The sequence below is a fragment of the Pontibacter brevis genome (assembly GCF_054779655.1).
This window is the reverse complement of sequence record NZ_BAAGXV010000033.1, coordinates 57,083-103,453: the sequence shown is the minus strand read 5'-3', so window position 1 is coordinate 103,453 and position 46,371 is coordinate 57,083. Positions and strand designations below refer to the sequence as shown.

38 protein-coding genes and 1 pseudogene (1 of these 39 running past the window's edge) are annotated in these 46,371 nt (G+C 46.8%); 27 read left to right on the top strand and 12 right to left on the bottom strand.

The window, feature by feature from the left end; translation table 11 throughout:
- Positions 1-281: 281 nt before the first annotated feature.
- The 3 genes from ACYVB1_RS11775 to ACYVB1_RS11765 form a co-directional block, all read right to left on the bottom strand.
- The gene (locus ACYVB1_RS11775; RefSeq protein WP_460923788.1) at positions 282-1,250 is read right to left on the bottom strand and encodes a hypothetical protein; all 969 of its coding nucleotides are present in this window, start codon (positions 1,248-1,250) and stop codon (positions 282-284) included.
- A gap of 172 nt (positions 1,251-1,422) precedes the next feature.
- Positions 1,423-1,851 (bottom strand): Arm DNA-binding domain-containing protein, encoded by a 429-nt coding sequence (locus tag ACYVB1_RS11770; RefSeq protein ID WP_460923787.1) that lies wholly within the window; start codon positions 1,849-1,851, stop codon positions 1,423-1,425.
- Positions 1,852-2,290: 439 nt separating this feature from the next.
- Entirely contained in the window at positions 2,291-2,677 is a 387-nt protein-coding gene (locus ACYVB1_RS11765; protein WP_460923786.1) for a DUF302 domain-containing protein, read from the bottom strand.
- Positions 2,678-2,929: 252 nt separating this feature from the next.
- Between ACYVB1_RS11765 and ACYVB1_RS11760 the strand changes: the two genes are divergently transcribed.
- From ACYVB1_RS11760 to ACYVB1_RS11715, 10 genes are all read left to right on the top strand, one after another.
- Positions 2,930-3,700 (top strand): hypothetical protein, encoded by a 771-nt coding sequence (locus tag ACYVB1_RS11760; protein ID WP_460923785.1) that lies wholly within the window; start codon positions 2,930-2,932, stop codon positions 3,698-3,700.
- A 66-nt stretch (positions 3,701-3,766) separates the two neighbouring features.
- A complete protein-coding gene (locus tag ACYVB1_RS11755; RefSeq protein ID WP_460923784.1) occupies positions 3,767-4,324 on the top strand; it encodes a hypothetical protein in 558 nt (185 codons plus the stop codon).
- A 326-nt stretch (positions 4,325-4,650) separates the two neighbouring features.
- Entirely contained in the window at positions 4,651-5,301 is a 651-nt protein-coding gene (locus tag ACYVB1_RS11750) for a Crp/Fnr family transcriptional regulator (RefSeq protein WP_460923783.1), read from the top strand.
- 237 nt (positions 5,302-5,538) lie between these two features.
- Positions 5,539-6,879 (top strand): MBL fold metallo-hydrolase, encoded by a 1,341-nt coding sequence (locus ACYVB1_RS11745; protein ID WP_460923781.1) that lies wholly within the window; start codon positions 5,539-5,541, stop codon positions 6,877-6,879.
- Between the two features lie 114 nt (positions 6,880-6,993).
- A complete protein-coding gene (locus ACYVB1_RS11740; protein ID WP_460923779.1) occupies positions 6,994-7,599 on the top strand; it encodes a class I SAM-dependent methyltransferase in 606 nt (201 codons plus the stop codon).
- A 248-nt stretch (positions 7,600-7,847) separates the two neighbouring features.
- Entirely contained in the window at positions 7,848-8,423 is a 576-nt protein-coding gene (locus ACYVB1_RS11735) for a YeeE/YedE family protein (protein ID WP_460923778.1), read from the top strand.
- 13 nt (positions 8,424-8,436) lie between these two features.
- Positions 8,437-8,850 (top strand): YeeE/YedE family protein, encoded by a 414-nt coding sequence (locus tag ACYVB1_RS11730; RefSeq protein ID WP_460923776.1) that lies wholly within the window; start codon positions 8,437-8,439, stop codon positions 8,848-8,850.
- Between the two features lie 268 nt (positions 8,851-9,118).
- The gene (locus ACYVB1_RS11725; protein WP_460923775.1) at positions 9,119-9,964 is read left to right on the top strand and encodes a sulfite exporter TauE/SafE family protein; all 846 of its coding nucleotides are present in this window, start codon (positions 9,119-9,121) and stop codon (positions 9,962-9,964) included.
- Between the two features lie 108 nt (positions 9,965-10,072).
- The gene (locus ACYVB1_RS11720; protein WP_460923773.1) at positions 10,073-10,399 is read left to right on the top strand and encodes a rhodanese-like domain-containing protein; all 327 of its coding nucleotides are present in this window, start codon (positions 10,073-10,075) and stop codon (positions 10,397-10,399) included.
- Positions 10,400-10,599: 200 nt separating this feature from the next.
- Positions 10,600-11,847 carry an MFS transporter gene (locus ACYVB1_RS11715; RefSeq protein ID WP_460923771.1) on the top strand — a complete coding sequence of 416 codons (1,248 nt, stop codon included), beginning with the start codon at positions 10,600-10,602 and terminating at the stop codon, positions 11,845-11,847.
- 109 nt (positions 11,848-11,956) lie between these two features.
- On the opposite strand, the gene ACYVB1_RS11710 is transcribed toward ACYVB1_RS11715, so the two are convergent.
- The 4 genes from ACYVB1_RS11710 to ACYVB1_RS11695 form a co-directional block, all read right to left on the bottom strand.
- Positions 11,957-12,877: a DMT family transporter gene (locus ACYVB1_RS11710; RefSeq protein ID WP_460923770.1), complete on the bottom strand. Its 921-nt coding sequence runs from the start codon at positions 12,875-12,877 to the stop codon at positions 11,957-11,959.
- Between the two features lie 788 nt (positions 12,878-13,665).
- Positions 13,666-14,634, bottom strand: a complete 969-nt coding sequence (locus ACYVB1_RS11705) for a DUF6371 domain-containing protein (protein ID WP_460923769.1) — start codon at positions 14,632-14,634, stop codon at positions 13,666-13,668.
- Between the two features lie 93 nt (positions 14,635-14,727).
- Entirely contained in the window at positions 14,728-16,170 is a 1,443-nt protein-coding gene (locus tag ACYVB1_RS11700; protein ID WP_460923767.1) for a DUF3987 domain-containing protein, read from the bottom strand.
- 109 nt (positions 16,171-16,279) lie between these two features.
- Positions 16,280-17,194, bottom strand: a complete 915-nt coding sequence (locus ACYVB1_RS11695; protein WP_460923766.1) for a hypothetical protein — start codon at positions 17,192-17,194, stop codon at positions 16,280-16,282.
- A gap of 163 nt (positions 17,195-17,357) precedes the next feature.
- On the opposite strand from ACYVB1_RS11695, the gene ACYVB1_RS11690 reads away from it, so the two are divergent.
- The 11 genes from ACYVB1_RS11690 (at position 17,358) to ACYVB1_RS11640 (ending at position 30,580) form a co-directional block, all read left to right on the top strand.
- A complete protein-coding gene (locus ACYVB1_RS11690; RefSeq protein ID WP_460923764.1) occupies positions 17,358-18,338 on the top strand; it encodes a MerR family transcriptional regulator in 981 nt (326 codons plus the stop codon).
- 116 nt (positions 18,339-18,454) lie between these two features.
- Complete coding sequence (locus ACYVB1_RS11685; protein WP_460923762.1) at positions 18,455-18,988, top strand: hypothetical protein; 534 nt, start codon at positions 18,455-18,457, stop codon at positions 18,986-18,988.
- On the top strand, positions 18,916-20,691 hold the full coding sequence (locus ACYVB1_RS11680; protein ID WP_460923760.1) for a recombinase family protein: 1,776 nt from the start codon (positions 18,916-18,918) through the stop codon (positions 20,689-20,691). The genes ACYVB1_RS11685 and ACYVB1_RS11680 overlap by 73 nt, the downstream gene beginning before the upstream one ends.
- 155 nt (positions 20,692-20,846) lie before the next feature.
- The gene (locus ACYVB1_RS11675; RefSeq protein ID WP_460923759.1) at positions 20,847-22,133 is read left to right on the top strand and encodes a site-specific integrase; all 1,287 of its coding nucleotides are present in this window, start codon (positions 20,847-20,849) and stop codon (positions 22,131-22,133) included.
- 86 nt (positions 22,134-22,219) lie between these two features.
- Positions 22,220-23,125 (top strand): hypothetical protein, encoded by a 906-nt coding sequence (locus tag ACYVB1_RS11670; protein WP_460923757.1) that lies wholly within the window; start codon positions 22,220-22,222, stop codon positions 23,123-23,125.
- A 103-nt stretch (positions 23,126-23,228) separates the two neighbouring features.
- Positions 23,229-23,579, top strand: a complete 351-nt coding sequence (locus ACYVB1_RS11665) for a helix-turn-helix domain-containing protein (RefSeq protein WP_460923756.1) — start codon at positions 23,229-23,231, stop codon at positions 23,577-23,579.
- Complete coding sequence (locus ACYVB1_RS11660; protein WP_460923755.1) at positions 23,576-23,959, top strand: hypothetical protein; 384 nt, start codon at positions 23,576-23,578, stop codon at positions 23,957-23,959. The genes ACYVB1_RS11665 and ACYVB1_RS11660 overlap by 4 nt, the downstream gene beginning before the upstream one ends.
- 52 nt (positions 23,960-24,011) lie before the next feature.
- Entirely contained in the window at positions 24,012-25,424 is a 1,413-nt protein-coding gene (locus tag ACYVB1_RS11655) for a DNA primase family protein (RefSeq protein ID WP_460923754.1), read from the top strand.
- 194 nt (positions 25,425-25,618) lie between these two features.
- Positions 25,619-26,056, top strand: coding sequence for a hypothetical protein (locus ACYVB1_RS11650; RefSeq protein ID WP_460923752.1), 438 nt, complete (start codon positions 25,619-25,621; stop codon positions 26,054-26,056).
- 512 nt (positions 26,057-26,568) lie between these two features.
- Positions 26,569-29,202: an McrB family protein gene (locus ACYVB1_RS11645; RefSeq protein WP_460923751.1), complete on the top strand. Its 2,634-nt coding sequence runs from the start codon at positions 26,569-26,571 to the stop codon at positions 29,200-29,202.
- Positions 29,195-30,580, top strand: coding sequence for an McrC family protein (locus tag ACYVB1_RS11640; RefSeq protein ID WP_460923750.1), 1,386 nt, complete (start codon positions 29,195-29,197; stop codon positions 30,578-30,580). The genes ACYVB1_RS11645 and ACYVB1_RS11640 overlap by 8 nt, the downstream gene beginning before the upstream one ends.
- 91 nt (positions 30,581-30,671) lie before the next feature.
- Here ACYVB1_RS11640 and ACYVB1_RS11635 read toward each other — a convergent pair whose 3' ends face one another.
- The gene (locus ACYVB1_RS11635) at positions 30,672-31,889 is read right to left on the bottom strand and encodes a ComEC/Rec2 family competence protein (protein ID WP_460923749.1); all 1,218 of its coding nucleotides are present in this window, start codon (positions 31,887-31,889) and stop codon (positions 30,672-30,674) included.
- A 94-nt stretch (positions 31,890-31,983) separates the two neighbouring features.
- Positions 31,984-33,366, bottom strand: a complete 1,383-nt coding sequence (locus ACYVB1_RS11630; protein ID WP_460923748.1) for a phospholipase D-like domain-containing protein — start codon at positions 33,364-33,366, stop codon at positions 31,984-31,986.
- Between the two features lie 205 nt (positions 33,367-33,571).
- Here ACYVB1_RS11630 and ACYVB1_RS11625 point away from each other — a divergent pair, with 205 nt between their 5' ends.
- From ACYVB1_RS11625 to ACYVB1_RS11600, 6 genes and pseudogenes are all read left to right on the top strand, one after another.
- On the top strand, positions 33,572-35,140 hold the full coding sequence (locus ACYVB1_RS11625) for a type I restriction-modification system subunit M (protein WP_460923747.1): 1,569 nt from the start codon (positions 33,572-33,574) through the stop codon (positions 35,138-35,140).
- Position 35,141: 1 nt separating this feature from the next.
- Entirely contained in the window at positions 35,142-36,431 is a 1,290-nt protein-coding gene (locus ACYVB1_RS11620) for a restriction endonuclease subunit S (protein WP_460923746.1), read from the top strand.
- Position 36,432: 1 nt separating this feature from the next.
- Entirely contained in the window at positions 36,433-37,542 is a 1,110-nt protein-coding gene (locus ACYVB1_RS11615) for a type I restriction endonuclease subunit R, EcoR124 family (RefSeq protein ID WP_460923745.1), read from the top strand.
- Complete coding sequence (locus ACYVB1_RS11610) at positions 37,539-40,412, top strand: type I restriction endonuclease subunit R (RefSeq protein WP_460923744.1); 2,874 nt, start codon at positions 37,539-37,541, stop codon at positions 40,410-40,412. Before ACYVB1_RS11615 ends, ACYVB1_RS11610 begins: the two co-directional genes overlap by 4 nt.
- 44 nt (positions 40,413-40,456) lie before the next feature.
- Positions 40,457-42,013 (top strand): LA2681 family HEPN domain-containing protein, encoded by a 1,557-nt coding sequence (locus ACYVB1_RS11605; protein ID WP_460923743.1) that lies wholly within the window; start codon positions 40,457-40,459, stop codon positions 42,011-42,013.
- A 97-nt stretch (positions 42,014-42,110) separates the two neighbouring features.
- Positions 42,111-42,252: pseudogene (locus tag ACYVB1_RS11600) on the top strand (IS256 family transposase); the annotation flags it as partial.
- A gap of 31 nt (positions 42,253-42,283) precedes the next feature.
- Here the strand turns inward: ACYVB1_RS11600 and ACYVB1_RS11595 are convergent.
- The 3 genes in view from ACYVB1_RS11595 to ACYVB1_RS11585 are tightly spaced (at most 54 nt apart) and all read right to left on the bottom strand, a layout consistent with a single transcriptional unit that may run on beyond the window.
- Positions 42,284-43,120, bottom strand: a complete 837-nt coding sequence (locus ACYVB1_RS11595) for an agmatine deiminase family protein (protein WP_460923742.1) — start codon at positions 43,118-43,120, stop codon at positions 42,284-42,286.
- A gap of 54 nt (positions 43,121-43,174) precedes the next feature.
- A complete protein-coding gene (locus ACYVB1_RS11590; RefSeq protein WP_460923741.1) occupies positions 43,175-44,434 on the bottom strand; it encodes an McrC family protein in 1,260 nt (419 codons plus the stop codon).
- Positions 44,424-46,371, bottom strand: partial view of an AAA family ATPase gene (locus tag ACYVB1_RS11585; protein ID WP_460923740.1) — the 3' portion only. It continues 188 nt past the right edge of the window; the window shows 1,948 of its 2,136 coding nt (coding positions 189-2,136); its start codon lies off the right edge, out of view; the stop codon is at positions 44,424-44,426. The genes ACYVB1_RS11590 and ACYVB1_RS11585 overlap by 11 nt, the downstream gene beginning before the upstream one ends.

Genomic DNA, 46,371 nt, shown 5'->3' with positions numbered 1-46,371 from the left:
AAAGGCGATATCTTCTCCCACTGTTCGTCAGTTAACTCGTATCGTCTCATGACTTACTAACAAGCTAACAGGGTCTTTCGTTTGATTCATCAGACACAGCCTAGTTGATTGGCTAAGGGTGTCTTGCCAAACTTGAGTTTGGATCGGTTGGGTTTGGCCGCTATTATTATCTGGTTTGGAAGTGATTCTCCTTATCCATTCGCAGCCACTCAGCATCGCCAGCAAAATTACTGGCAGCAAAATTCTCTTGATCATAGAAGGATATTGCATATAGATGAATTTTAATTACCGAGCATTTTTGCGAAGATGCGACTATCTACCTGCACCCCGACGAAAAAACCTATCCCGACTTCCTGATATAGTTTTTCATCGAGTTCTCCAGTGAATACGGTTTTGCCAAATTCGAACTTATCATAATCTACCCCTCTAATTTTTTGCCTTTCAGCGATGTCTGCACCGAACACGATAGAACCGCCTATCGCAAAATCATATTGAAGACCTAAATAGAGATTTTCAAAATTCTTATCGCTTGAGGCAATTGTGGTGCCCACAACTATGCCAGCTCTATCTCTAAGGCTCTTCCAGCCCGGCATCATTAGACTATTTCTGCCCCACGGATATAGAGTTGCCATAAGTGCTAACGTAGCGTTTCCTTGCGGATTGTCAGCTAGAAGGGTGGATTCACCAGCATCATTATTGAGTGGAATTACCTTTACGTTGGTTGGATTTTTTAATGTAGAAAAAACAAAACCAGTACCAACGCTTGCGTGAATTGTTTTTGAAATCTTTACTGTATGTGTGTCTAATGTAGTAGCAACTCCTCCTGTAACACGCCTTATTGTGAATGTTACCTCATCGGTAAAGGGACCGACGATAGGAAAGTCTTGCCTTTTTATAACAGGTGTTAATGCCGCAACGCCTCCATCTATATACAAAGTTGGCTGATAATCTCCTTCAGCGGCAAAAAAGTAGGGATCTGTATTGTTGCTTGAGTGGAAGAGGTGAACCTGAAACGTATTTTTATCTGTGGCAGTCGTAGGGTAGCCCACCAAAATCAAACTGCCATCTTCAAACATAAAAAGATGGATTATGCCATCTTGTACATATAGGTTTGTTTTTAAATTACGATCTATATTTAGTGTATTGTTAGCATAATCTTTCGCCGCGGTTTCAGCATCTTGCTTAGAGTCTTGGCCATGGGACGCAAAGGATCCCCCTATTAGGCAGAGTAATAATATAAGTCCTTTCATAGGAATGAGTTTATAAAGTTTGAGGATTGGTATAAGTACAAAAAAATATACGTTAAATTAAATCCAAAGATTTTATAATTTCATTAAATGTTCTTAAAATATAAGGTGTTAGGTCAATTCGTGATAAAATTTCCACGAGAAGCCCCCCCGGGTCGTGGGGACCGGGGGCTTCTCAGGGCGGGGCATCAAGTGTATCACTTGGAATTTGCCGTACTACTTCTTCCTTCCCAATGAATTTTGCTTTCACGCTCTCGGCTGTGATATTCTCCCCAGACTCAAGCAGGAGGCGGTGGGCCTCAAAGACCTTCGCCTGTAATGTGTAAAGGTAGGTATTAAAAGAAATAATGGTTTCTTTTGTGCCTGAGACCCTGCCCGAGGAGAAGTTCCACCTGTTTGGCTTGCACTCCCTTCCTGTGGAGATCTCTGCCCGTTTTCCTGCAATGGTGATGCGAGGTAGATAGGCACAGGGCCGGAGGAATATTTCTTTGGCTTTTTGAGGTAGAAGAGGACTCTGATGCGCTTGCTCATGGCTTTGCGGCTTAAAGGTTAGACAAGATAGCCTTGCAGCCGAACTGACACAAGATGTACAGGAGGTGTACATCTTGTGCTTCAGAATGTTATGCGTGATTCGGTGAGTAAATAAAACTGATGAAATGACTCACTGAATCGTTCTCTTTATTTCGGGAGAAGCTAAAAGATTCGAAAAGCCTCTAAAAAGCAAAAGCCTGCAAACAGTAAGTTTGCAGGCTTTTAGCTGAATTCAGTATTTGAATTGTAGACCTTAGTATTGAATTATCGAACCATATCCACAAAGATTTGGAAGCTGTGGATAAGTATCTGCAGATGGGAGAGGGGCAATAAACACCCTCTTCTACAATAGCCTATTTATCAAAAAGGTGTTATGGGGAGCCTTTCCAACCATCTCCTTATAAAGCTTAACCAAGCTATTCTTCAGAGATAGGATAATAAATTAAAAGGAGCGTCGAATCAGTGATTTTGGAGCGAAGGTCTCAATGGGTAACCTACAAACGGTTTTGAGCCTATATGCTTTCAATGACCTTTTCAAGTTTCTGGCTCACTTCTTTGGCTATGGCTTCTAAGTCAGCATTGCCTATGGCTGACATGGATTCCATTGGGTTGATAGCGGTTACCTCCACCTCTCCGTTCTCATGTTCCTGCACCAGCACGTTGCAGGGCAGCATCACGCCGATTTTATCTTCCTGCCCGATTGCCTCATAGGCAAGCTTCGGATTACAGGCACCCAGGATTTTATACTCCCTGAAATCCACATCGAGCTTTTCCTTGAACTTCTCTTTGAGATCAATCTCTGATATCACGCCGAAGCCCTCGTTGCCAAGAGCGGCTCTGGTCTTCTCTAATGCATCCTGGTAACTGTAGTTTACTTTTTTGGTGATGTGGTAGTTCATAGCGAAAATATCAACGGTGTTTCCTTTACTACGAGAAGATGATGCGCGTGTTTACGCACCAGTAAATACATTTATCGGCTGCAGGAACAGCATGGGCCCTTGCTCCTGCAGGGTTATAAAAGCATGCAGCCTGCCAGTGTAACAAAAGTCACTGTATGCGCCGCCTCCATCACCTTCCTTTGCAGATGATACCTGCTCTGGGATGAAAGCATCACAGGCAGGTAGTGCTTTCACTTCATGCCTCATGCCACTATGTACTTAAAACGGCTATTAGCATCTTTATTTATCGCTATAACATGCATCCTCCCACTGGCAGTGCTGGGGCAGGAGCATCTCCGTGCGGGCAGCGCCGACACCTCTGAAGTTAGGAGCATACAGGAGTTTTTTGCAAAGAGCGAGCTGCACGGGCATGTACGTAATTACTTTATGGCCACCTGGAACTACGGGCAACTCTCTGACCACTATGCCAATGCTATCGGCGCAGAGGTAGGCATCCGGACAGCTTCTTTTCATGGGTTTAGCGTGGGCATTTCCGGCATATTCACCTACAACGCCTTTTCCAGCAACCTGAGTGGGAGGGACCCAGTCGCCAATAAGTATCCTGTTACAGAGGTGGAACTGTTTGACGTGGAGGATCCTGGAAACAAAGACAACCTGGACAGGCTGGAATCGGCTTACCTGGAATACAGCTCTAAAAGGTTACGCGCTAAGATAGGCAGGTTCGGCTTTGCTTCCCCGCTTATCAACCCGCAGGACACCCGCATGAAACCCTACACGGCGCAGGGGGCGCAGCTGCAGGTGCCTATTCGGAAACACACGCTTCTGACGTTGGCATGGCTGGATCATTTCTCTCCCAGGAGCGTGGTGGAATGGCAAAAGGCAAGCCACACGATTGGGTTGTACGCTGTAGGAGTGAACGTGGATGGAACACCTTCCCGGTACCGGCACAAAGTGGAAACGAAAGGAGTAGCCATAGCTGGACTTGGGGCAGGTGCACCCGGAAAAGTACAGGGGCAGGCATGAAACTACTGGATTGAGAATGTCTCAAATACCGGCTATGCCAGGTTGTCCGTGCCCGCAGGCGAACACATGGACGTTGGGGTTGAGGCACTGCACCAGTTCCAGGTGGGAAACGGGGGGCACAGCAGCGCAGACACGGCGTACTTCCCTGACCAGCAAGGCTGGCTGGCCGGTGCTACCCTGAACTACAGGAAAAGCAGCTGGCGGCTATCCCTCAATTATCTGCACACGGGCGGCAGCGGACGGTTCACCTTTCCAAGGGAATGGGGGCGGGAGCAGTTCTTCGCCACGCTTCCAAGAGGTCGCCTGGAAGGTACCGGGACAGCTGACTTGCTGGTGCTGAAAGGCAGAAATAACTGGACACCGAGCCTCTTCTCTGAACTCTCCATTGCCAGGGCCTGGTTGCCTGAAATCGGTGACTATGCCCACAACAAGTACGGCAGCGTGTCCTACTGGAGTGCAGTGCTTGACCTGAACTACAGGCCTTCTTACCGTCCGCTGCAGGGCCTCGTGTTTCGGCTATTGTACGTGGCAAAAGTATCACCGGGAGTGGAGGTGCCTGTAAGCAGGATGTTCTACAGCACGAACTACCAACAAGTAAACTTCGTGACGCAGGTTTCCTTTTAAAGCAGCGGGACAGCAGCGTGTTCTTTCTCTGCCTGTGTGACAGAAGTCACAGACAGGTCCCGGTTAAAGCGTAGACTTTGTTGGCTACGCCGGTTCTGGAGTACGGGATAAAAATCAGTCTCTGCCTGCTTTTTACCGTTAAAAGAAAAGAAGTGCCACTTTCTGGGGGTGTTGCAGCGGGCTAACCTGGCACACATGTCCTCATCGGCTGTTTGGAAGGCTGAAAACCTCCAAATCCGTCAGGCTGGTGCTTTTAACAGTGACTTTATTACGGGTTAAGAGAACCTGGAAGTAGTAAACAAAATATCTGACTAAGCTTCATTTATATGCCTATTGAACTTCCACTTATCACAGATCCTGTTTTGCTTGAAGAGATAGAAAAGAACGGCAAAATTCAGGAGTTTGAGCCTGGGCAGGCCATTATTGAGCCGGGGCAGTATGTTAAGATGGTGCCCATCATCCTGGAGGGGTCTGTTAAAGTGATGCGGACCGATGAGGAAGGGCATGAGCTGCTGCTCTACTACATCGGAGGCGGGGACACCTGTGCCGTTTCCCTGACCTGTTGCAGTACGTCAAATCCCAGCGACATCAAGGCAGTGGCGGAGGAAAGAACAAGGGTGTTGGGAGTTCCTGTCCGGAAGCATGAGGAGTGGACGAATGAGTTTCGCCAGTGGAAGGACTTTGTCGCCATGACCTACCAGAAGCGCTTTCAGGAGATGCTGAGGGCCATTGATGACGTGGCCTTCAGGAAAATGGATGAGCGTCTGCTGCGGTACCTGGTGGTTAAGTCAAAGCAGTTGAAGACGCTGGAACTGTCAGTGACACACCAGGAAATCGCCAGTGAGTTGGGCACCTCCCGGGAGGTTATCTCCAGGCTGCTCAAGCAACTGGAGAACCGCAAGCTGGTGGAGCTGGAAAGAAACAAAATCTTTGTGCGCGATGATCTGGAACAATTCCTCGAGAACCTTTCCCGCTAAGTCGGCCTCTGTTTATACTGGACTATAAACAAGGGGCTTAAGCTCCTTTCGTAAGGATCTGTAAAGGTCTTCTTCCGGTAACCGTCCCTCATAATAGTTTCCTGTTAATAATTTCCTGTTTTTCCTAAGTGCGACAAAAGGGAGCGTGAGCCCCAATGTGACAAGAGTCACAGACATTGCCTTGTATGGTACCTACCTTTGTATCATAAATTCAAGCAAACGGAAAACGATACGAACATGAAAATAAAGCAATTTGAAGACAAGGGACTGGCGCACTACTCTTATGCTGTGCTCAGTGAATGCGAACGGGAAATAGTACTCATAGACCCTGCCCGCGATCCGCAGCCCTACTATGACTATGCAGCGGCAAGCAACGCAAAAATCGTGGGGGTGATAGAGACGCACCCGCACGCGGATTTTGTGAGCTCGCACCTGGAGATACACCAGCAGACCGGCGCCACGATTTACGCCCACAGCCTGGTAGGGGCAGACTACCCGCACCAGGCCTTTGATGAGGGCGCTGTGCTGGAACTGGGTAAAATAAAGCTCAGGTCCTTGCACACGCCCGGTCACTCCCCGGACGGCATCAGCGTTGTGCTGGAGCACGAGGAAAAAGACAAGGCAGTGTTCACGGGCGATACGCTTTTCATCGGTGACGTAGGACGCCCGGACCTGCGGGAGAGTGCGGGCAACATCACAGCGAAAAGGGAAGAGCTGGCCCGGCAGATGTACCACAGCACCCGTGAAAAACTGATGAAGCTGGGCGATGACGTGGAGGTGCTTCCAGCCCACGGCGCAGGCACCCTCTGCGGAAAGGGGCTGAGCGAGGCTAACAGCAGCACCATTGGCGCGGAGAAGTTCGGGAACCCTGCCCTGCAGGAGATGAGCGAGGAGGCTTTTGTGAAAATGATTACAGAGGACCAGCCTTTCATCCCGAAGTACTTTGGCTATGATGTGGACCTGAACAAAAAAGGGGCGCCGGCTTACCGGGAGTCCCTGCAAGGGGTAAGAATCCTGGAGAAGAACGCGGTGCCTGAGGCGGGTATTCTGGTAGTGGACGGACGGCCACAGGAGCAGTTTAAAAAAGGCCATATAGCAGGTGCCATCAATATCCAGAACGGAGATAAGTTCGAGACCTGGCTGGGCAGCATCGTGGGGCCAGACGAAAAGTACTACTTAGTCGCAGCGTCAGAAGAAGCCTTGAACCAGCTAATGGAGAAAGCCGCTAAGATAGGTTATGAACTGTTAGTGGAGGGGGCCATTGTGTATGACAAGGAAGGCGGTAAAGCAAGCGAGGCTTTCGACAAAGAGACTTTCAAGGCTGAAGAGAACGGCTTTACCGTGGTTGACATCCGCAACAGCAGTGAGACAAAGGCCGGTATGTTCTTTGATGAAGCCATCAACATTCCTTTGCCAGAGCTAAGGGAACGAGCCAAAGAGATTCCGACAGACAAGCCCGTGGTGGTACACTGTGCCGGAGGATACCGTTCTGCAGCCGGAAGCAGTATTCTGGAAGGCATGCTCCCGGTAAAAGTGCTGGATATGAGTGAAGCAGTGACAGCGTTAAAAAACAAATAGGGGGTTTTGAAGGAGGCGCTTATTAGAAGCGCCTCCTTCTTTTACAGCTGACAGGTACTCATCCTCCTGCCAGCTGGAGGCTGTAGGCCACCTGACGATAAAGCTAAACAGGCTATGAAGGACCATAATTTTTGGGATAACCGGTATACCCAGTCTCCGGACCTGTATGGGGCATCCCCCAACCAGTACTTCCAGGAGAAGATAAATCAACTCCGGCCGGGACGCTTGCTGATACCCGGAGAAGGGGAGGGGAGGCAGGCTGTCTATGCAGCACAGCAAGGCTGGCAGGTGACCGCCTTTGATGCGAGCAGGGTGGCAGTAAGGCATGCCCTGCAGAAGGCGGAAGGTCTGGGCCTGCAGCTAAATTACCACCATAGTAAAGCAGAGGATTTTCACTACGGGGAAGCGTATTATGATGCTGCAGCGCTGATATTCTTTCATTTACCCCCTGCTTTGCGTGTGGAGGCTCACGAGAAAGTTGCTGCTTCCGTGAAGCCAGGAGGGTATCTGATAATAGAAGGATTTCATCCAAAGCAGCTGGAATATTCATCCGGCGGCCCGCAGGATAAAGAAATGCTTTACACACGCGGGATGCTGGTGCAAGATTTCCCGGAATGGGAAGTCCTGGAAAACCTTGAAGGAGAAGTCTTGTTGAGGGAAGGCAGCGGCCATGCCGGGACAGGATATATCTCCCGGTTGTTTGCCAGAAAAAGGCTTTGAGCCTTACATGGTCAGGGAAACCCTTGATATCCACAGCTCCTTTATGCTACATAGATGAGGGTGAAGCACTGCGGGTGTCTATCCAGTAAGGCTGATACACCTACCGGACATGAAGCTGCAGGCTTTTGAGTGTGATAAATGTCACTGTGGCGCATCAGGGCATGCGCTACCTTTGTATCAACATTTACAGGTATCTGAATGAAGAGCAGATATTAATCATATAAGCACATTAAAACCAATATCAAAGAATGGAAAGTTTAATTGAATGGATGAGCCAACCGTGGCCCTGGTATGTGGCGGGTCCGTTAATCGCCTTGACGATGGTGCTGCTGCTGTTTGTCGGCAAGAGCTTTGGCGTATCGGACACCCTGAGGACAACCTGCGCCATTGGGGGAGGGGGCAGGGTGAGTGACTTCTTTGACTTTGACTGGAGAAAACAGGTCTGGAACCTCATTTTCGTTTTAGGCGCCGTCATCGGCGGGTTTATCGCCTCTACCTGGCTGCAGCAGCCTGAGCCGATTCCGCTTGCGCAGGACACAGTGATGAAGCTCCAGGAGCTTGGCATCAGCAATCCGGGGGCAGACTACCTGCCGGAGGAAATCTTCAGCTGGGAGAGCCTTTTTACGCTGCGGGGCTTCGTGATGCTGGTCATCGGTGGGTTCCTCATTGGTTTCGGGGCACGCTATGCGGGGGGGTGTACCTCTGGGCATGCCATCAGTGGCCTGAGCAACCTGCAGGTCCCTTCGCTGATTGCCGTGATAGGCTTCTTTATCGGGGGCCTTATCATGACCTACCTGCTGCTCCCAGTTATTCTTACACTTTAAAGCGAAAGACAACATGAAGTTTTTAACCTATCTGTCAATCGGTACCTTGTTTGGTATCATTATGACCAAGTCGCAGGCCATCTCCTGGTACAGAATCTATGAGATGTTCCGCTTCGACTCCTTCCACATGTACGGCATCATCGGGTCAGCCGTCATCCTGGGGATGTTAAGCGTGGCCCTCATCAAGAAATACAAGCTCCGCTCGACTACCGGTGACCCCATTACGTTTTCGCCCAAGAACATGAGCATTCCCCGCTACCTCTTTGGCGGCACCATCTTCGGCCTGGGATGGGCCATGACAGGTGCCTGCCCCGGGCCGATTTACACGCTCATTGGGAATGGGTACAGCGTGATTCTGGTGGTGCTGTTTAGCGCCATCCTGGGCACGATGGCCTATGGTATTCTTAGAAAAAGGCTTCCTCATTAGGGGAAGCTTTTTTTATAAAGGTTTTAAGTTCGTTTCATGAGGCAGTCAGCACCTGTCGTATTCTTTTGGCCTCCCGTGACACGGAGGCCTTTGTTTTGTTTTAAGTCACTAGGGGAACAACCTCACCCTTCCTGCCGAAAGTGTATAGTATCCACTGGTTTTACCCTGCAGGCGGGTTCAGTCCCTCTTCTTTCCTGTGTGATATAAGTCACTGTACCCGCCTGCAGGCTTCTCTACCTTTGTATCACAAAATAAGACAACACAGAGAATGGAAATTTTAGGATACATCGCGGCCCTGGTTATCGGGCTTTCACTGGGGCTCATTGGCGGGGGAGGCTCTATCTTGACGGTACCGGCCCTGGTTTACCTGCTGGGCCTGAGCCCTGTCATCTCAACAGCCTACTCGCTCTTTATCGTAGGGCTCACCAGCCTGGTAGGGAGCTATAAATTTTACAAAAGAGGACTGGTCAGCCTCAAGACAGCGCTGGTTTTCGGGCTTCCCTCCATTGTGGCGGTCTATGCCACGCGCCGCTACATTGTGCCGGCCATCCCGGAGAGCATCTTCACGATTGGCGGCTTTGAAGTAACAAAGGGAATCATGCTCATGCTGCTGTTTGCGGGACTCATGGTCTTTGCCTCCATCAGCATGATCAGGCAAGACAAAAAGTCAAACGGCACTGCCGACGAGAACATAGACCAGGACATAGTAGACGAAAACCGTAAGCCAGTGAAAGCTGAAGAGCCGAAGTTCAACTATGGCGGCATTCTGGCCGAAGGGGCCGTAGTGGGCACGCTGACGGGCCTGGTGGGGGCAGGGGGCGGTTTCCTGATCATCCCGGCGCTGGTGCTCTTCAGCAAGCTGGATATGAAGCTGGCAGTGGGTACTTCCCTGCTTATCATCGCGGCAAAGTCACTGTTCGGGTTTATCGGCGACATCTACAACTACGAGATAGACTGGGCCTTCCTGGGTGTATTCTCATCGCTCTCCATTGTCGGCATCTTCCTGGGGTCTTTCCTGTCCACGAAGGTGCAGGCAGACAGGCTCAAGACGGCCTTCGGCTGGTTTGTGCTGGTGATGGGCGTTTACATCATCGGAAAAGAGCTGTTCTTTTAATAGCGGAGCATGCGTCCCTGCTGTGTAACTAATGTCACTGAACGGGGGCCTGACAGCGCGTACCTTTGTAGAGTATTGAGTTTTAAACCAAATAAAGAGATAAAAGCCATGTGCAATATTTTTAAATCCGCTCCCAAGAACTACGAAGACCTGGACGGGAGCACATTCAAATCAAAGTATCAAGATTCACCGAAGGCCGAGCTGCTGGACGTGCGGACTGCCGGGGAATTCAGCGCGGGCACCATTAAAGGAGCCAAGAACCTGGACGTTACCTCTTCTCAGTTTCAGTCGGCACTAAAGACGCTGGACAAGGACAAGGAGTACTATGTGTTCTGCCGCAGTGGCAACCGGAGCGGCTCGGCTTGTCAGATGCTCTCAGACCAGGGCTTTAAGGCCTACAACCTAGCCGGTGGCGTGGGGTCCTGGCCACGCTAAATAAAGCGACAGCGTATAACAGGAGACCTGATTCAGCGCGGGTAGCCTTCGGTTGAACCCAGAAGGCTACCCGCGTTACCTGTTAAGCAAAAGATACGCAGGAGGTTTGGCAACCAATCCGTTTTTAGTGGCTATCGGTGTCAAGTGGCCGCTCTCCTGCGCTACCGGTATTTACCTGGAATTGTTAGATAATAGGAAAGATGGAAGAAACGAAATTGGGCTTGAAAGAGAACGCAGCACAGTTCTGGCTGCTGGTGCTCATCAACGGATTTGTGGGTGCGATGGTAGGCTTGGAGCGCTCCGTTATCCCGGACTTTGCCGAATCCGTTTTTGGCATCAGCGGGCATACGGCGCTTCTTTCCTTTATCGTAGCTTTCGGTCTTGCCAAGTCCATCGCCAATCTCATGATGGGCCGCCTGGCGACAAGGTATACCCGCAAGCAGTTGCTGCTCACAGGCTGGCTGTTTGCACTGCCGGTACCGTGGCTGTTGCTGTATGCGGACAGTTGGGGGTGGGTTATCTTTGCCAACCTGCTGCTGGGGCTAAACCAGGGACTTGCCTGGTCGGCGACGGTGGTGATGAAAATAGACCTGGTCGGGGAGAGGAACCGTGGCTTGGCGATGGGCATCAATGAGTTCGCCGGTTACCTGGCCGTGGGGCTGGTGGCGTTTCTGGCGGGGTACATTGCCTCCGCCACGGGAGAGGTCACGTATGCGTTCGTGCCGGGCATCGGTTTTTCTATAGCGGGCTTGCTGCTGACTATCTTCTTCCTCCGTGACACGCACGGACACGTAAAGGTGGAGGCAGCGCAAACCAGTATTCCCTTACTAGGCAGCATCTGGAAAGACACGACCTGGCGCCATGCTAACCTGGGCTCTGTCACGCTCAATGGTTTTGTGAACAACCTGAACGACGGGATGCTGTGGGGCCTGCTGCCGGTCTTGCTGGCCACAAAGGGCTACTCACTGGCAGAGATTGGTTTGCTGGCAGGTATTTACCCTGTGGTGTGGGGACTGGGGCAGCTGTTGACAGGAAAGCTTGGGGACATGTACTGCAAAAAGCAACTGCTTACCTTGGGCATGCTGCTACAGGGAATGGCTATTGCGCTTTTACTTATTGCCGGTTCTTACCCTCTACTGGTAACAGCACTTGTTGTGCTCGGTGCCGGAACGGCCCTGGTGTACCCGAACTTCCTTTCGGTGGTGGCCGAAAATACGCACCCAAACCAGCGTCCGCAGAGCCTGGGTATCTTCCGGTTCTGGCGCGACTTCGGCTATGTGGCAGGGGCCGTGGCAGCGGGTGTGTTCAGTGACTTGTTTGGTTTGGAAGCCGTGTTGCTTGGGACTGCCCTGCTTACAGTTGGCGCAGGCGTACTATCCGAAGTGAGAATGTGTTGCACAAAGAAAATGCTCTGGCAAAGCAAAACGTGTGCTCCCCACTTGTGCTAGGGAGTGTAATAGATTAACTTCACATGACCAGAACCATGGTTGGAACAGGAATGGAATGACTGTCAATGCAAGTGCTAATTCAAAGTCTGCCTTAAGAAATTGGTTTTTCTCATTTATCATTACGATTTGATGATGCAGGATATTTCAGGTATGTCAGGAAAACACCCACAAATACAAGAGCTAGTCCTGTTAAATCTATCATTTGCACTTTGTCGCCAAAGGCCATCCATGCCATGAGCATTGTAACCGGCGGCCCCAGGTAAAACAGAGAAGCGACTTTTGTGGCATCAAGGCGGTCAATCAAAATCCACATCAGGGTATAAGCGCCGAGTGAAACGCATAATGTGAGCCAAATTAATGCCATAACAAAAACAGGATTCCATTCAACTGATAACTTCTCACCTACAACTGCTGGCACAATCAAGGCTAAAGTTGTTGCCAGGCCTTGGTAAAAAAGTGATAAACCTATAGGAACATTCACATAGTCTTTTTTTAGGCTGATTTTACGCTGAAAAAGACTAGCGGCTGTTATAGCAATGACCGAGCCCAATGGAATTAACCACGCGAAAACCTCAGAAGAATCATGAAAGTTTATCCGAAAAACGACAGGAATAGCCACACCTGTAAACCCAATAAACAAACCCAGCCATCGGTTCCAAGGTGTTGGCTCTCCAACCACCACACCGGACAGGGCTCCTGTTGCTAATGGCTGCAGCGCAACTACAAGTGCCACAATTCCGGCCGGTACGCCATAATCAATGGCAAGGAGTGCGCACGAAAGCCAAACCCCATGCGCAAGTACACCAATCAACATTTGCTGCCAGGCATAACGCCATCCAACCCAATAAAAATGATTCGTAACATTTAAGTAAAGGAAAACAAGCACTGTTAAAGCCAGGTAGCGATAGAACAACAAGGTAAATGTTCCGGTATAATGCAAACCATACTCAGCGGCAATAAATCCTGAGTTCCAAAAGAACACAAAGCCAATTATTAACCAGAAGTTTTTATGTTTGATATTTAATTGCAAAAAATTATGGTTTTTCTTATAAGCACTTGTTCAGTCTTTATAGCTGTATAGCTGCAAATTTAAATAACTCACCTTGCAAAAAGTAATTCTTTTCTAATTAAATGACCCATCTGGCTACTTCTAAATCATTCTATAGCCATTCTGAGCCCCGGCGGCTCAGCAACAGGTGGTAACAAAAGGCAGCGACACGACCATTTACAGCCGACTTCTTGCAAAAATCAGTGTGTTCCTCTACTTCAACAGCTTCTTGTGCCTGCATGAAAGGTATTTTCCTCCTATCGCATCCTGAAGGTACCGGTGTAGGAATCGCAGCCCTATTCAATGGTGCTGTCCCGCAAAACGTGGGAATGACAAGATCGTGGAATCTACAGCGCTACCTGCCTCTGCAGCCTATATGGCGTCTCATTTTGCCGTCTCACAAATCAAATCTAATTTTTGTATGAAGAGATGAGTAGGTGACACCGTTCATGATATTGTGAACAGTGGGTTCATAAGCTGGCTGCCTGATAGGTTCGCCTAAAGGCAAATAGCAGTGGTGGGCATTAAGAGGAGGCAAACAACAAAAACTTTACCTCCTCTAAAAAAGTGTTTATTGGCCTAATTAAGAGGTGTAAAAAAATAGGTGGCGGTTTCAGTGTTCGAGTTATAAGATAAATACCCTCAGTGACTGCTGAGGGTGTTTTATGTAGACAGAAGGCGTGAATTTACAGACCATATCTACGGGAATTTAGCTTTGATAGGTGATTTTGCAATACAGTTTTTAACATAGAACCTTAAGGCATAGTTTGTCATGGAGTGTCCGGCAGCGCCAGCAGGAAATCGGCTAAATCAAGCCCTTCTTCCCTTTGCCGCTCATTGGCAACACGCTCCAGTACGTCCGAGACCGTGTATCGGAAAATCACCCGCAGCTCCTGAGCTTTCTCTTTCCACTTCTCGTAACCTCCTAAATCCGGGAAGAGCGTGACATCCCTGCCCTTGAGCACGCGGCACCGCTCCGCCGTGAGCATTGAGAGGCCTCCTATTGCCAGCCAAACATAGCGGGGCAGCAGCAGTGAGCAGATAGTAGCCGTTTTCTCGCTCTCCACCACGGCCACCGGCTTGTTTGGAAATAGCCTGAGCAGGTGCTCTCCGAACAGGCACTGCCTGAGGCTAAACTCCTCTTCATCCAATGCCTTGTGCACCCAGGAGAGATGCGCGTACGGCTTCTTCACCCTTTTGCCAGTAGCCCTGTCGTAGAGCATGATCTTGCCCGTTCTGACCTTTCCCTCTGTGTCTACCTGCCAGAAGATCGTGGCCCCCGGCCACTTTTTGGACGTGCCGATGTGGTAGCGCAGGATCATTGCCTCTGCGCTGTCCTTTCCGAACCTGTCTTTTAAAAAGAGCGCGAAGTTATTCTGGCTGTAGTGCCTGCGACTCTCTTTGAACTTCTCTGTGGGGATGTAGGAGGCAGGCTGCTGTATGCTTGCTTGTTGTCTCTGAGCGTGATGTGCAGTATGGCTCTTGCCGTCTGCGGTGTGTGCCCATGGCTGGCTATCGCCCTTCCGTAGGTGCGGGTTATCGGCAAAGTACTGCCTGGGGGTGTAGTGGTAGCCGCACTTGCTCTCCCGGTTACAGCTGCCCACGCTCTCATGCAGGTGCCGGCCTGTCTCGGTGTCGATGTAGCGCGTGAACTGCCTTTTCCTCCCGCAGCTGGGGCAGGAGAAGCGGGTGTTTTTACCGTTGCCGTATGGCTCCAGGGTGAATCTGTGTGTTATCATAGCGGTGATAAGATATGAAAAGAAGGTTGCACTTTCGGCACTTCGTGCACTTTGCTTGATGAAAGTGCTCAAAGTGCCGAAAGTGCAACTGTGTTAAAGTAGTTTCTCATACTGGCCGTGCGCCGGCCTTGCAAACAAGGTCTTCTCGGTCAGGAACTTCTTGAAGGTGCGGTCCGGCATCCCGAGCCGGTGTGCCGTTGCCAGGCCCTCGGCGGTGGAGAAACCCTGCGGAAGCTGCTCGTAGAGCCTTCTTTTGCCGTTGTCAAAGCGGTCCAGCGGGTCCTCCCGGTGCACGATGCGCTGCACCACCTGCGCCGTCTTCCTGAAGTACTCCACAAGCTTGATGGCCCCCTCCACCGCTTTCTCCTCTATCGCCGCCTTCTCTGCCTCGTTGCAGCTGTAGGCCATCAGCTGCAGGACGAGGGCAAGGCGAATGGTGTAGGGCTCCAGCTTAGTGTAGACGCCCTTCAGCGCCTCGCTCTCGGCTGCGTTGCACAAGTCTGTGTTGCGGCCCTGCCACTCCTGCAGCCTTGCCCAGGCGCTAGGGGTAAAGCACAGCTGACGCGGCACGGGCGTGCCCCACTCGTCTGCCTCCAGCTTTAGCTCCAGCAGAAAGGAAAGGTATTTCTCCCAGTTGTAGGTGTGTACCGGGTCAAGCGCGGTGTCGCTCCAGCGCTCCTTTCTCACATCCTCGGGCATGGCAAACAGGAAGCGGTCCAGGAAGCCGTTGTCAGACTTCCCGTCCTTGGAGAGCTGCAGCAGCACCCCGTTCTGGATGGTGCCGATGATGGGGATGAAAGGCCGCCTGATGCGAAGCGACATCCTGGAGAGGCGGTCTACGCTCACGGACTTTCCGCTCCAGGCGCTGAGCCAGAACTCTGTCTCCCCGCCGCTGGAGTAGCGGTTAAGGTTCTTGATGAAGCCGGCCAGCTCATCCACCTGCACGCAGACGCCTCTGCTGTTGTGGCTGTGGGCCTCGGTGAGCGCCTCCTGGGTGAAGTCGGAGACAAGTATCTTCTTTAGTACGGGCTTCTCGGGCTCTTCCTGCTGAGCCGGGTCTCGCTGCCTTTTAGAGAGCCCCTGCAGCATCTCGTACTCCCTTCGCTCCTGGGCATAGAGGTGGTAGGACCGGTCATCCCGCCTTGCCAGGGGCTCAAAGGCAAAGGAGAGGGGATGGCTTTTGTTAGAGCCCGGCGGGGCCACCAGCGCCGCGTACAGCACCGGGCTTTCCTGCCAGCCCTGCATCACCTGCGCCGTGTGGCTGTTTCCGATGGCCGTGGCGGCGGCAGTAAGCATGGAAGTGGCCGTGAAATCCACTGGGAAGCGAAGGCTTTTGTTCGTGGCCCTGATGATGGCCTGCACGGGCTCGGGGAAGGCCTCCACGGGGAAGGCATTCTGCTCTTCTCTCTGCTGGGCGCAAGGAGTGTCTTCCGGGGTGAGGTAGGGGCCTTTCCGGAGCTCGGTCAGGAGCCGGTCTGCTTGCTCAAAGTCAGGGGTGATGTTTGGTGCATCTTGGTAAGTGTTGGCTAGCATCATGTGCATTTTTTGTTTGAGGGTTTGAAAATGCATATTTCGGAAGCGCCGCGTCGCCAAGTCGTACCGGGTATCGGTGCAGGTATTTGCTTTGCCTGTAAGAGGTTGAAGATCAGAGGTTATTTTTTTTGTTTTCCCTCATGCCTTTGAACCTGGGGGTATATTTGCCGGTGAAGACCTTAGCGTAGGAGGCCTCTCCCGTGTCCTCATCCTTGTAGGGCTTGAACAGTTGACCGATGGAGTCACCGCCAGTGAAGCAGGACTGCACGGTCTCGGTGATCTTTTCCCGGATCCAGCCCTTTCGCTCCAGCTCGATTAGCAGCTCTGCCAGCTCTTTCTGGCTGCCCAGCCACTCCATTCTTTTCAGTTCCCTGATTGGCTGCCGGGTTGTGTGCCGCAGCGCATGTTCCTGCTGTTCTTTGAGGCTGTTTTCATAGCCGTTTATGAACAGCTCCGGGAATACGCGTTTACCGATCCTCTCCGCTGCCTCGTTCTGGCGCTCATACTCCTCAACCGCCTTGCTGTTGGCAGCCTCCAGCGCCATCTGCTCCTCCCTGAACTCGGGCTCGTATGTGTTGACCAGTGCCTTCAGCGTGTAGTACCTGAGCAGGAACCTCGCCACACGGTTATATTTGCCCGTTTCCTCTTCCAGGCTGCTTAGCGCGCTTAGCCAGTACCAAAGCATCTCCTGGCTGATGTTCTCCAGCTCGTCGTCTACCGCCTCAGCAGTCAGCTGCTTCACGCCTGTGAAGTCTGTTCCCTGGGCCGCACTGACCGCTTTTGACACGGCGTTCCGCCTGTCGAACATGTATGCGTTCTCGAAAGCTGTGATGAGCTGGAGCAGCTGCGGAACATCAACATAGCTCCTGTACAGGATGCCCACGGTGTAGAGGATGTGTAGGAAGGCACTCCCTTTGTAGCCGGCATGCTCCAGGCGCGTTTTGAGCCGCTGCAGCACAGCCTGCCTGTACCTGTCCTCCAGGCGCCAAAAGTAGCGGTCTATATCTGTGATCCCCGGCTTGTTCATGGGTTGTCTTCGTTAGCTGTTCAGTCTCCAAATGTAGTGCCTGTGGCCTTAACCGGAAAGGGAGCCGAACACCCTGCAGGAAATATTTAAATATTATTTTATAGATATTTTGTTTTCTGCCTCGGGCACCGCACCTTTGCGTTACCTATAGGTAACAAAGCAGATGACACACCAACCGCATATAGAGGAAGAGCCTCCGGAAAACTTGGATCACACGGCCGGCAAAGGCCTGTTCTCATCCCTTCAGCTGACCTCGCCCGAGCAGTTGCAGGAGCTGCTGGAGCGCTTCCGGCGGCAGCTCTTCACCGTGCGCGAGGCGGGCATCACGGCCAAGCGCTTCCACGGCTGGCACAAGGCCGGGCTTCTGCCCTTCAACATCCCGGAGGGCAGGGTGAACCTGCTCACCTTCCCCGACTACATCTGGGTGCGCCTGATCGACAGGCTGCGCCAGCTGGGCATGCCGCTCAAGCGTATCAAGGAGCTCAAGGGTTTCCTCTACGGCGAGATAGGCATCGAGAGCATGTTTGGCCTAGAGGACATGGGCTCCGCGCAGGTGCGCCAGCGGATGCGCGAAGTGTTCGAGCAGGTGCAGCTGCCCGGGCACCTGATAGAGGAGGCACTGGCAGCAATGGAGTCAGGGGAGGCTTTGGGTGAGCTCAGCGGTTACCGGATACCGCTTCTGGAGACGGTGTTGCTGACCCAGCTGGTCAGCCAGGAGGAGACAGGAGTGCTGGTTTTCCCGGACGGGCAGCTTATACAGTTCTTTCTCTGGACAAAGGCCTCAGGGGAGCCGCTGCCGCTGCAGACGCACCTGTACCTATCCATCACCGACGAGGTGCGTGAGTACAGGATGAACAAAGGCATCGCCAGGAAGGTCGGTGAGCTGGACCTGCCCACACCGCAGGAAAGGCAGGTGCTCGAGGCGCTGCGGGACAGGACCAACAGGTGCGTTACGGTCACCTTCACAGACAAGGGGGGCGAGCGGCAGATGGACCTGGTGACCACGCGCAGGGAGGAGGTGGACGAGGAGACAAAACGCAGCATCGTGGAGCTGCTCCGGCTAAATGGATACAATGAGGTAGTGCTCAAGACCAGCAACGGTGAGCTGGTGTTTTCTGAGCGCAGCAAGCGAAAGCGGCTGTAGGTTCCTGTATTCAGCATTGTTCCACAACGTTTACGGCACCGGATGCCCCGGGCCTATAAAAGGACAAGGCTGCCCCACCGGAAAGACCGGACGGCAGCGCCAGCGGAGACAAAACCGTGAGAACTACTAAACCAAAAAAACAACCGACAAAGCAGAAACAGGGTCAGCACAGACCAAAACAGCACGCAGCACAGATCGTAGCACAGGCAAAGCACAGTGCCCAGGGCGCTGCAGCACAGAAAAACGCCGGTGCAGCACAGACAGAACACACCTTGCCACAGACGCAAGCACAAGCGGCAATGAGTGTGGTACAGGCAGAGCACAGGCTGCCACAGGCAAATAAGCGTTCTGCACAGACAGTAGCAGAGACAGCGGCACAGACAAGGCACGGTGCGGCACAGCAAGCAGATCCCATGGAGGAGCAGCATGAGGGGAGTCTGTACGCGCTCGTGAGGCAGGACCAGCTCCTGATGGCTTACCACACCGCCAGACTGCGCAGCACGCCAGGCTACGGGCACCTTTCAGAGAGCGAGGCTTCCGACCTGGCGGGGCAAATGCTAAACCTGGCGGCCCTGATGTGCCAGATGGCGCTGTCACAGACAGAAACACAGACAGAAGCACAGACAGAATCCTTACTCCTTGCCGCCTAAGCAAGGTCTTCAGCACAGACAAAACCATGAGAAAACAGCAGGAAAAAAGCCCGAGCAGCAAAAAAGCAGCAAAGGCCAGCAGCAAAACGGCTGCAGCCAACGCAGGCGGCGGGCTGAGCATCTTTGCCAGACCGCAGCTATCAGACAAAAAGAAAAAGAAGGCCACTGCCCGTGGCAAGGTGGCCGTGATCTACACGCGCGTCTCCACCAAGGAGCAGGCCGAGACGAACCAGAGCTTGGAGACCCAGCTGGAAAGGTGCCGGGCCTACGCCGGCCGCCACGGCTACGAGGTAGTGAGCGAGTTCGGCGGCACCTACGAGAGCGCCAAGTCAGACGAGCGGAAGGAGTTCCAGCGGATGCTAGAGTTTGTCAAAAGGAGCAGGCTGAAGGTGGGCTACATCATCGTCTACAGCCACGACCGCTTCTCCCGCTCCGGCTCCTCTGCCATCCACATCACCGACCAGCTCGCGCAGCTGGGCATCTCGGTGGTGGCCGTCACCCAGCCGGTGGACACGATGACAGCCTCGGGCAAGCTGCAGCAGGGCATCCAGTTCCTCTTCTCGCAGTTCGATAACGACCAGCGGAGGGAAAAGAGCGTGACGGGCATGGAGGCCAAGGTAAGGAAAGGCTACGTGGTGGGCAAGGCGCCCATGGGCTACGACCAGTACAAGGTGAACGGCGAGCAGGTGGTAAAGCCTAACAAGCAGGGCAAGCTCATCCGCCAGGCCTTCCTCTTGAAGGCCGAGCAGGGGCTAAGCAACACCGACATCATCAAGCGGCTCAAAAGCCAGGGATTGACGCTATACAACCAGACGCTCACGAAGATCTTCAAGAACCCCTTCTACTGCGGCCTGATCACCCATGGGCTCCTGGCAGAAGGGGAGGTGGTGGAGGGCCGGCACGAGCCGCTTATAAGCAGAGAAACGTTCTTGCGAGTGAATGGCCTGCAGGTCCAGAACGCACACGGCTACACTCAGGTGAAGGAGGACGATAACCTGCCGCTGCGCCACCACATCAGGTGTGGCAGCTGTAACAAGCCGCTCACCGGCTATGAGGTGAAGAAGAAGGGCATCCACTACTACAAGTGCAACACCATCGGCTGCTGCCTCAACCGAAACGCCTCCAGGATGCACGGGCTGTATGAGGACCTGCTGAAAGATTACCACATCGACCCGGTGCTTTTGCCGCAGGTGGAGGAGATGATGGGGCAGGTGCTCAAGAAGCTAAGCCAGGAAGGTGAGCAGGAGGAGAAGCGTCTGAAGCTGCAGCTCTCAGAGCTAAAGAAGAAACTCGACACGCTGGAGCGTCGCTACGCGTTCGGCGAGATAGACCGGGAAATCTTCACCAGGTTCAGCACGGAGCTAAAGGGTGAGATGCGTGAGATTGAGGTGAGCCTGGAAAAGCTGACGGGCCCTTTATCGAACCACAAAATACTGGTGGGAAAAGGGCTGAGGCTGATGCTAAACCTCTCAGCATCATGGGCAAAGGCTGATATCTTGCAGCGCAAGCGGCTGCAGGCGACGGTGTTCCCCGATGGGGTAGCTTATGACCGTGAAAAGGAGGCTTATCGAACCACGAGGGTGAATAGCTTTTTCGCCGTTTCCAGAGAGCTGGCGCATATTTTGGCGGAAAAAGAAAGAGGGAAAAGCGATACTGAAAATCACTTTTCCCTCCTGGTAGCCCGTAGGGGACTAAAACTATAGTAGTTTTTATATATTTAAAGTGGTTCAAAATGCCGCAAAATGTGCCTTTGAGGCTGTTTTATGACAGGTGTCTGTGTAGTCTGAAGTAGTAAAAATACCCTATATAAAATATTAGTGTCCGAAATGTGTCCGCAGCTTCGGACAATTGCGTACATTTGGCAGACCCTAAAAACAAGCTGCCACGCATGACGGTAAACTTCTACCTCGACAAGCCCAACCTCGACTCCGAGACGGCTATCTACCTGTTCGCCCGCCTGGGAAAGCAGACCATCAAAGTAAAGACAGGCGACTACATCCACCCCGACTACTGGAACACAAAACCCAACCGGCAGGGCAACCACGTGGTTGGCAGCTACCAGTACGCAAATGACCTCAACTTTGAGCTGGGCGAGCTGAAGGGCAAGGTAATCCGCGCCTACAAGAAAAGGATGGAGGAGAACCCTTCTTTCCGCTTCTCTGACTTCAAGGAGGACATCCTCTCGCTGCTGCACCCTTCGGAGCCAAAGGCGGAGAAGACCTTTGAGGAGATCTACAAGGAGTATATCCAGGTGCACAGCGCCCACCGCAGCAACTCTACCCTACTCAAGTACCAGGGCATCTTGAACCACCTCAAGGACTTCAGCGAGAAGAGAAAGTACGTGCTCTCGTTCCAGGGCATGGACATGCGCTTCTTCGATGATTTGCGCAACTACCTGGTGCGGGACCTCAAGCACAAGGACAACACCGTCTGGAAAACCTTTGCCACGCTTAAAGCCTTCCTTTCCTGGGCACTCGACAGAGGTTACCACCAAAGCCTTGCCTTCAAGAAGTTTAAAGCCCCGCAGAAGGACGTGGACATCATCTACCTCACCAAGGGTGAGCTTGACAAGCTGTATAACCACGATCTGACACAGCACCCGCGACTGGACCGTGTCAGGGACGTGTTCTGCTTTGCCTGCTTCACCGGCCAAAGGTATTCAGATGTGGCCGCGATGCGGCATTCCGACATCAAGGGCAACCGCTGGGTGCTGCGCCAGGTGAAGACAGACTCGGCTAACCATGTTCCCTTGTCCCCTAAAGCACTGGCTATAATTACCAAGTACAGAGAGGAGCCTTACCCGCTGCCGGTGCTCTCCAACCAGAAGACAAACGACTACCTCAAGGAGCTGGGTGAGCTGGTGGGTATCGATGAACCGACGAGTATGACCACACGCAGGGGAGGAGAGCGAATAGTGGACACCCGGCCAAAGCACGAATTCATGACCATGCACACGGCAAGGAGAACGTTCATCACGCTCTCGCTGGAGGGCGGCATGCGGGCAGAGGTGGTGATGCGCGTCTCTGGCCACACCAACTACCAGACCTTCAAGAAGTACATCAAGATCACCGACAGCATCAAGGAGCTGGAGATGGAGCGGGTGTGGGGAACGGTGGAGAAGGAGGTAGGAGTAGTAGAAGCTTGACTACGGGTTAATTTTATATTGCGGGGGAGAACCTTACATTATGGCATATATTTTGATTCAATTATATATGATAAAATATATGTAATGTGATAAAAAACTACACAAAAATCAAGGTTAAAGCGGACCCATTTATCAGAAACATAGATGCTCCCGGCTTAAAGATTGAGAAATTCTTCTCCCACGTATATTATGAAGAGCCGCCGAAGCTGATCAGTAAACATCAGTATGCCGCATGTTCACCAAAAGAGTTTTATGAGCTCAGCTCGCCCAACAGTGAAGGGCTGGCTTGGCTCAGGTCGGAGCTGTGGATGTTCTACCATGAAAGATTCTTTTTGGAGGTAAGGCCTTCTGTGACAGACGCTTTTTTGGACTTCCACTTATACCAAAGCAAAAACAAAGCAGATTTTCTAGATTTTGTAAAGAACAGTCCTGACTACTTCTGCTTAAGGTACATTTTCCGCAAAATAGATCCCACGGAACTAAGACTGGCCAAGAAGAGGGCAAACGATTGGGTTGCAAAGAGAGTAAAGCTTTTGGGTTCTGCTCCCGAGAAACGAAAACCCAACACCAGGGGAAGAATCAGAGCTATGCGCGATGGCGTGGAAGTTTCCATTTGGGAGGTGGAGAGGTTCTTCATGGACAGGTGGGCCAGGCCCAAAAAGCTGGGAGAAAAAGGATACATTCTGACGGAGGAACAGGTGAAGGTGTTTGTGCATACCTACTTTCACGGTTCGCCTTATTCTATCAAAATGAAAAAGATGAAGTCGGCTGGTACCCAAAAGGATATACTGATGGCGGTGGATGAGTTCTTCTGCACCAGGGACACCGACACCTCCGGTACGCACGATTACTGCTACATGCTGATCGATGCCTTCCAAGAATTTAAAAATTACATAAATCCGACAACAGGGGAATATATGGTAACGGAGCTCGGGAAAAACTTTGCCCGCTACAGAAACCCCAAATGGATGAAGAAAAGGGTGAAAATATGACGGAATCTGAGAAGGAATTTTGGATGATGACGTAGTTTACTCCTTCATTGATCCATAGGGTAGGTTTGCAGTGTCTTTATGTTTAACCAAAACACAACAGAACATGACAAACCTACAATCCTTCGAAAAGCTTTTCGAGGCAGCAGTTGAGCAGGTAGCCCAACGCACGGCGCAACTCATCCTAAACGGGCTGCCGCCGCAGCCCCACTCCCCGCAGCCTAGTCAGGAGGCGGAAGACCCTATCGATACCGAGGAGATGCGCCGGGTGCTGCAAGTCTCTAGAAAGACGCTTTCGGACTGGCGCGCCTCGGGAAAGATCCCCTCGTTCAAGGTGGGCAAGCGCGTGTACTTCTTCAAGTCCAAGGTGCTGGAGGCCGTGCAGAGCGGCAGGCGCAGTAACGGAGACCGCAGGCACACCAGGGGCAGAACCCTCAGCGGAAGACGCGCCGCATGAGAGAGCAGAGCAACCGCCAGCCCAGCGTCAGGTTCCTGACCGCGCAGAGCCTGTTCCTGGAGGTCAACGCCAAACGTGACCAGCGCCTGCAGTCCTTCCAAGCCAAACCCCAGCACGACAAGTCCTACGCCCTCCAGCTCTCCCAAGAGCTGGAGGCGGACATAAGCTTCTACTGCGAGGCGCAGCGCGAGGTGGATAGGCTACTGGACCTGATCCAGGAGCTGAAACTAAAGCTTGTCCTGCTGCAGACGGAGATAAAGCTGGAACGCAGCATCGTCAGCGACTTCACCAAGTCAAGGCAGCTGGACTTGGAGCTCACCGAGTTCTTCATCGAGCAGCTGAAGCCAAGGCTGAACGGGCAGACCTCCATGGCTGCATAACACATGGTGCACGCCAACTGATCATTCCATTCTTTTAACCTATACACCCTAAATGAACAAAGAACAACTATCACCGCAGCCTTTCCCACGGGAGGGGCTGCTTAGTGAGCTGCTTACCCATGTCAGCGAGATTGACTTCCAGGAGGAGGCCCAGCTGAAAGGGGGGCAGCGCCTTAAAAGGAACCACCTTTACGTGATCGCCGCCGAGCACACCCTTCGGATAGCCGAGGAGCATGGCTATGGCCTCTGTAGGCACAACGGCTCTGTCTACCTCTACACCGGCAGCCATTGGCAAGCGGTGGAGGAGAGTGAGGTGAGGGATTTCCTGGGCACAGCCGCAGAGCGCATGGGCGTAGACCGCTTCGACGCCCGCTTTCACCTCTTCAAGGAGCAGCTCTACCGCCAGTTCCTCTCCTCGGCACGGTTGCCCAAGCCGGCGCTGCCGAAGGGAACGGTGCTGGTGAACCTTCTGAACGGCACCTTTGAAATCGGCCCCGACGGCACCAGGCTCCGCGGGCACAGGCGCAGTGACTTTATGACCTACCAGCTGCCCTTCGCCTACGATGCATCGGCAGGGGCGCCAATGTTCGAGCGCTACCTAAAGGAGGTGCTGCCCGACACAGAGAAGCAGGCTGTGATCTCTGAGTATCTGGGCTACGTGTTCGTGGACCAGGTCATGCTTAAGCTGGAGAAAGCGCTGCTGCTCTACGGTACCGGGGCCAACGGCAAGTCCGTGCTGTTTGACGTCATCAACGCGCTGCTGGGCCCCAGCAACGTGTGCAGCTACTCGCTGCAGAGCCTCACCGATGCCAGCGGCTACACGAGGGCCATGCTGGCGGGCAAGCTGCTCAACTACGCCAGCGAGCTCTCTACCCGGCTGGACCCGAACGTGTACAAGCAGCTGGTGTCGGGCGAGCCGATAGAGGTGCGCCTGCCGTACCGGGAGCCAGCTATCCTGCACTCCTACGCCAAGATGCTCTTCAACTGCAACGAGCTGCCCCGCGACATCGAGCACACCGACGCCTTCTTCAGAAGGCTGCTGATCGTGGAGTTTGACCGCACCATCCCGGAGGAGAGGCAGGACAGGCAGCTGGCGGCAAAGATCATCGCCCATGAGCTCTCGGGCGTGTTCAACTGGGTGCTGCAGGGGCTGGGTAGGCTGATGGCGCAGAAGCGTTTCAGTGAATGCCAGGCCTCCACAGTGCAGGTGGCCCTCTACAAGAAGGAGTCCGACAGCGTGCAGATGTTTTTGGAGGAGCAGGGCTACACCAAAAGCCAAGAGAGGTGCCTGGCGCTAAAGGAGCTCTACCCCAGCTACAGGGCGTTCTGCCTCGAGGACGGCTACAGGCCCCTTAACTGCACCAATTTCCGGAAAAGGCTGGAGAGCACAGGCGTGCAGTTAGTGCGACGAAACAGCGGCTGGGTCGTGTACCTGGCGCTGAATGCGGTGTCCGCAGCCGCTTAGAAATGTTTTCTGAAGGCTGCACTCCCTACACTTGCTACACTGGCAAAGGCAACAAGTGGTGTAGCGAGTGTAGGAAGTGCAGCCCCAAAACAAATTTTTGAAAAATTACAATGAAAGACTTTAACCGAAATTTTAACAAGTAATTACCCAAACAACCATGAAAAACACATTCAAAGTATCATTGAAGAACACAGGTGCAGCAGCTGCGCCAGAAGGATTACTCCATCCGCGCCATTGGCAGAACGCTCGGCATCACCCGTTACAGAGCGAATAAGATAGTAAAAGAGCTAGAGTTGAAGCAGCTACAGGCACCTTCCACAGACGCGGCAAGGATACGAGCACAGTCTGTGCTGTATGCCTTGTTTGTCTGTGCACAGACAGGAAAACAGCCTGTGCTGTGCCTGTGGCAAGGAGGCACAGAGGCAAAATCACAGGGTTTTTTTCCCATGGAAGTAGAGTATTACACAGGAAAAACTATTGCTGAGTTTAAAAAGGGTGTGACTAAAGCAGCCAGATCCGCTGCTTACCCAGGAGTGTACAACTTTTCGGCTAGGTACAAGAGATTGTTAGAGGCACTGAGGCAAGAAGAGCAGGAGCACAAAGAACTGCTTGCCATAATAGCTAATAGTTGAGGGTAAGGCAACCTGCTAACAATAAGAGCTAAAATAGAAAATAACACCGCGTACAGCAATTTGCTGTACGCGGTGTTGTATGGAGGTGTATTCCTTTTTGTGTTGCGGTCAGTCATATATTGATTAGTCGATGCTTAGTGAGCCAAAAATAAATATTAAGTTGTGCAGGATTGTATCAAACAATGTTGCTGCAGCAAAGCAACAAGCATTGCGCAATTGCAACAACACTATTTGATGCATAACAAGTACGAAAACAACATTGATAACAAGGTAAGGTTGTTAAGTTGGTGAGACGCGGTGTAAAGGCGCTGAAAATCTTCTTGGAGCTTTTTTTAACGCCTTTTTTGTACAGGCTCTTCTATGAGTAGCAGGCATGTCGCAACATTGAGGTAAGGGTTTTGCTTTTAATTATATAATTTATATGTATCTTTTAATGTAATGCGGCGGCGGTTTGCATGCTCCTATGACGGACTGTTGCCTTAACCAATACTTAATAAATAACAGACAAGCGCATGAGAGTTTGGATAGAGAAAAAGCTCGTCAAGGGCAGGGACGACAGGCTGCAAGGGGAGCCCATCCTGGGCAAGTCTCTGTGGTCGGCTACAAAAAGCAGCAGCGGCGTCGACATCTACAGCCCCATGAGGAAGGTGGAGCCGGATGATGTTATCTTGCACCTGACCGACAACCACGGCATCACAGGTGTCTCACGCGCCGCTGACCGGTTCACAGAGACAGACGGTTCTGAGCACTCTAACAGGAACGGGTCTGCCTATATGGTGCCACTGAAGGAGTTTCAGGTACTAAATCCTATCGTGGCTAGAGACGAGCTGCTACGGGAGGAGAACAGGGCGCTGCTGGACAGCATCAGGAAGCAGGGGAAAGTGTTCTATAACAAAAAGCTGGAGCTTAACCAAGGCGCCTACCTCACCGAATCGTCTGCAGAGTTGACCAGGCTTATCAACTCCATATACTCCACAAAGACCGGAAAGGACCTGCCTTTCATATCTGATTTACTGTCGGCATCTAATGGTGATGCCAGTGGGAGTAGTTCTAATAAGTGGCAAGATCTGAAAACCGTCGTTAACAATATCGGTGATGCAGAAGGGCTTGAAAAGTTTTTTGACGCAGCCGAACATGTACTAAATGCCTTTGATTTGACCAATGATGATGAGATTGTGTATACCGCAGCACTTGATAAATCCATTCATTTAACAATAGGGGGAAGGTATGTCACGAATATTCAAAGGAAAGGCAAGTCTGTAAGGTTAGGCTATTATATTCCTTCCGGCAATTTGGACAGCGTGCTAAAAAAGTACCCTAGTTTGAGCACCAAAAACCGAGAAATCAACAGCAGGCCGAGTGACATGGTTTGGCTAACGATAGAGGCAGGCAAAGTCAATATCAACGACTTTTTAGAGGCTATCACGAAGGGTGCTGACGTGGACAAAGGAGTGAAAAAAAGGTCTCAGTTCCGTGTGCAGTTTGCAGATAAGCATAATAAGTGGATTGTTGAAGCCGCAAAAGACAAGGAAGTGAGGAGTAGTCTTTTCATTTCTTCAGGACATTATCTTGTAGGTGCATACTGGGAAGGGGTAAGCCCAAAGGACCAGACCAGCAGGTTTATGGAGCAGGGAATCTGGGAGAATGGTTATGACGATAAGTTTTCAGAGGATGTAATCGGGGTACCGGTAGGCAGTTACATTGCTATCAAGTCTGTATTTACCAAAGAAAAAACAAAGTCTGTGATGGCCATCAAAGCCAGGGGAAAGGTTGCTGGCAATCCTGCAGACGGCAAAAAATTGGAAGTGGAGTGGGAGAAGGGCTTCACTCCCTTTGAGGTTGATTTCCCAGGAGCGTATTGGGCAACAATAGCCAAAGTAACAAACCCTGTGCACATCAGCACTATATGGAACGCTAGTACAAAAGAACCAAAGGAGATGAAGTTTCCACTTAATACAATCTTTTATGGCCCTCCAGGAACAGGAAAGACATACACCACACTTTTCAGAGCCGCCGAAATCATTGAAAATAGGCCAGTAGAAGACTACGAAGAGGCCATGAGAGTCTTCAACGATAATTTAGGTGACAGGATAGAGTTTATCACTTTTCACCAGAACTACAGCTATGAGGATTTTATCCAAGGCTTGAGGCCTGATATCGAGAATAGTGCTGAGCTTTCCTTTAGCAGGGTGGATGGTGTATTCAAGCGTATCGCTGACAGAGCTTTGAGAAACCTGACTCTCTCTGAAAAGGCACCAAAGGAAGTGTCAAGAGAGTTGCTGTTTGAAAAGGCCTTAGAGCGTTACATAGAGAAAGGTCAGGATAATGAAAAGAACTTTAGGATTAATGAAACAGCTTCGATTATTGAAGTAGAAGATGAGGCCTTCCGGTACACAGGTGAAAAGTGGACAAGAAACTCTAACGGCAATAGGATGAAATTCAGAGACCTGCGGGAGTTTTACCGTAATGGAGTCTCTACCAGACAAGACGTTAAAAAGTTAAAAACGATTTCTGGGCTTGCCAACTCGCACGCTACTTACTACTTCAAGGTGTATCAAGCTATACTCAAGCATTTGCCAGCAGAAGTTGAGGTTCCTGAAAAGATAAAGAAGCAGAACTACGTCATCATCATAGACGAAATCAACAGAGCTAATATCTCCAGGGTATTTGGGGAGCTTATTACATTGATAGAGCCTGACAAGCGTTCCCATGGAGCCATTCCGCTTAGGTGCACGCTTCCTTCAGGAGAAGAGTTTGTAGTGCCCTCTAACCTCTACATCATCGGTACAATGAATACGGCAGACAAGTCCATTGCCCTGCTGGACATTGCGCTGCGCAGGCGCTTTGAGTTTGAAGCCATGTATCCGAAATACCAGCTGGACGGGCAGGAGGTGTATGATATGGATGTGTTAGAGAAGATAAACAAGAAGGTTATTGAGTTGAAGGGGCATGATTTTCAGATTGGGCATGCCTACTTCATGGGAGAGAACAGCGATTTAGTAGAGCGAATGAACAAGAAAGTGATTCCGCTGCTCCTGGAGTACTTTATGAACGATGAGAAAGAGGTGAAAAGTATTCTGGTGAATGCTGGCCTTGAAGCGGAAGATAACGCCTGGCCACTCACAATAAGGGGGAAGCGTGCTTAACCTGTATGAATATCAGAACAAGGCGGAAATCCCAGCCGCTCTGGAGGGGCTTGAGGAGTTTCTTGATGTTGTCTGGAAGAACAGGGAGAAGACTGACTTTTACTTTGGTGGGCAGGCAGGTCAGATAGAATCGCAGCAGTTTGTCCAGTTCCTACACAAAACAAAGGAGATTAAGTCTAAAAAATATGTAGGGGTAATCCATTTTGAAGAGCAGCGTATTAACCTGCTGCCGAAAATCTTTTATATGGCAGATGCTGATAATTCCACTGAAGCGGTTCATGTCATGCAGCACCACATCCTGTGGTGGCTGAGCTACTGCCGGAAAATCAAATTCCCCAACTATCAGACTTCATTAGGAGATGTAAAGAGCGATTTCTTCGAGGTACTGATTTACCTGTTCGCCAAATACACACGTCAGCTGCTGGCCAGCTCCATCTATCAGCAATATGAAGAGGTAAACAGTGAGCTGCCCTTCATCAAAGGACGCCTGAACACAAACGCCTATATCAACGAGAACATCGCTACGGGCAGGTGGCAAAAACTGAACTGCACTTATGATGCCTTTGTCCTGGACAATAAGTTTAACAGGATTATCAAGTATGTCGCAAATTTGCTTTTCAGGAACACCACCAGCTCAGAGAACAAGAAGTACCTGCGGGAGATTCTGTTTATTCTGGACGAAGTAAGTGATGTCAGGGCCACCACCGAAGAGTGTGCCAGTCTGCAGTTTAACCCTATGTTTGGTGAGTTTGAGACGGTGCGCGACTATTGTTACCTGTTTCTGAACAGCAGCGTTTCGTTTAGCTATAAGAATGATCTGAAGCTTTTTGCATTCCTGCTCCCCATGGAATATGTCTTTGAAGACTTCATCTTTGGGTTCATAGAAAAGGAAGTAAAGGAGGTGCAGGCTAAGGCGCAGGTTAGCTCAAAGTACCTGGACAAGGAAGAAGCTTTTGCCCTTCGCCCGGACCTGCTTCTGGAGATAGGCTCCAGAAGGGTTATAGCTGATACCAAGTACAAGATTGTCTACTCCGACGACAAAGATCCTAAGAAAGGCATATCGCAGTCGGACCTTTACCAGATGCTGGCCTATGCTGTCAGGTTCAAAGTTGAGGAGGTCATCCTTTTTTACCCCAACACTATACAGGGATACCAGGAGCAGGTAAGCGAAGTGCTGATTGAGGATGAGCTGGCAGAAGGGAAGCAGATAAGGATTAGAGCTTTTCAGCTCCCTATTCTGAATGAAAGGCTGCTCTTGAAAGAGCAGGATAGATATTTAGAATTAGCTGAGATGTTTGAGGAAACTAAGGCAAGGTTAACCCGAAGTATTGGGAAAACATTGGCATTAGTTTTTTCTGAAAATTACACTTCTAGATAAAAATCTATATGATATTGTTTTTTCAAATAAATCTTCACTCGTACGTGTTTAGTAAAAAGCTTTAAAAAGAGGAATACTTTATTTTTGCTGGTTATAGTAGTATATTATAGTCTCCAGAGAACCTATCCGTACGCTCAACTTTAAACCCTATTTTATCAAGGTTTGAAATATTATCTGAGTGTGGGTGTGGAGGTTTGTAGGGGTTTTTCCCTACAGATATAATTGCTGATTTTAATTTATTAGATTTATGATGATTGTAGGTGAATTTCCCTGCTTTACCACCATGATGAGTGACAATTAAATAATGGTTACATGAGTAATTTAATTCAGGAAGCATATAATCTGATATTTGTGCATAATCATAATCTCCTGAAAAAATAACAGCATCTTTACTTGTTCTTAATATTAGACCTAATCCAGATCTGTTACGTGAAGCATTTTTAGCTGCATTGAAAAATACAAGTTGTCTATTATTTGACAGGTGATATCTTGTAAGCTTTTTGCTGCTACGCTCAGGTTCACATGGCTCAGGAGCAATTGGAATTAAAGCCTTTTCATTAAGTCTTTTAAATTTGCTGTAGACTTTTCTAGCAGTAAGATTTGGTAAAATCCCTCTACAAATAAAATGTGAAAAAGCTTTAATTGTATCATCATGAAAACCAAGCAAGAAATGGTAATGATCAACATCCCAATGTGATAGAATGAGTAAAGGTTTACTAACTTGATAATCCTCATCTCTATTCCCAATTAACTCTAAAAGCTTAGCTCTTTTAGTTGTATATATAGTTCCGGCATCGAAAACTACTTTAGTTTTGTCAGCTGATATCACTTCGTTCCAGTTGCCTTGGCCAATGTTCCTTACTGTCACTTTATCAAGTAAACCTGAATTAAAATCAAATTGTTGAGGAAATCTTGATAACGACAAATCTATGCGCCTCCAATGCTTTTCAAAATCATTAAATGATTTTGAATTCCCAAAGATAGGTTGTTGCTCATTTGCAAGATCTATTCTAAAGCCAATTACAAGGGAATCATCTGTAACTTCTATTCGCTGGCTTATGATATCTATCGCTTCGTTTGTTAAAACATATGTTGTACCTTCTCTAAGACGCTTTTGATTGTAATTTACAATTTCAATCATTGTTGGTTTGCCTGCCCAATCATAACCGATTCCTGTTGAAGAGCTAAATGAGGTAAATTCATTAGAGTCTACAAAATCAACAAGGACATAGTTTGAGGAGAAATTGAATTTTTCCACATATAAAAGGATGCCATTATTTTCAAAGGGATAAAACATTTTGCTTTTCACTTTAAGTTATATGATGAAAGATGACAATAGTATTAAGCCTTAGCATAGGTGAATTTACTAGACCACCTGAGGTGGTATGATATGTAAAATTAGCTTAGCCCCGGCTTTTCACTTTAACGAGCCGCATCTTCTTGCCTAATCTTTCCCGCCTAAAATCTTTTAATAAATAGTCATATTCATAGCTTCCCTTCTCAGGTATCTTAAGCTCGGGGTAACTACCAACATGTTCAGAGTCGAAGAAAGGAAGTTCAAAGTGCCGTTGGAAGAAGTTTAGAATTTCTTCACGCTCCGGACGGTTAAGTGCATCGCGTAAAGAATAGCTATATTCCCGTATGTTAGGAGGAAAATGTTCTAGGTCAGCTTTTGCTTGCTTGATTATTACTGCTCTATAGGTGGCATTTTCTTCTTCAGTTTGTCCGAGGTGAGCCATCCAGTTTACAGAGGCGTTGTGTTTTATTTGATTGTTCGGCTTCTCTTTTTCCCAATACCAGCTTTTGTTGCCTTTTGAAAGCAGAGGTCTTAGCTCATATTCCTGTAATGGTGCCTCTACAGTGATGTTTGCCCAATAAGAAAATTTAATAAGATCGTTTGCTGTTACTTCTTTGCTTCGCCTGCTCTGGTAGGGAAAGTAAGAGCCCTTGCGAATTGCATAGAGGCGATCGCTGAATTGCATGTTGTATGACTGTGGAGCAGAGTTGATGATTCGACCAGTGTTTAATACCGACGCTTTAAAAGTCACTTCACCATTTTTGTTCTTCAAATCTAGCGCATGTATGTAGACATCTTGATTTACTCTACCCAAACCTAAAGTTTGTAAATCGGCTTCATTATCACCCAACAACATGATAGTTTGCTGAGGTAGCTCATGTAAATTATTTCCTATAAGAGGAATCGTATACACAGTTTCACCAACCTTACCATTTTCAGTGCTATCACCTTGTATGGAACGATATATATCCAGTAAATCAGGATCATAAGCATTACACTTACTCTTAATCTCCTGCAGATAAGAGTTAACCTGTATATAATAATCAGAGTCTCTTGAACAATTTATGACAGTGCTCGCCTCAATATTAGGCCCATTTAAGGCACGTTTGGAAAGATTATGACTGCCCACCCATATTTCTGCTTTTTGGTCTGGAAGATCGAATAGCATAACTTTAGCATGCATCAAATATTCTGCTAGTAGAGAAGAGTTCTTAGACTTCTTAGCCTTACGAAGGTGTAAGTACAGGTTTTTAGCACCTGCATTATAGTGACCATTTATGCTATCAAGATCTGTTGGCTTATGAATATCAATGCAGTAAAATGAATTCTTTTTACCGAGAAGATCAGAAAAAGCGGTGCCCAAATAGTCAGGTTTTATTACCCAATAAGCTACACAACCCCTAAGTGCTTCTGCTGCAATTATGGTTTGGTTAAGCCTGTTTTTTATATTGGCATCATTTATAGTGCTAGGTATTAGTTGTATATCCATTAGACTGGTCAACTTAGGTTAAATTTTATGTGCATTCAACTAGGAATAAAACGATTGAATATAGTTGTTAAATTTTGATTTTAAGGTTTATACAATAAATAGAGTGTTTAGACACAAGCTGCCGGTATAGCTTCATTTATAAGTGCTATATTTGTTATATAAGATTTAATAAGAAGATTTACTATAAAAGAATATAACATTCAAGATGTCAGAAGAACAAAAGAAGAAGTTGGAAAATCAGTTGTGGGGAATTGCCAACCTTTTAAGAGGAAAAATAAGTGCAGACGACTATCGGGATTATATCCTTGGCTTTATCTTTTATAAATATTTATCCGAAAAACAATATCTCTATGCCAATGAACTATTGGTTGGAGAGGCAGTTACGGACTATAAAAAGGTAACCGACCCAGACACATTGGATGCAATCAAAGAAGAGTCATTGCTCAAGTTGGGGTACTTCTTAAAACCTTCCGAATTATTCTCAGTGCTCGCAGCAAAAGGAAATTCAGATACGGAAAGCGAAAGCAATTACATTCTCGAAGATTTGAAAGCGGTGCTTAATCATATTGAGCAAAGTACCATGGGCACAGAATCAGAAGAAGATTTCAATGCCCTGTTTGAAGATTTGGATTTGAATTCGACCAAAATTGGTAGAACAGTAGGTGCCAGAAACGAAATAATTGTGAAGATTCTGGTGAATCTGGATAAAATTGACTTCAAGTTAAGTGAAATTGAATCCGATGTTTTGGGGGATGCTTATGAATACCTGATTGCCAAGTTTGCTGCGGGTGCTGGAAAAACGGCGGGTGAGTTTTATACGCCACAACAAGTTTCAAAAATCCTGGCCAAAATAGTAACTACCGGCAAGTCAAAAATCAAGTCGGTGTATGATCCTACTTGCGGCTCGGGTTCATTGTTGTTAAGGGTTTCTAAGGAAGCAGATGTAAGTGAGTTTTACGGGCAGGAATTAGGGCGTACTACCTATAACCTGGCCCGTATGAACATGATTCTCCATGACGTGCATTTCAGAGAGTTCAACATCGTACAGGAGGACACATTAGATAACCCACAGCATTTGGACAAGCGATTTGAGGCAGTAGTAGCCAATCCGCCATTTTCTGCGCACTGGAAAGGTGATGCCAATCCGCTGTACAGCACAGACGAACGCTTTAGCCAATACGGCAGGTTGGCTCCCAAAACCAAAGCCGATTATGCTTTCTTGCAGCACATGCTTTATCACCTGGCCGATAATGGCATAATGGCCAGTGTTTTCCCACATGGGGTTTTATTTAGAGGAGCCGCCGAAGGTGAGATTCGCAAATACATCATCAAAGAGATGAATGCACTGGATGCCGTGATTGGCTTACCCGCTAATATCTTTTACGGTACTTCTATACCTACCTGCATTATGGTACTCAAAAAATGCCGCGAAGCAGATGATAACATCGTGTTTATTGATGCCAGCGGTGAGGACAATTATATTAAGGAAGGTAACCAAAATGCATTGCGCGATGAAGATGTAGAACGCATTATCAATGCCTACCGAAACCGAGAAACCATAGCTAAATACAGCTATGTGGCCACACTTGCGGAGATTGCAGAAAATGATTACAACCTGAACATTCCCCGTTATGTGGACACTTTTGAAGAAGAAGAATCTATTGACTTAGATACCATTTCTGCCAAACTGCAAGTATTAGAAGGCGAATTACAAACCACTAATACAACTATTGCAGCGTTTTGTGCTGAATTAAACATCTCCACTCCATTTTAATATGCCAACACAAAATTTAGTACCAGTATTACGATTTCCTGAGTTTGAAGGTGAATGGAGTACTCAGACTCTTAAGGATGTTGCTACCTTCAGCAAAGGGAAAGGAATTTCAAAAGCTGATATTGACGAAAATGGAGAGATAGAATGCATTAGATATGGAGAGCTTTATACTAAATATTCCGAAGTAATTGATGAAGTAAAATCAAGAACAAGCATTGAACCGGCTGAACTCATTTTGAGTGAGGCTAATGATGTCATTATTCCTGCATCTGGAGAAACTCAAATAGACATTGCAACTGCTTCTTGTGTTCTTAGAGAAGGAATTGCATTGGGTGGTGATTTAAACATCATCAAAACCCAAGTAAATGGAATTTTTTTGTCTTATTACTTAAATAATGCTCGAAAAAAAGATATTGCAAGTCTTGCACAGGGTATTTCTGTTGTACACTTATATGCAAGTCAACTCAAAACTTTATTAGTCAAACTACCCCAACCCGAAGAACAACGAAAAATCGCATCCTTCCTTATTGAAGTGGACAAGCGCATCCAGCTTCTAGAACAAGAAAGGGCTTTACTAGAAGCCTACAAAAAAGGTGTGATGCAAAAGATTTTTCCACAAGCAGGCGAACAAGTTCCAGCGTTACGCTTTAAAGATGAAAATGGGAATGCCTTTCCAGATTGGGAGAAGAAGAAGTTGGGGGAAGTTTATTCCTTCAAAACAACAAATTCCCTTTCAAGGGAAAAATTAAATTATAAAAGTGGAACGGTTAAGAATATCCATTATGGTGATATTCATACCAAATTTAAATCTCACTTTCAAATCAATAAAGAGTTAGTACCATATATTAATCCTGATGTAGATATAAGCCGGATTCCTGATGATAATTACCTTCAAGAGGGGGACTTAGTAATTGCAGATGCATCAGAAGATTATGATGATATAGGAAAGACGATTGAGATAGTTAATCTAAATCAAGAGAAGGTCCTCGCTGGTCTTCACACACTTTTAGCAAGACGAAAATCAAATGAAATAGAGATTGGGTTTGCGGGACATTTAATGAAAAGCCGTGCTTTGAGATTAGAAATAATGCGGATAGCACAAGGCACAAAAGTGCTAGGTGTATCTACAACAAGGCTTGGAGAGATTACAACAAAACTACCAACAAAGGCAGAACAACACAAAATAGCCTTCTTCCTTTCATCCCTCGATGAAGCAATTGAAAAGATAGAGCAGCAGTTGGAGCATTCGCAGTATTTTAAAAAGGGGCTTTTACAAAAGATGTTTGTTTGATATGGAATTAATAAAGGAAGCTATATCGAGCCATTCACGATTAATCCCCGGAATTGAAGGTTACTTGACATTAGTGGATAAAGTCGAGAAAAATGTCAACATCAATCCCGACATTGCTATTGAATCTTGCAAATCATTGATTGAAGGGCTTTGCTTAAAAGCATTATCTCTACTTAGTGACAGCTACATTTCTAGTAAATCCACCCGAACTAAGTGCAAGAATGATTTGAAAGTACTTACGCACATGGCCTTTGATGAAGTGTATTCCAATTATGTCGAATCCCAGATTCACGAATCGCTTTCCAATATGCTCATTGATGTTTCAGTGGCCCAAAAAATAAAGGACAATGCAAAACGAAAGGTAAAAGAGCAAGCTGTTGAAACCATTGGCAAAGTATCAGCTATTCGAAATGAAAGAGGAGATATTTCTCATGGAAGGAGTTATCCAAAAGAGCAGGAGAGCAGTATCAAATTAGCGAAATCCATTAGTTCCATTACTGATGGCATTGGCTCTTTTATGATTGAAGAAATTGCCACTCAGTATTTAGCCAAGTTAAAGGAGCAGGATAAGCTTATTTATGAGGACTTAGCGGATTTTAATAGCTGGCTGGATGAGAAGCATCATGTGCTTTCCATAAAAATTGATTTCAGTAAGCTGCTGTTTGAAAATGCTTATGAAAAGTATGAAGAGTTTTACTTTACTGAATATGTTGATCTGTTTGAAACGGAACAAGAAATACCTAGTGTAGAAACTATAGTTGAGGCCGAACCTACACCGGAAGAGACTGCTATAATTGCAGTGGAGCCAGTTCAGCGAACCGAACCTGTTATAGAAACATTAGTGAGCAACTTCAATGAAAATGAGTTTTGGACAGCAGAGAAAGCTGAACAGCTTCGAACATTTTCAGCAGTTGAAAATCTGGATGATGAAAAATTAGAAGCGCTGATTAACGAGTTTCTGTTTACCGAAAAAGTGCCGTTGCGAGATGATGTAGCTGAAACGATGAACATAAAGCCTGCATTGAAAGACAGAAGCAATGCCATTAAAGAGTTAACACAAAGAATAGTGGTATTTGCCAATGGCTTAAAAGAGCCCGAACAAGAAGTATGACGAGTCAGCCGGAACAAATATTAGAGAATAATCTAGTCCTGCAACTGGAGAAGTTGGGCTACAAGAGGACCGTTATTCATGATGAAAAGGACCTGCTGGCCAATCTGAAAGTGCAATTAGAAAAGCACAACAAGGTATCCCTTAGCGACAATGATTTTAAGCAAATCCTCAATTACATTAACAAGGGGAATATATTTGAGCGGGCAAAGATTTTAAGGGACAGAGTACCCTATACCAACGAGAAGGGCGAAACAAAAACCATTGAACTCATTAACCAGATTCATTGGTGCCAGAACGAGTTTCAGGTTACGCAGCAGGTTTCTATGGAAGGAAGCTACAAAAACCGGTATGATGTTACCATTCTCATTAATGGGTTGCCTTTGGTACAGATTGAATTGAAACGTAGAGGGCTGGAGCTTAAAGAAGCCTTCAACCAAACCAACCGCTATGAAAGGCACTCCTATTGGGCAGGTCACGGTTTGTTCCAGTTTGTTCAGATATTTGTTATTAGCAATGGGGTCAACACAAAGTACTACGCTAACAGTCCCATTAAAGCGCGGTCATTCAAACAAACCTTCTATTGGGCTAACGAAAAAAATCGTTTAATTACGCAGTTAGCCGCTTTTTCAGACTTGTTTTTAGAGCCCTGCCATATCTCTAAAATGATCACTAAATATGTGGTGCTTAATGAGACTCAGAAAATATTAATGGTGCTCCGCCCCTACCAATTTTATGCCACCGAAGCCATCATTGAACGAGTAAAAGCTACAACTAAATACGGCTATATCTGGCATACTACCGGCTCAGGTAAAACGCTAACTTCCTTCAAAACCGCACAGATTCTCACCAATCTACCGCAAGTATACAAAGTAGTTTTTGTAGTAGACCGCAAAGACTTGGATTATCAGACTACCAAAGAATTTAACAGCTTTAGCAAAGGCAGCATAGACGGCACCAGCAACACCAATACGCTGGTAAACCAACTGGCAGGCGACAACAAGCTTATTGTTACTACCATTCAGAAGCTGAATACCGCCATCAGTAAAAAAAGGTATCTAAGCAGAATGGAAGAATTGAAAGACAAGCGGATTGTTTTCATCTTTGACGAGTGCCATAGAAGTCAGTTTGGCAAAACTCATGAAACCATAAAAGCTTTTTTTAAGAATTGTCAGTTGTTTGGTTTTACAGGAACTCCCATTTTCGAAGAAAATGCTGGGACAAATGAGTACGGTAAGCGCACTACCAAAATGCTATTTGGCGACTGTTTGCATAAATATGTAATTACAGATGCCATACGTGATGAAAACGTACTGAAGTTTTCTGTGGAATACATCCGCACTTTCAAAAAGAAAGATCATATTCTAGACATTGAGGTGGAGGCCATAGATGAAGCAGAGGTAATGGATGCCCCACAGCGCTTAAATAACATCACGGACTACATTATTACCAATCATAACCGCAAAACGCACAGTCGGGAGTTTACGGGTATTTTCTGCGTCTCCAGCGTGCCAGCTTTGATTGAATATTACAAGTTGTTTCTAAAGAAGAAAGAGGAGGGGCAGCACAATCTCCGGTTGGCAACCATATTTTCTTATCAATCCAATGAGGAAGATAAAGATGCGCTTGGCTTTTTGGAAGATGATGAGTTTTTAAGCGATTCCGATCAAAGCTTCGGAATGGCAGCTGAACCTCAAATAGCATATAATTCTCAGCACACCAAGGATGAACTGGAAGATTTCATTAGCCACTATAACAATCAATTCGGCACCAACTACACCAGCAAAGACACCCAGTCCTATTACAACTATTACAATGACATAGCCAAGCGAATTAAGAATAGGCAAATTGATTTGTTACTTGTAGTAAACATGTTCCTGACTGGGTTTGACAGTAAGCACCTGAATACACTGTACGTAGATAAAAACCTAAAATACCACGGTTTGATTCAGGCATATTCCCGGACAAATCGAATTCTCAATGAAGTAAAGTCTCAAGGCAATATTGTAAGCTTCCGCAACCTGAAAGCAGCCACAGACCAAGCCATCACTTTGTTCTCGAACATCAATGCCAAAGATGAGATCATCATGCAGCCGTATGAGGAGTATGTAGCGAAGTTTAATCAGTCTTTTATTGCCCTGCTGCAAATCGCTCCAACGGTAAATAGTGTGAACGATTTACCTAGTGAAGAAGAAGAACTGGAGTTCATTAAAGCGTTTAGGGAGCTAATGCGCCTCAAGAACGTGCTGGCGACATTCACGGAGTTTAAGTTTGATGACTTGAGCATGAACGAACAAACGTTTGAAGATTACAAAAGCAAATACTTAGACTTATACGACAAAGCTAAATCACATACTCAGAAAGAAAAAGTATCGATATTAGGCGATGTAGATTTTGAACTGGAATTGATACACCGGGACGAAATAAATGTTGCATACATCTTGAAACTACTGGCTAAACTGAAAGATGCCACACCTGAAGAGCACGAAAAGCAGAAAAAAGCCATTATTGAAATCATTGCCGGAGATGCTCAATTGCGTAGCAAGCGAGAATTAATCGAGAAGTTCATTCAAGAAAATCTACCCACTGTTTCAGAATCAGACGATATTCCTGAAGCTTTTGAAGCCTATTGGAATGAAGAGCGAAAACAGGCGTTACAAAAAATGAGTGATGAGGAAAATCTGGATAGCGAAAAACTAAATGAGACTATAGGCAAGTATCTGTTCACAGAAAAAAAGCCACTTAGAGATGAAGTAATAGGTATGTTGAATACAAGACCGACATTAAAAGAAAGAGGAACTATAGCGGAAAGAGTAACTGACAAAATTTTGGCTTTTGTAGAGACCTTTATCAACGGAATAACTGGAAGATGATCATTTTATATTGCTACAATTTTCAAGCCTAAGGTTACAAATAAATGGAACCATCTTTTGATGATATGACGGAAGAGGAGCTAATTCGGATGCATATTTTTAGTTTCGTAGATACAGGTAAGTATAAGGTAGCTGAACAGGAGCTGGATATTTTATTTGAAGAAGCTAAAAGTGCGGAAGGGTTAAATATACAAGTCCTGGCTGAAATAGCAGGATGTTATGTAACTGTGGGAACTGAAGGATATGATTCGGAATGTGTCAATAAAGGATTAAACTTCTTCATAAAAAACAAGGAACTACTGAGTGAATACTTCTCAGCTGCGAGCTTAGATTATAATATAGGAAATGGAAAGCATGCCCTTTTTAAAATAGCAATGATGGACTCTGATGCTTTACCAACTCCCCAACTTGTCAAGGATTACCTTCATTCTTCAAAGTCTTCGTTTTTACGAGCTTTCAACACTATTGATCTAAGAAATCTAGATGACCTTTCTATACAGATTTTGAATAATCTGGCGAATGATCTTGATTGTGCAGGTAGAGTTGTTGAAGCCCTTCAACTATATGACATGGTTTTAGAGGCTTCTCCAGATTTTCCATTTGCTTTGTTCTCCAAAGCAAATTGTATGGAATATATGATTCATACTACAGACGGGCCTCTTACAGCTGCTTTTTATGCCGAATTGTATTCTTTGTATCAGAAGGTAGTTTCAGCCGAAGGTAAGGAGGATATTAAAGCTCGAGCTCTTCTTGGATTAGAGAAAAGTAAAATGATGTTAAACCACTTTGAGGTCGAATTATCGAAATTGCCAGAAGAGCTGACGCTTTCAAAGGAAGAATATTTAGCACATAGCCATTACAGAAGATTCACTCTTGATAACTTTTTAAGCTTATCAGAGCACGGGTTATACTGTAGATGTGCAAAGGCTAAACAGGACAATTTGAGTATAGGCTTTCCAGGAATGCATACTGCTGAGGTGAGGTTGATGAAATTAGAGGTTCTTTTAAATCGTCTTAAATCGGAGTTTTCTCTAGCGAGAAAACTGTATTACCAATATGTTCATGATATAGATATTGAGGATGATGTTTTTTATGAAGATCTATTTATAGGAGAAAATAATGGTTTGAAGATTGAGAAACTCAGAACCAGCTTTAGATTGTGCTTTGGTATTTTAGATAAAATAGCAAAGGGAATCTGCTTTGCCTTTGAGTTAGAAGTTGGGAAAAATGAGAGTATTTACTTTGAAAGATTCTGGAATGGTAATAATGAGACATCTAAGAAACGATGGGAAAAGTTAAACTCCTTATCTAATATTCATTTAACAGCGCTGTATAGCATTGCTTCGGATTTAAATAGTCAATCAGGAGAATTAAGTTTATATAAAAGTTGGAGAAATCTACTAGAGCATAATGCGTTGGTTGTTAGGAATGAGAGTTTTGATAGCTATGACCTTTTTTCAAATACCACCTTTTTGGAGTCTGTAGGTGTAGATCTGTTTTCTGAAAAGACTAAGCATCTTTTACAGCTCACACGAGCTGCGATATTTAGTTATACTTTCTGCGTAAGGCACGAAATTGTTGGTAGGGAAATCTATCACTAGTATTTTTTAGAGGCAGTATCTAAAGAACTGTATAAATGGGTTCGGGCGCAAGTTCGGACCTTTTTTGTTACCTTAAGCAACCATTCACACAGCCATTATGAACAAAGACAATATCCTTAATGGCGAGTTCCTCAAGCAATTCAAGAACTCAAGGGACTTTTCCTCTTTCATAAAGGAACTCTATGTGCGGGTGCACAGAGAAAATGCTGGAGACGGAACTGGACCACCACCCAACTTACACATTTCCCTGAACACTGTCAGTTAACAAGTTTACCTCTTTATATTCCAGGTAATACAGTTCAAGACACCGCCTTCATCGGCAATTAAGTTGCTATCTATAGTTGCTATTCTGTGCCCCCTAAAAAGCTCTTCAAATTGCTTAACAACAGCATCATCTTCGATAATTCCGAATGTAGGTAGAATAAGTGTATTTGCCATTTGGAGGAAGTTAATGTATACCCCATTAGCCTGATCATATTTTACGTTGCTGTAGGGGTTGTAAGGTATTTCAATCCACTCTAACCCAGCATTATGTAGTGCCAGCCTAAACCTCAACTGGAATTCCGGCTTCTCTTTCGATAGATCATTTATCAGTACAGTAGAATCATTAAGAAAGTGTATCATGCCATCAGCATGTCCTGTAAAATCTTTAGGATGCGTTGGTATAAAAATTATCTGATCTACTTGAAGCAATTGGTAGAGCTCATCGATAAGATGCTTTTCTGACATGTGTTTGTTCTCTTTAAACACCTTATCGCACATGATAACCTTGCTTGCAGCGCGTACCACATTTCCACCATCAAGAACAATAGAAGACTTCTTAGGCTTAAGGTCAAGAGCCGTACAAATGCTATCTACATCTGAAATGGTTTTCTGCCACTTCTTGCTTTGCAGATAATCAGGATTGTATACAAACTGCACAAATTGATTTGCAGCAAACTGTATCGGCATATAATCCCGCGCCCAGATGTCTTTAGTACCCGAAAGCTGTGAACAGCTTATTTCAAGATCTTTAAGTACTTGCTCAAACTGCTTAAAAAAATCAGGGTGCTTTACTGGTAAAGTATCGGCAAGATATAAGTGGTTTGTTTCCTGATCTGGTATCATTGGGGAATTAGTATTTGTACCTTATCTGTTATTCGTCTTGCCTTAGAGCACAATTTAAGCCTCGATGATGTAGTCAAGAATCTCTTTTGCAGCATTTGGTTTGGCCCTACCATCGCTTCCGAAGATGTCAGCAAAGTATAAACCACAACTGTGGTCTTGGTTTAGTAGGTCGGATTTGTGAAAGGCAGATTGTAGGGGTTTGTCAGCCATGGCTTTAGGGTACAACAAAACACTCTTTTTTGCACCAAAGTGGATGTTATAAGCATACATCTGCTTAAGGTCAGCATCAGAAGGTCTGTAGTCATGTATCAACTTCCACTTAGTATCTACCACTACCTTTTCACCTGATTTCCTCGTTAAAACGATGTCAGGCCTTATAGTTTGATTTCCCCAGAACAACCGTTTGCTTTGTCCCTTTATACTATAATCTTGATACTTTTCAGCATGTAAAGCCTTCTTTAATATTCTATAAACATAGTCTTCAAAGAGCTCATTCATGTTGAACAGGAGGGCTATCGTGTTCTCTTTTCCTGCACCCATATCAGGGTTGTACTGTAAAATTATCAATCGAGCAAACTGTAAAGCATGTTCGTAATGAGAGGTTTTACGGTTAAGCTCGGGAAGTGAATCAAAGTGTTTCTCTCGGATAACGACATCATCTACAGCTTCAAAGCTAATTAAAAGGTTTTTTATTTGGTTGTCGAAAGAGCTGTTAGAGTTGGTTACGTTAAGGATATATAGGGCTCGCTTTAATATTTGATTGAAGAGGGTATTAATATCATATACCTGGTGCTCTGTATAGAACCTTTCTTTGTGAATAAAATTGTGGCGTACATGCTGTGAAAACAGAAGTTTACCTTTAAGAGCAGCCGTATTACCCTGTTCTCTTCTGTATTTCTTCACTAATCCCTTATGCACCAGCATCTCAACTTCTTTCAAGAAGAAGTTAATGTATAGGTCCAATAACGAGGTATTGCGAAGGGACAAACTTGCGTTTGAGACAGAGTGCAGGTTGATACCTTTGCATACTTTTAGCATGTTGAGCAAAGCATCACGCCATTTCTTTTTGGCGTCATCTCCGCTTCCATTTCGATCAGCTTTGGGTAGAACTTCAATTGTTAAACCCTTTACTTGTAAAACTCCTACAAAGCTGTTGAACTTAATTCTTTTCAACCCTACTGTGAAGTACAGATTGCCATGCTGTTCATTAAGCCGTACCAAAGCATCAAAGTGAGCAGGGCCAAAACCCTGCTCACCAAGATGAAGATAACTGTGCTCAAAAACCTGAATGGGTGTTCTACTTCTATTCTCCATAGATAGCTTTGAAAGGTACTGAAGAATCGAATTTTAGAGGGTTTGCTATCTTGTATACTTCCTTAACCTCAAACTCATCAGGCATAAATTCAGCAGCAAAACCAAAATTATTATCATTTGAGTTTTCATCTCTTTGGACAAAACCCTTACCTAACACAGCTCCTATTTTATTGTAATTGCCATAGAAATACTCCTGCAACAGCGGCAGTATCTTATTAGCAAAGATTTTTTTGAGCTCCTGCAAAGGCTCTGATGAGCTTGAAATACTTATCAGGTAACTGTGTCCAATTTGATGATCCCGATCTAACATGCGCTCCAATCGAGAGTTAATAGTAGATAATAGCTTTTGTAAATTAACATCCAGGTTTGGATGGTTTTGTATAGCCTCTGGTTTTGGAAGCATTTCTACAAAAGAGAATCTTCTTCTAAGTGCAGTATCTAATGCTTCAACACTACGGTCTGCAGTGTTCATGGTGCCAATTACATATAGATTTTTTGGTACACTGAACTCTACCCCAGAGTACGGGAGGGTACAGGCAAGCTGATTTGTTGCTCCTTTACGTTTATCATCTTCTAACAGCGTAATTAGCTCACCAAATATGGCTGAGACATTCCCACGGTTTATCTCATCTATAAAAATGGCATAGTCATGATTAGGGTCTTTAGAGGCTTTATCGGCAAATTCCTTAAATAAACCTGGTTTTACCTGATACTGAACGTTCTTAGTCTTATCGTCCGTAATTGGTTTGATGCCTTCAATGAAATCCTCATAGCTAAGAGACTGATGAAAAGTTGTAAAGACAAACCGTTGTTCTCCGGTAACCATGTCAGTAAAATGACTAAAAAGCTGGTCCTTTAACTTATAGGTTTTACCTGTTCCAGGAGGGCCATAAAGAATGATGTTTTTGGAAACTAAAATATCATTGACTTCTTTGAACTTCTGTTGTTTAGCTTCTTCTATCAATTTGTCAAATAACTCTTTGTTGTCATTCTCATTTATCTCTCTAACAGTGGTTAGTAAGCCCTCATCCATAAAAATCCCGTGTACCTGAGGAAGTATCCAGTTAACTTTTCTATAATGAGCAAATTCGAAGCTACCATCATATTCATAATCACCCTTAACTTCACCAATGGCAAGGATTCTTCTTCCTTCTGCGGCTACAACTATGTCACCTGTGCTTATACCACTATGAAAGTTTAATATCTCACCAGCTTTCTTACTAGCATTTAAATTATCGTTCTCATAGGACCCATTTGCCTGTAGAGCTTTTTGGATTTCACTTTTAGAGACATCAGTTAGCTCATTTAGGTCTCCAATATTAGGCCAGCCTATCGAAACATGATTGTGGTTAAGCATTTCAGGAAAACGTCTAGGGCCATTTGATCCTGATGTTGAGCCTACTCGCCAGTACCTTCTTCTACTTTCTGGTAGTGGTTGGTCTAAAACTTGATATAAGATATCTTGTGCGAGAATGAGATTATTTGGGTCAGCATAACAGTTAGACTCAAGGAAGCCATTTTTAAGTTGTAGAAGCTCTGAGTCCTTTTCGATGCAGTTCCTTATGAACTGCTTAACCAGCTCTATATATTGAACATATATTTTACCAGGCGACTCTTTCTTGAATTTCAGATTTTTAGCCAGCTTGCTGAAGAATGATGACTTGTAGAATGTATATGTGGCAGGATGGCGAAAGGTAAGATAAGTGGCAATTGTTCTTTCATCTTGATGAGTATTTAAGTTTTTGTTACCTATCTGATCATAAAGTAGGCGGTTATTTGATCGGAAATCGTCAATCCTTTGCTGTAGTGGCAACGATTCGTCAAAGAGCATCTTAAAGTTTGCCCTTGTCTCTTCAGGATAAATGCGTGCGATATGTATTATGACACCCCGGCTATGATGAAAAACAAGGTTTGAGAAGTTTATTGATTCCAGCATT

Bases quoted from the DNA above. Each gene is read 5' to 3' on its own strand.
- ACYVB1_RS11775 (WP_460923788.1), bottom strand. From the start codon at position 1,250: ATGAAAGGACTTATATTATTACTCTGCCTAATAGGGGGATCCTTTGCG.
- ACYVB1_RS11770 (WP_460923787.1), bottom strand. From the start codon at position 1,851: ATGTACACCTCCTGTACATCTTGTGTCAGTTCGGCTGCAAGGCTATCT.
- ACYVB1_RS11765 (WP_460923786.1), bottom strand. From the start codon at position 2,677: ATGAACTACCACATCACCAAAAAAGTAAACTACAGTTACCAGGATGCA.
- ACYVB1_RS11760 (WP_460923785.1), top strand. From the start codon at position 2,930: ATGTACTTAAAACGGCTATTAGCATCTTTATTTATCGCTATAACATGC.
- ACYVB1_RS11755 (WP_460923784.1), top strand. From the start codon at position 3,767: ATGGACGTTGGGGTTGAGGCACTGCACCAGTTCCAGGTGGGAAACGGG.
- ACYVB1_RS11750 (WP_460923783.1), top strand. From the start codon at position 4,651: ATGCCTATTGAACTTCCACTTATCACAGATCCTGTTTTGCTTGAAGAG.
- ACYVB1_RS11745 (WP_460923781.1), top strand. From the start codon at position 5,539: ATGAAAATAAAGCAATTTGAAGACAAGGGACTGGCGCACTACTCTTAT.
- ACYVB1_RS11740 (WP_460923779.1), top strand. From the start codon at position 6,994: ATGAAGGACCATAATTTTTGGGATAACCGGTATACCCAGTCTCCGGAC.
- ACYVB1_RS11735 (WP_460923778.1), top strand. From the start codon at position 7,848: ATGGAAAGTTTAATTGAATGGATGAGCCAACCGTGGCCCTGGTATGTG.
- ACYVB1_RS11730 (WP_460923776.1), top strand. From the start codon at position 8,437: ATGAAGTTTTTAACCTATCTGTCAATCGGTACCTTGTTTGGTATCATT.
- ACYVB1_RS11725 (WP_460923775.1), top strand. From the start codon at position 9,119: ATGGAAATTTTAGGATACATCGCGGCCCTGGTTATCGGGCTTTCACTG.
- ACYVB1_RS11720 (WP_460923773.1), top strand. From the start codon at position 10,073: ATGTGCAATATTTTTAAATCCGCTCCCAAGAACTACGAAGACCTGGAC.
- ACYVB1_RS11715 (WP_460923771.1), top strand. From the start codon at position 10,600: ATGGAAGAAACGAAATTGGGCTTGAAAGAGAACGCAGCACAGTTCTGG.
- ACYVB1_RS11705 (WP_460923769.1), bottom strand. From the start codon at position 14,634: ATGATAACACACAGATTCACCCTGGAGCCATACGGCAACGGTAAAAAC.
- ACYVB1_RS11700 (WP_460923767.1), bottom strand. From the start codon at position 16,170: ATGATGCTAGCCAACACTTACCAAGATGCACCAAACATCACCCCTGAC.
- ACYVB1_RS11695 (WP_460923766.1), bottom strand. From the start codon at position 17,194: ATGAACAAGCCGGGGATCACAGATATAGACCGCTACTTTTGGCGCCTG.
- ACYVB1_RS11690 (WP_460923764.1), top strand. From the start codon at position 17,358: ATGACACACCAACCGCATATAGAGGAAGAGCCTCCGGAAAACTTGGAT.
- ACYVB1_RS11665 (WP_460923756.1), top strand. From the start codon at position 23,229: ATGACAAACCTACAATCCTTCGAAAAGCTTTTCGAGGCAGCAGTTGAG.
- ACYVB1_RS11660 (WP_460923755.1), top strand. From the start codon at position 23,576: ATGAGAGAGCAGAGCAACCGCCAGCCCAGCGTCAGGTTCCTGACCGCG.
- ACYVB1_RS11655 (WP_460923754.1), top strand. From the start codon at position 24,012: ATGAACAAAGAACAACTATCACCGCAGCCTTTCCCACGGGAGGGGCTG.
- ACYVB1_RS11645 (WP_460923751.1), top strand. From the start codon at position 26,569: ATGAGAGTTTGGATAGAGAAAAAGCTCGTCAAGGGCAGGGACGACAGG.
- ACYVB1_RS11630 (WP_460923748.1), bottom strand. From the start codon at position 33,366: ATGGATATACAACTAATACCTAGCACTATAAATGATGCCAATATAAAA.
- ACYVB1_RS11625 (WP_460923747.1), top strand. From the start codon at position 33,572: ATGTCAGAAGAACAAAAGAAGAAGTTGGAAAATCAGTTGTGGGGAATT.
- ACYVB1_RS11620 (WP_460923746.1), top strand. From the start codon at position 35,142: ATGCCAACACAAAATTTAGTACCAGTATTACGATTTCCTGAGTTTGAA.
- ACYVB1_RS11615 (WP_460923745.1), top strand. From the start codon at position 36,433: ATGGAATTAATAAAGGAAGCTATATCGAGCCATTCACGATTAATCCCC.
- ACYVB1_RS11610 (WP_460923744.1), top strand. From the start codon at position 37,539: ATGACGAGTCAGCCGGAACAAATATTAGAGAATAATCTAGTCCTGCAA.
- ACYVB1_RS11605 (WP_460923743.1), top strand. From the start codon at position 40,457: ATGGAACCATCTTTTGATGATATGACGGAAGAGGAGCTAATTCGGATG.
- ACYVB1_RS11595 (WP_460923742.1), bottom strand. From the start codon at position 43,120: ATGATACCAGATCAGGAAACAAACCACTTATATCTTGCCGATACTTTA.
- ACYVB1_RS11590 (WP_460923741.1), bottom strand. From the start codon at position 44,434: ATGGAGAATAGAAGTAGAACACCCATTCAGGTTTTTGAGCACAGTTAT.